Origin of the sequence: Chitinophaga jiangningensis, from assembly GCF_900142605.1 — a bacterium.
In the GTDB taxonomy this organism is placed as follows: domain Bacteria; phylum Bacteroidota; class Bacteroidia; order Chitinophagales; family Chitinophagaceae; genus Chitinophaga; species Chitinophaga jiangningensis.
In genome coordinates this window covers 460,263-517,933 of sequence record NZ_FRBL01000006.1, presented here as the reverse complement: position 1 = coordinate 517,933, position 57,671 = coordinate 460,263, and the positions used below count along the sequence as shown (strand labels likewise).

40 protein-coding genes (2 of these 40 cut by a window edge) are annotated in these 57,671 nt (G+C 47.5%); 11 read left to right on the top strand and 29 right to left on the bottom strand.

What is annotated here, in order from left to right; genetic code table 11:
- The 6 genes from BUB18_RS17730 to BUB18_RS17705 form a co-directional block, all read right to left on the bottom strand.
- On the bottom strand, positions 1-588 hold the beginning of the coding sequence (locus BUB18_RS17730; RefSeq protein ID WP_073083661.1) for a SusC/RagA family TonB-linked outer membrane protein. Its footprint begins 2,673 nt before the window's first position; the window shows 588 of its 3,261 coding nt (coding positions 1-588); it begins with the start codon at positions 586-588; its stop codon lies beyond the left edge, outside the window.
- A gap of 867 nt (positions 589-1,455) precedes the next feature.
- Positions 1,456-3,171: a SusD/RagB family nutrient-binding outer membrane lipoprotein gene (locus BUB18_RS17725; RefSeq protein ID WP_073083659.1), complete on the bottom strand. Its 1,716-nt coding sequence runs from the start codon at positions 3,169-3,171 to the stop codon at positions 1,456-1,458.
- An 18-nt stretch (positions 3,172-3,189) separates the two neighbouring features.
- A complete protein-coding gene (locus BUB18_RS17720; RefSeq protein WP_073083657.1) occupies positions 3,190-6,474 on the bottom strand; it encodes a SusC/RagA family TonB-linked outer membrane protein in 3,285 nt (1,094 codons plus the stop codon).
- A gap of 1,156 nt (positions 6,475-7,630) precedes the next feature.
- A complete protein-coding gene (locus BUB18_RS17715; protein ID WP_073083655.1) occupies positions 7,631-9,205 on the bottom strand; it encodes a SusD/RagB family nutrient-binding outer membrane lipoprotein in 1,575 nt (524 codons plus the stop codon).
- Between the two features lie 25 nt (positions 9,206-9,230).
- On the bottom strand, positions 9,231-12,329 hold the full coding sequence (locus tag BUB18_RS17710; RefSeq protein ID WP_073083654.1) for a SusC/RagA family TonB-linked outer membrane protein: 3,099 nt from the start codon (positions 12,327-12,329) through the stop codon (positions 9,231-9,233).
- A 242-nt stretch (positions 12,330-12,571) separates the two neighbouring features.
- Positions 12,572-13,591, bottom strand: a complete 1,020-nt coding sequence (locus BUB18_RS17705; protein WP_073083652.1) for a LacI family DNA-binding transcriptional regulator — start codon at positions 13,589-13,591, stop codon at positions 12,572-12,574.
- A gap of 264 nt (positions 13,592-13,855) precedes the next feature.
- On the opposite strand from BUB18_RS17705, the gene BUB18_RS17700 reads away from it, so the two are divergent.
- The 9 genes from BUB18_RS17700 to BUB18_RS17660 all read left to right on the top strand — a co-directional run bounded on the left by BUB18_RS17700 (position 13,856) and on the right by BUB18_RS17660 (position 31,722).
- Positions 13,856-14,731, top strand: coding sequence for an AraC family transcriptional regulator (locus tag BUB18_RS17700; RefSeq protein WP_073083650.1), 876 nt, complete (start codon positions 13,856-13,858; stop codon positions 14,729-14,731).
- A 148-nt stretch (positions 14,732-14,879) separates the two neighbouring features.
- The gene (locus BUB18_RS17695) at positions 14,880-15,470 is read left to right on the top strand and encodes an RNA polymerase sigma factor (protein WP_073083649.1); all 591 of its coding nucleotides are present in this window, start codon (positions 14,880-14,882) and stop codon (positions 15,468-15,470) included.
- A 72-nt stretch (positions 15,471-15,542) separates the two neighbouring features.
- Positions 15,543-16,568: a FecR family protein gene (locus BUB18_RS17690; protein ID WP_073083647.1), complete on the top strand. Its 1,026-nt coding sequence runs from the start codon at positions 15,543-15,545 to the stop codon at positions 16,566-16,568.
- Positions 16,569-16,579: 11 nt separating this feature from the next.
- Positions 16,580-20,065, top strand: coding sequence for a SusC/RagA family TonB-linked outer membrane protein (locus BUB18_RS17685; protein WP_083550199.1), 3,486 nt, complete (start codon positions 16,580-16,582; stop codon positions 20,063-20,065).
- 11 nt (positions 20,066-20,076) lie between these two features.
- Complete coding sequence (locus tag BUB18_RS17680; RefSeq protein ID WP_073083645.1) at positions 20,077-21,648, top strand: RagB/SusD family nutrient uptake outer membrane protein; 1,572 nt, start codon at positions 20,077-20,079, stop codon at positions 21,646-21,648.
- A 221-nt stretch (positions 21,649-21,869) separates the two neighbouring features.
- Positions 21,870-25,013 (top strand): SusC/RagA family TonB-linked outer membrane protein, encoded by a 3,144-nt coding sequence (locus tag BUB18_RS17675; protein ID WP_083550196.1) that lies wholly within the window; start codon positions 21,870-21,872, stop codon positions 25,011-25,013.
- A 29-nt stretch (positions 25,014-25,042) separates the two neighbouring features.
- Positions 25,043-26,647, top strand: a complete 1,605-nt coding sequence (locus BUB18_RS17670; RefSeq protein WP_073083643.1) for a SusD/RagB family nutrient-binding outer membrane lipoprotein — start codon at positions 25,043-25,045, stop codon at positions 26,645-26,647.
- A 352-nt stretch (positions 26,648-26,999) separates the two neighbouring features.
- Positions 27,000-30,128: a SusC/RagA family TonB-linked outer membrane protein gene (locus BUB18_RS17665; protein ID WP_083550193.1), complete on the top strand. Its 3,129-nt coding sequence runs from the start codon at positions 27,000-27,002 to the stop codon at positions 30,126-30,128.
- Positions 30,129-30,162: 34 nt separating this feature from the next.
- Positions 30,163-31,722, top strand: a complete 1,560-nt coding sequence (locus BUB18_RS17660; protein WP_083550190.1) for a SusD/RagB family nutrient-binding outer membrane lipoprotein — start codon at positions 30,163-30,165, stop codon at positions 31,720-31,722.
- 272 nt (positions 31,723-31,994) lie between these two features.
- On the opposite strand, the gene BUB18_RS17655 is transcribed toward BUB18_RS17660, so the two are convergent.
- Both BUB18_RS17655 and BUB18_RS17650 read right to left on the bottom strand, forming a co-directional pair.
- Positions 31,995-33,095, bottom strand: coding sequence for an alginate lyase family protein (locus BUB18_RS17655; RefSeq protein WP_073083641.1), 1,101 nt, complete (start codon positions 33,093-33,095; stop codon positions 31,995-31,997).
- Positions 33,096-33,153: 58 nt separating this feature from the next.
- Positions 33,154-33,492 (bottom strand): winged helix-turn-helix transcriptional regulator, encoded by a 339-nt coding sequence (locus BUB18_RS17650; RefSeq protein ID WP_073083639.1) that lies wholly within the window; start codon positions 33,490-33,492, stop codon positions 33,154-33,156.
- An 88-nt stretch (positions 33,493-33,580) separates the two neighbouring features.
- Between BUB18_RS17650 and BUB18_RS17645 the strand changes: the two genes are divergently transcribed.
- Entirely contained in the window at positions 33,581-34,648 is a 1,068-nt protein-coding gene (locus tag BUB18_RS17645; protein WP_073083637.1) for an NADH:flavin oxidoreductase, read from the top strand.
- 88 nt (positions 34,649-34,736) lie between these two features.
- Here BUB18_RS17645 and BUB18_RS17640 read toward each other — a convergent pair whose 3' ends face one another.
- The 3 genes from BUB18_RS17640 to BUB18_RS17630 all read right to left on the bottom strand — a co-directional run bounded on the left by BUB18_RS17640 (position 34,737) and on the right by BUB18_RS17630 (position 38,537).
- A complete protein-coding gene (locus tag BUB18_RS17640; RefSeq protein WP_073083635.1) occupies positions 34,737-35,552 on the bottom strand; it encodes an alpha/beta hydrolase in 816 nt (271 codons plus the stop codon).
- Between the two features lie 63 nt (positions 35,553-35,615).
- A complete protein-coding gene (locus BUB18_RS17635; RefSeq protein WP_073083629.1) occupies positions 35,616-37,937 on the bottom strand; it encodes a M1 family metallopeptidase in 2,322 nt (773 codons plus the stop codon).
- 15 nt (positions 37,938-37,952) lie between these two features.
- Positions 37,953-38,537: a HupE/UreJ family protein gene (locus BUB18_RS17630; protein ID WP_073083627.1), complete on the bottom strand. Its 585-nt coding sequence runs from the start codon at positions 38,535-38,537 to the stop codon at positions 37,953-37,955.
- 68 nt (positions 38,538-38,605) lie between these two features.
- Here BUB18_RS17630 and BUB18_RS17625 point away from each other — a divergent pair, with 68 nt between their 5' ends.
- Complete coding sequence (locus BUB18_RS17625; protein ID WP_083550187.1) at positions 38,606-39,091, top strand: DUF6702 family protein; 486 nt, start codon at positions 38,606-38,608, stop codon at positions 39,089-39,091.
- A 98-nt stretch (positions 39,092-39,189) separates the two neighbouring features.
- Here the strand turns inward: BUB18_RS17625 and BUB18_RS17620 are convergent, their stop codons facing one another.
- From BUB18_RS17620 to BUB18_RS17535, 18 genes are all read right to left on the bottom strand, one after another.
- Positions 39,190-39,405: a hypothetical protein gene (locus tag BUB18_RS17620; RefSeq protein ID WP_073083624.1), complete on the bottom strand. Its 216-nt coding sequence runs from the start codon at positions 39,403-39,405 to the stop codon at positions 39,190-39,192.
- 5 nt (positions 39,406-39,410) lie between these two features.
- On the bottom strand, positions 39,411-39,674 hold the full coding sequence (locus BUB18_RS17615) for a hypothetical protein (protein ID WP_073083623.1): 264 nt from the start codon (positions 39,672-39,674) through the stop codon (positions 39,411-39,413).
- A gap of 199 nt (positions 39,675-39,873) precedes the next feature.
- The gene (locus BUB18_RS17610; RefSeq protein ID WP_073083621.1) at positions 39,874-41,163 is read right to left on the bottom strand and encodes a flexirubin biosynthesis putative acyl-CoA ligase FlxY; all 1,290 of its coding nucleotides are present in this window, start codon (positions 41,161-41,163) and stop codon (positions 39,874-39,876) included.
- Between the two features lie 24 nt (positions 41,164-41,187).
- Complete coding sequence (locus BUB18_RS17605; RefSeq protein ID WP_073083619.1) at positions 41,188-41,568, bottom strand: holo-ACP synthase; 381 nt, start codon at positions 41,566-41,568, stop codon at positions 41,188-41,190.
- Positions 41,565-43,286: a C45 family autoproteolytic acyltransferase/hydrolase gene (locus tag BUB18_RS17600; protein ID WP_083550185.1), complete on the bottom strand. Its 1,722-nt coding sequence runs from the start codon at positions 43,284-43,286 to the stop codon at positions 41,565-41,567. The genes BUB18_RS17605 and BUB18_RS17600 overlap by 4 nt, the downstream gene beginning before the upstream one ends.
- Entirely contained in the window at positions 43,264-44,787 is a 1,524-nt protein-coding gene (locus tag BUB18_RS17595) for a phytoene desaturase family protein (protein ID WP_073083618.1), read from the bottom strand. Before BUB18_RS17595 ends, BUB18_RS17600 begins: the two co-directional genes overlap by 23 nt.
- Positions 44,774-48,649 carry a trifunctional MMPL family transporter/lysophospholipid acyltransferase/class I SAM-dependent methyltransferase gene (locus BUB18_RS17590; RefSeq protein ID WP_073083616.1) on the bottom strand — a complete coding sequence of 1,292 codons (3,876 nt, stop codon included), beginning with the start codon at positions 48,647-48,649 and terminating at the stop codon, positions 44,774-44,776. Before BUB18_RS17590 ends, BUB18_RS17595 begins: the two co-directional genes overlap by 14 nt.
- A 1-nt stretch (position 48,650) precedes the next feature.
- Positions 48,651-49,853 carry a DUF2062 domain-containing protein gene (locus BUB18_RS17585; RefSeq protein WP_073083614.1) on the bottom strand — a complete coding sequence of 401 codons (1,203 nt, stop codon included), beginning with the start codon at positions 49,851-49,853 and terminating at the stop codon, positions 48,651-48,653.
- A gap of 4 nt (positions 49,854-49,857) precedes the next feature.
- On the bottom strand, positions 49,858-50,217 hold the full coding sequence (locus tag BUB18_RS17580) for an ApeI family dehydratase (protein WP_073083613.1): 360 nt from the start codon (positions 50,215-50,217) through the stop codon (positions 49,858-49,860).
- Positions 50,218-50,222: 5 nt separating this feature from the next.
- Positions 50,223-50,864, bottom strand: coding sequence for a flexirubin biosynthesis protein LolB2 (locus tag BUB18_RS17575; protein ID WP_143159982.1), 642 nt, complete (start codon positions 50,862-50,864; stop codon positions 50,223-50,225).
- A complete protein-coding gene (locus BUB18_RS17570) occupies positions 50,827-51,459 on the bottom strand; it encodes a flexirubin biosynthesis/transport protein LolA2 (protein WP_073083609.1) in 633 nt (210 codons plus the stop codon). The genes BUB18_RS17575 and BUB18_RS17570 overlap by 38 nt, the downstream gene beginning before the upstream one ends.
- On the bottom strand, positions 51,452-52,159 hold the full coding sequence (locus BUB18_RS17565; RefSeq protein WP_073083855.1) for a polysaccharide deacetylase family protein: 708 nt from the start codon (positions 52,157-52,159) through the stop codon (positions 51,452-51,454). The genes BUB18_RS17570 and BUB18_RS17565 overlap by 8 nt, the downstream gene beginning before the upstream one ends.
- A gap of 65 nt (positions 52,160-52,224) precedes the next feature.
- Positions 52,225-53,289, bottom strand: coding sequence for a beta-ketoacyl synthase N-terminal-like domain-containing protein (locus BUB18_RS17560; RefSeq protein ID WP_073083607.1), 1,065 nt, complete (start codon positions 53,287-53,289; stop codon positions 52,225-52,227).
- 6 nt (positions 53,290-53,295) lie between these two features.
- Complete coding sequence (locus tag BUB18_RS17555; RefSeq protein ID WP_073083605.1) at positions 53,296-54,489, bottom strand: beta-ketoacyl-[acyl-carrier-protein] synthase family protein; 1,194 nt, start codon at positions 54,487-54,489, stop codon at positions 53,296-53,298.
- The gene (locus BUB18_RS17550; RefSeq protein WP_073083603.1) at positions 54,486-54,749 is read right to left on the bottom strand and encodes a phosphopantetheine-binding protein; all 264 of its coding nucleotides are present in this window, start codon (positions 54,747-54,749) and stop codon (positions 54,486-54,488) included. Before BUB18_RS17550 ends, BUB18_RS17555 begins: the two co-directional genes overlap by 4 nt.
- Positions 54,750-54,863: 114 nt before the next feature.
- Positions 54,864-55,472 (bottom strand): hypothetical protein, encoded by a 609-nt coding sequence (locus BUB18_RS17545; protein WP_073083601.1) that lies wholly within the window; start codon positions 55,470-55,472, stop codon positions 54,864-54,866.
- A gap of 7 nt (positions 55,473-55,479) precedes the next feature.
- Positions 55,480-56,721, bottom strand: coding sequence for an NAD(P)/FAD-dependent oxidoreductase (locus tag BUB18_RS17540; protein WP_073083600.1), 1,242 nt, complete (start codon positions 56,719-56,721; stop codon positions 55,480-55,482).
- A 60-nt stretch (positions 56,722-56,781) separates the two neighbouring features.
- Positions 56,782-57,671, bottom strand: partial view of an SAM-dependent methyltransferase gene (locus BUB18_RS17535; protein WP_245805690.1) — the 3' portion only. 172 nt of this gene lie beyond the right edge of the window; the window shows 890 of its 1,062 coding nt (coding positions 173-1,062); its start codon lies off the right edge, out of view; it ends in the stop codon at positions 56,782-56,784.

Below are 57,671 nucleotides of genomic sequence, written 5' to 3'. Positions count from 1 at the left end.
GTCGTTGGCGGTTACATCGTTTTCGAAGATCACACCGTCTACAACGAAGATTGGCTGGTCTTTACCGGTAAGGCTTTTGGCACCACGGAGTACGATACGTGGGGCGGCCTGCGGACCACCGGCAGCGCTGGAGATGTCCACACCGGCAACTTTACCCTGGAGGGCCGCAACCGGGTTTACCTGGTTAGATTTGGCGATGTCATTACCTTTCAGTTCGGTGATGGCGTAACCCAGTTTACGGGATTCGCGTTTCATACCCATGGCGGTAACAACTACCTCGTTTAAGTTTTTATTATCTTCTTTAAGCACGATGGAGAGTGTGCTTTGGTTACCCACGGATACTGCCTGAACAGCGTATCCAATATAGGATAACTCCAGGGTAGCATCAGGGTTCACCTGAATTTTAAAGGAACCGTCAGCGGCGGACATGGTGCCGTTGGAGGTGCCTTTTTCTTTCACTGTTACACCAGGCAACAGTGTTCCTTTTTCATCTTTTACGGTACCCGTAACAGCTTTTTTATTTTGCGCCAGTGCAGTAATAGCGCAGCATAAGAAAAGCAACGTGGCGAGAAGAAGTGATCTTCGCATAGCTTCCTTTTGGTTTAATTTATAACAAGTGAGTCAGTCACATAAGCATGATAAAACGGCTACTCATACAGGTAGTTGGCCATCCCTAAAGTGGATAGGTTCACAGTTAGCATTTTGGTTTCCGTTCCTCTAAAAAAATGTTTTTCGCGTGCCTAATCAGTTTCCGTGTTGTTACAGTCGCATGACATTTCCATTGTCTTATTTCTTCGCTTTACCGGGAGTTTGAGTAAATCGTTTTACTAAAACGTTTTAGCATAAACTCAATAAAAAAAACCTGTAAAGTGCCCGCTCACAAATTTTCAATTTCACTTACAAGTTTTAACGCGATATGCGAAAAAATAACGAACCAAACATAGGCATATTTACGAGATTGTCAAAAAAGAATTAACATTTTTTTTATTTTCTGTTAACGATTTGTTATCAGTGATAAAATAATATCTTATCCTAACAAAATAATATTATAGAGAATTTTGTGTAAAAAATACGTGATGGTTTGCCAAGGGCGGAGATTTTGGAGGATGCCCTGCCACCTTCGGTGGCAGGGGGGGGAACCGCGCTGCGTGCGGCGGGGGCTTAATAGCGGGTGTTGTTATAAAAAGGTTATTGCGACCATGGAAAATACCGAGATAGCCGGATGGCTGTAGCTAAACGGCAGAGAAAGGAAGCCAGGGAGGCTGCGCAATACGGCTTGATAGCCTGAGTTGTTAGGTGAATAGGTAATTACTCAGATGGAATGGACCGAGATGCGGGGGAAAACTGTGGTTAACACAAAGGAAACGGCAGCAGGCAGGCAACATTAACAGCATCAAACAAAAAAGGGCTGCGCAAGCGCAGCCCCCGGGGTCAAACCACTTATTAAGGCACAGTTTAATAGTTATAGTCGTTCCTGTAATATGTCACTCCCCTCTTATCAGCAGGTACCCAGAAGATCGGTGTAATGTAGTTGTCTTCTGCTTTTACCTTTGCATAGTTTTCTGCATTAGTTTGCAGTTCAGAGTTTGGATATCGGATTCTTTCCGCTACCGGCTTCATCACCTTGCCGCCAAATGTAAATGGCTCCAGCTTAGGATGACGTGTACGACGCAGTTCTGTAAATAGTTCGTAAGCACCAGGCAGATTCAGGTGAATATATTTCTGCTGCATCAGCACCTCCATTTTATCTTCCACAGTAGCAGCCGCCAGGAATTTTGCTTTCACAGTGGCAGCATAGAGTGCCACATCAGCAGGCGCAGGTGCTGCTGGATGGAGTACGCTGGTTTTCTCATAAGTACTGAGGTTATTCACCCAATACCAATAAGTAGTAGAATGTTTTACTGCATCTTCCATATGCTCAGCAGCTGTTTTACCAGTAGTTCCCAATCCTTTCAGCGCAATTTCCGCCAGCAGCAGATCTAGCTCAGCCAGCGTCATCCAGTTGCCCGGCTGCGTGTTACGATGATAGGTGGCGTGATTGTACATCGAATATGCGTTCTGCGCCAGGGAGCTATTGAGGTTATCGGCATAAGGATAGTAACGGTCGCCAGCCAGGTACCCTGGTTCCTGTGCATCTGTATTACCTGATACACCTCTGTAATCCTTAAACTTGGTAGGCATGGCTATTACCGGCAGGCGAGGATCATCAATACCCGGCTCATAGGCATTGGTACCGAAGTTCATACGTTTCAGGATGGTATTAGGTATAAAGGACGCAAAGGTATTTTCATACCAACCTCTCTCCCATGTTCCGCCTGACAAAGGATCGGCGACATGTGGCATTTGCCATACCAGATCAGCAGCCGGACGAGCTTTTGGCAATTCCTCCGCCAACACCTGCTTCGCCAGGGTTAGATTTACACCTGCAATTCTTACTGCATATTTTATACGCAGCATGCTGCAATACTGTACCCACAGGCTGATGTCGCCTTTTGCCGCAAAATCCTGACGAGTGAAATCACCTTTTGCAGATGACGAAAGCTGGTTGTACAGCACCGGTAATGTATCTCCAATATTTTTCAGTTCATTCAGCACAAACTCATATGTTTTTGCAGGATCATCATATTTAGGGAAAAATACACCAGATGTTCCCTGCCATGCATCCGTGAATGGAATGGCATTTACCAGGTCTATCAGTTTTAGCGCACCATAATCTCTCACGATGGTAGTTAACTTGATATACAACGCCCCTTCAATCTTCTCCTCACCAGAAACTGTTTTGTACATATTCAACATAGTACCATAGTTACGGGTATTTATGTAGAAGTTATTGAAGTAGTTCACGAGCCCTCCGTCACTGAAACCATTGCCGGTAACCAGGTCGTCATAAGTACTGTACCAGGTATAACGGGAAGTAACATAACGTTCTGCAATCTGTGCATATCCTGGAATACCTGTACCAGGGTTCATCTGGTAATACCATTCGCCGTAGTCCCCAACATACAGCTTCCAACCATAAAGGGTGGCGGTAAACATCCCCGGAAATTTCTGATCAGTTGGCGGGTTTGCTTTTTCCGGATCAGCAAATTGTTGTTCCAGTTCTTTCTGGCAAGACATGATTGACAAGGCCAGGCAAGCACTGATAATTATTTTAGAGAAATTGAATTTCATTTGTAGACAATTTTTCGGTTAGAAACTAACACTTAAACCAAGGCTATAGCTACGTACAGATGGGTAGAATGAATTCTCGATATACACATCTGAGCCCAGGGTAGACTCAGGGTCTACATTTGGCAAAGTTTTATACAGATAGAAGAGGTTACGTGCGGCAGCTGTTACCTTTACACCTTGCAGATGCAGTGGCTGCAGCCATTTGCGTGGAACGTCGTATGACAACGCCAGTTCACGCAGCTTGATGTAATCGTTTTTATATAATCTGTCTGGTCCCCAACCTGTGCTCAGGTCATTGATGTAAGTCTGGTAGTAAGCAGTAGCAGAAGTAATGATATCATTCTTTTCATATTTCACCGTGCCATTCGCATCCGTTACGGCTTTCACGCCATCGAGGATCATACCATCATGATACAGCCTGTTATCTTTAGCCTGTGCCGGAGCAGTAGCGCCATCGAATTTAACCGGTTTGTTGGTAGTTTTATCGATATAGTATGTTAATCCACCGTGCTCAGTATCTCTGTATGCCAGTGTGTTTTCAGTAACACCCAGCCCTGTGAGATAGTAGTTGGTATAGGAGAAGATACTGCCGCCGAATTTATAATCAATACCAATATGGAAGTTCAGACTTTTGTAGCGCAGGTCGGAGAAAATACCCCCGAGTACTTTGGATTGGGTGTTACCTACTGTTTTCATATCATTGCTAAGCTGATACAAACCGTTGGCGTTTACCACCTTGTTACCGTTTTCATCTTTCAGGTAGTCATACATTTTGATATCATTCACCGGGCGGCCTTCTTCAGCCACTACACGGAAGCCGGCATTACCACTGATTGGGTTTACCTTGATACCCGGGTAGAGCTTCAATACTTTGGAGCGTTGGGTAGCAGCTGTTACACCGAGTGTCCAGGTGAGATTGTTGGTCATAACAGGGAAGCCTTTCACCATCAGTTCATAACCCCAATTTTTCACATTACCGGCATTGATACGGATTTGTTCCGCACCTGTGGTGGCAGATAAGGTCACCGGCATGATCTGGTTATACACATTGTTGGTGTAGAAGGAGAAGTCGGCCTGCAAACGGCTTTTCTCAAAGAATCCTGCTTCAAAGCCCAGTTCGTACTCACGTTTACGTTCCGGACGGATCTGATTGGCAAACATGGCTTTTTGCACGCTGATAATTGATGCGTTATTATAGCCCACTATGCTTCCCATCTCATAATATTGGAAAGCAAAATAGTTATCGGCGGTACCCTTTCCAACGTCTGCCCAGCCAATGCGGAACTTACCATAATTCAACTTAGGAATGCGGAGATCTTTGGTAAAATCCCAGGTAAAGGACAGACTTGGATAATTGAAGTGATTCAATTCCGGAGCCAATGTGGAGTTCCAGTCGTTCCTGTTGGTAGCCTCCAGGAAGTAGCGGTCTTTCCAGGCGAACTGTAAGGATCCGAATACGCTGTATACTACCCGGCTTCCTCTGGTAGAAGTTCTGGCCTTATTAGCTGCGTCCAGGGAAGGGAAACTACTGCTGTTGTCAATGGAAAACCAGCCCGGGATGCGGAAGCCGCCTGTACTGCTGGCGAATACACTGTTATTATTATCCTGCTGGATGGCGCCACCAGCAAGGGCATACACATGCAGGTTATTATTTATAAAGTCATGGTTATAGGTAAAGTGCGACTGATACGTTTGAATGGTGTAGTTATTTCGTTTCAGACTATAGGTACCACCCTGAATTTTAGGATAGATTCTGGTTTCTTTTTCTTTCTTAACAAAGTCAGTATTCGTATAGTCGATACCGATAAGAGTCACCATACTGATATCATTTGTAAAGTTGAGGGTAACTTTAGCTGAGGAGATCAGGTGTGTTTTCTGGTCGGTGTTGAAGTTTTGATTCTGGTTCCACCAGAAGTCAAACATCTTTGATACCATAGTTGGCAAGCCCGCTGCATCGAGATCCGGGCGGTGGCCTGTGGAGTCGACATAGAAAGGACGGAGTTGATCGAAGTCGTATTCGCGGTTCATACCCCATGCTACCAGTCCATCAATGGAAGGCCGACGGTTATTAGATTTTACACTGAATAAGTTGGCGGTTACGTCAAACTGGGCAAACTTGCTTGCTTTCATGGAGCCGTTGAAACTGAAAGTATTTTGTTTTTGCCAGGAGTTTTCCAGGATATCATCGTAACCGTTGTTGGTATACGACAGGCGCATACTTCCTTTATCGTTGCTACCAGAGATGGCCACGTTGGTTCGGTTGGAGCTACCGTTCTGGAACAGGCTCATAAAGTTGTCCGGTACTGCGCTAAGGTTGCGGGTAGTGCCATCAAAATAAACTGCGGCAGCATTATCCAGTTTAGGACCGAAGCTGAAACGGCTTGGGTTAAAAGCCCTGGTTCTAACGCCATTGATTACTTTATAGGTAGTATCATAAATGGAGGTGCCGGAACCAAAATCATTCTGGAATTTAATGTAGTTCACAGGTTGTTCTATGCTACGTTGGTGCGATACCGTTACCCCGAAGCCTTTGGCATGGGCGCCGGATTTGGTGGTGATCATCATTACCCCGTTGGCTCCTTTTTCCCCGTAGAGGGCGGTGGCTTTAGCGCCTTTGAGGATATCGATGGATTCAATGTCATCCGGGTTAATATCGTTGATACCTGTACCATAGTCAACAGAGTGCAGAGGATCGTAATCGCGTGTAGCCATAGACGTATTTTCATCGCGGATTACGACACCGTCTACTACAAACAAGGGGCGGTTATTGGCGCCTTCGGTAAGGCTGGCAGCCCCGCGTACTTTAATATTAATCCCCCCCATCGGGCCGGAAGATCCGGCAATAACCCCAACACCGGCAGCCTTTCCGTACAGCGCCTGTACAGGGTTTAGGGTGGTACCGGCTACGGTGAGCTCATCTCCTTTTACGGTAGATACCGCGTAGCCGAGTGATTTACGACTTTGTTTGATACCCAGTGCCGTAACCACTACTTCACCGAGGCCTTTGGCATCTTCCTGTAATAAAATATCAACCGTAGGTTTAGCTGTAACATTTACTTCTGTTTTACCGTAGCCCACCATGGATACCTGGAGCACGGAGCCGCTTGGTACGGAGAGCGTAAATTTACCGGAAGCATCGGTGGTGGTACCTGTTTTGGTACCTTTTTGCAGAATTGTTACCCCTGGCAATGGGTTTCCTTTTGCATCGTGCACTACGCCGGAGATATTACGTTGATCCTGCGCAGAAACGATTTGGCTGCATACCGCCAAAAGGACCGCAAGTAAGGTTAGCGATCTTTTCATGGTTTACTGATTTAAGAGATAATTAGAAAGTGAACATATTCCGTTCAGCACCGGGCATAGCAGTGGCTGTCCGTTATTTTACTGTTGATAAAACCGGTTTAAAAAAATGTGATTGCAGTGATGTGATGGCATGAAAAGTCCTGCAGGCCATGCGGGCCTGAATAGTTGTTTATCGCCGGAAATCCTTGCTGGTACTTACTGGTAAGCAGTTACTCCGTTACATCGTGTGCAATAAGTGGTTGATAATAATTGCCTTTCTGTTTTAATTCATGCTAACTGTTAAGTGATTTTATAATTCACAGATTTTGAATATAATAGGTTGTACACTGGGTATAGCAGTGCCGCTCCGAAATTTTTCGCGGTGGAAAAACCGGCATAAAGCAATCATGCAGCGATGGAGTTATCACTTGCAAACATAAGTCTACATTGACTTTGATGCAGGTCATACCTTCAATTGTGTTTGTACTGTTGCTGAGATCAGGGAGATATTATAGCGTCACCTTTTTCCTAAAGCAAAGTTCACTTTCTCATCGTTTGCAAAAAACTGGTTGATAACTACGTACTCTATTAACTCATGTTAAGCAATTCGTTGGTATTGTATTTTCAGGATAAACGCTACACTTGGCTCTCTTACTTAACTCTTCGATTTTGGTCTGTCCTAGTTAATCGTTGCATTCGTTGTAAGGTCAAAATACAGCAGTAAAACGTTTTAGCTACTGTATCTAAAAAAAGAAAGCCGGATCTATCCTACTGCTTTCTAATATCAAACTTAGTTAAACTTTCCATGCAACACAAATATTTTGTTAAAATTTTTTTAAGATTTTTTTCGGGGTAAGATTGCGTAGAATTTACACTATGGCCCCCTGAAATAAAAAAGCGTAACAACAGTGAGGAATGCTGCTGTTACGCTTTCAATGGCTTTATCTATTAATTTTTGCTGATTGGTGTCCGTTTTGTTCCGCGTAGAGAGGTAAGGCCTCCCGTCTATCAAAACATAATCTCCTTCGCGATCTTCGCTAAGATCAATACATAATTGATTTTAGCGAAGATTGAAGTATAGATTTACCCGAATAGACGCCTGCGAGGCGTCTCTACACGAATTAATATGGCTGCTACCCTTTATACCGTAGCATTCAAACGGGCGCTGTTAAACCTCCTACGGCTTATCCCACCAAACCGGCGTGGTAAACAAATCCGCCCCCTGCGCTGCCACTGCTGCATTTATATTAGTAGCATTAGAGTTGTATTCCCCACGCGGGTAACGCAGCCGTCTCGGTATCTGCCCATTGGTTTCGTTATTCTTATAATTCACCGGCGTAAGCACAGGATAGCCTGTACGGCGCCAGTTGGCATATGCCTCGTATTCATTCAGCAATGTAGTGATGTAATACTGCTCGTTGATGGCCCGTAACTGTGCAGTGAGGCCACCTGCAAGCGCCGCGGACTGCGCAGTGGCATAAGTGGTAGCCGCTGCATCATTGTAAGCAATGGAAGAGGAATAAAGGGTGTATTGCCAGATACCTGCCTTCACCCCTTCTATAAAGTAAGTGGCAGGCGTACCGGTAGTCCAGCCGCGGGCGGCGGCTTCAGCCAGCATCAGCTGCACCTCACTGTAGGTAAGGAAAATATTAGGCGAGTTAGCCAGTACCAATACCTGCTTAGGCTGTGAGTAATGCGCGAGGTTGGCATCGTCCACGGAGGCAATGCCGTATACCGGATCCGACGTGTTGTCGTAACCGTTACGCAAGCCTTTTTGCAGTGCCGGCAAATCGGAACCACCCGGTGTAGAATCCGCCTTCGGTAATTCACTGATAATCTGCAAACGCGGATCACCCTTCGCTTTCAGCATATCAATGAAAGATTTGGAATATTTAATCGCCAGGTTATCCTTATTCGTTTGGCCGCGGGAGTTACCATAAGTGCCTATTACGTGGCTGTTGGGATTATCGTAATCTCCATCTACATGGCGAATGTAAAATACCTCCGACCTGTCCGTAAATACCCCGCCGGCAATGGCTTTTTGTACAATAGTGCGGGCCTGCGTCTGGTCCGACTTTTTACTTAACCGCATGCCTATACGAAGCATGAGGGAATAAGCCAGCTTTTTCCATTTGGTGACATCCCCCCGGTAGCCGGTAATATCCGCATCGCCGGGAGACGCCTTTGACGCATCCAGCATGCCCGCAGCTGTTTCCAGCTCGGCTGCCAGGCCGGCATAAATAGCAGATTGCTGATCGTAGGCAGGATAGAAGGTTAAATCTGTAAATCCTTTGCTGGCCTGACTGTAAGGCACATCCCCATATAAGTCGGTCAAACGCTGCAATATCACCACCCGCAGAATATGCGCAATCGCCGCATAGTTTACATTAGCAGGATCATTCTCCGTTTGCGTCATCATATCCGTGATGATCTTTAACCCGTTCGGATAAAAGGAGTTAAAGGCAGCACCGGAATAATCATCGTTATACAGGTATTTATCCCCTACGTATGTTAGGTTCAGCGAGGCAAAATGCTGTATCATCATACCACAGTAAATGATATTAGCACGCCAGGCCTCATATTCCCCGCCGGAGGTATAGATTAACCCTCTCGTTAGTTTAATGGAAGGCGGCACATTCGGCGCCGAGGTAGGATCTGTATTGATCTTTTCAAAATTCTTGGTACACGACACCATGCTCAGCATGGCTCCCAGGGCCAGCACCGACAGTGTTTTATATATGTTACGGATCATAGTTCGCTGATTTAGAAATTGGTGACTAGAATCTCACATTGAGGTTAAGACCAAAGCTGCGCGCCTGTGGATAACCCATTACTTCAGCACCCTGACCGGCACCGCTGGTGTAGCTCGACTCCGGATCTATGCCTGGCAGGTCCTTGTAGATGATCCAGAGGTTCCTGGCCACAAACGACAGCGAAGCACCGGTAAACGGTGATTTAGCCAGCACGGAAGATGGCAGCGCATACGTAAGGATGACCTGACGGAGTTTAATAAAATCTCCCTTATAAATAAATGGCTCCGCAATGGTGAATGCGATATTCTGGTAGTAATCCTGTGCAGCTACGTTTTTATTTACATATTTGGTTGGATCAGCCGGGTCCTGCGCCTTGATGTTCAGTCCTCCTTCACGGCCCTGTAAAGTGGCTTTATTCAGGCCAAAGTAATAGGAGTAGTCGTTGGTACCGGAGTAGATTTTATTACCCCATTTACCATCCACGAGGAAGCTGAGCTGGAAGGCCTTGTACGTAAAGGTATTGGTGATACCCATTGCAAATGGCGCCACGCCGGTACCAAAAGCGGTATAATCGCCCTGGAGCGGCTTGCCGGCACTGTTAAACAGGATATTTCCCTGCTCATCACGTTTGAATTTATACCCTACTATCTGGCCGAAAGGCTTGCCTACGATATGCTGGATAGAAGCGTTGAACGTACGCACGTTTGCTACGAGCACGCTGGTAGAACCGGCGTCCAGGGATACCACTTCGTTTTTATTGTAGGAGAAGTTAGGCGTGATTTCCCAGGTGAAATTTTTATTGCGTACAGGAACACCTGTGAGCAATACTTCCACACCGGTATTTTTCACCTTACCTACGTTGATAAACGCTGCATTATAGCCTGAGGCATTGGAAATAGTGGTTTGCAGGATATCATCTTTGGTGGTGCGGGTGTAGAAGGCAAAATCCAGGGTAAGGCGACTATCAAACAACCTTGCTTCCAGGCCTGCTTCATAGCTGGTATTCACCAGCGGGCGAAGGGTAGGATTTGGTACGGCATATTGCCCATCCGGTGTTTTCTTCACGTCGGCCAGTGGCAACCCATCGAATGGATTTTGCACCTGGTAGGCCAGGAACAGGCGGTATGGATCGGTATCACCACCCACCTGTGCCCAGGAGGTTCGCACCTTCAGGAAGTTGATCCACTCCGGCATTTTGAAGGCATCTGACAATACAAAGCTCAATCCAAAGGAAGGATACAGGATGCTCCATTCCGAAGGCGACAGCGTAGAGAACCAATCGTTACGGGCGGTAGCGGTGAAGTAGAGGTAACTTTTAAACGATACTTCCGCGGAGCCGTATACAGAGTTGATTTTCTTTTCGAGGATGTCGTTTAAAACGGTTTTGGTTTTGAGGTTTGATTGATCGTAGAAATAAGGAATGAAGAAACCGTTACCGTTCAGGTAGAATTTGTCGTTTTTGTTATGCATTTGGTTTCCGCCAACGAAAGCGGTGAGGCGCCAGTCTTTACCGAAGGTTTTATCCATACCCAGCATCACATCGGCGTTTACCTCGTAGAAATTCTGGCGGGCCTGGTCGTTGATCTGACCTGCGGTGTTGTAGGCGGTTCCGGTGGGGGTGATGGCGAAGTTATTACGGTACCACATATCCGCACCGATACGGCCTTTGGCATACAGCCATGGGAGGATATCGTATTTCAGTTCCGCGGAGTTGATGAAGCGGTCGCGCTTATCGTTTTGTTCGAAGTCGTAAACCGAAAACCAGGGGTTGGTAACATATTCATTTGCTTCCCAGCGGGCTTCGAACCCTTGTGCGTCGTATTTACTTTGTTTGAGTGTATTTACATCCAGGCTGGTAGGCAGCATATACATGGAGTAGTTGGCATTACCCGGGGAGTCGGATACTCTCGGGCGGTTATCAACTCTTTCGCGGCTGTATTTACTGTTTACGGTGAGATATAGTTTGCGGCCCAGCCAGGCGTTTACGTTGAGGCTGAGGTTATCGCGGCGCATACCGGAGTTAGGAAGCATTGCTTCATTTTTCAGGTCGGTGGCGCCGAAGCGGTAGTTTATTTTATCCGTTCCACCGCTGAAGGCGATGGAGTTGGTGAAGGTATAGCCGCTTTTGTAGAAATTTTTAAAGTTGTTTTTCACCGCACTGTAGGGGCGACTCACGCCATCATATTGAATCACTGAAGAGCCGTCTAGTTTGGCGCCCCAGCTGAAGAGCCCTGCGGAGCGGGCCTCAGCTACGGAGGCAGGCTTTACCCCATTGAGGCCCATACCGTAATCGTACTGCCAGTCGAGCATATTTACGATGGGTTTATCCAGCACGATGTTGCTGCTGAACTCCACTCCCACTCCTTTCCGGGCGCTGCCTGATTTGGTGGTGATGAGGATTACCCCGTTGGAGGCACGGGAGCCATAGAGTGCGGCGGCGGTACCGCCTTTGAGTACGGACATGGTGGCGATATCATCCGGGTTGATGCTGGTGAAACCATCGCCGGCATCCTGCCCGCCCCATTCGTTGGCGCTGCCGAGGTTATCGTTATTGATAGGAATGCCGTCTACAACGATGAGGGGTTGGTTGTTGCGGCTTTTATCGATGGAGGTGTTACCTCTGAGTACGATGCGGTTGGAGCCGGCGGGTCCGGAGGAGGCGGGACTTACGTTGAGTCCTGCTACTTTACCGGCGAGGGTGGCGGCTACGTTGGTGGAGCGTGCCTGGGTGAGTTCATCTCCTTTGATTTCCGATATGGAGTAGCCCAGTGCTTTCTTTTCTTTCTTAATACCCAGGGCGGTTACCACTACTTCGCTGAGGGATTTATTATCCGGCGAGAGGCGTACTTCCATGGTGCCGCCGGTTACGGGCACTTCTTTCTGCAGATAGCCGATATACCGGAAGGAGAGCGTGGACCCGGGCGGGACGTTGATTTTAAACTCTCCTTTATCGTTGGTGGTGGTTCCTTTGCCCGATCCTTTCACGAGCACCACCACACCTACCAGGTGCTGGGAGGTCGAGTCGTCGACTACCAGCCCGCTAACGTCCTGCTGGGCCCATGCGAGTGGTGCCGACAGCAGCATTAACAGAGTAAGGATAAGATGAATAGAATTCTTACGCATGTTTACTGTATGAAGTGAAGCAATAAAAAGTCAATCGACGTGGTAGGCAGGGGACAAATGGAAATTGGTTGATGTGTTTTAGATCCTGATTGTAGCCGGGATTTTTGTGGTAATTACTTTTTATGATATAACAAAGTGTGCAGAAAAAGGGTTGACTGGCGAGCAAAAAAAACCAGCACTTTTTTAGTGCTGGTTAAAATGTGGTGGATACCGCTAAAACGTTATAGTACGAACGCTTCCGGTTATTTGTGTAAGCTGGAAGGACGGATAATGAGATCGAGCGGCAGCACTACCTGTTGCATGTCGGTGGTAGGCTGATTAAGTTCCTTCATGAGGATGGAAACCAGGTTTTCGCCGATTTGCCGGAGAGGTTGAGCCACACAGGTGATGGCGGGACTATGCAGGCGGAATATATCGTGATCGTCGAAGGAGACTACGCCGATATCGCTGCCGATGGTCCATCCGAGGCTGCGTATACTTTCGATGCCATAGATACCGAGGTAGTTGGTGGCAAAGAAAACGGCGTCGAGTCCTTTGGAGGCGGTAAGGAACTTTTTGATTTCATCGTTAAAGCCTTCGCGGTCGAGGTCGAATGGCAGTTTTTTCACCAGCGCTTTATTGGCGGTGATGCCTGCGGCTTTCAGGGCGTCGTTGTAGCCCTGCAGGCGGTCTTTCATCTGCACCTGATCTGAGGTGGTGGTAACGATGGCGATTTTGGAATAGCCTTGATTTACGAGGTGTTCGGTGGCGGTGTAGGCACCCTTATAGTTATCTACTACTACGTAGTGCGATGGCATCTGTGGAAAATAGCGGTCCATGAGCACAATCGGTTTGCCGGCGCCCTGGAGTTGTTCTATTTCCTTATCCAGATTTTTGGTGGGTGTGATAATGTAACCATCTACCTGTCGGTATTTGAGTACTTCCAGGAGGCCTTTGGCTTTTTCCGTATTATCCTCTGTGGAGCCGTAGAGTACTTTGTATCCGTACTTATCGGCTTCGTCTTCCACAACTTTGGCGAGGGTGGCGAAGAAGTTGTTGGCGATATCTTCCACGATAAGGCCAATTGTTTTGGTTTTGCCTGTGCGCAATCCGCGAGCCAGCTGGTTGGGCTTATATTTAAGCTTGCCTGCTATCTTCTGGATTTTCTTGCTTACCTGATCGCTGATCCTCTTCTCTTTGGCTTTTCCATTCAGTACGAATGAGACAGTGGTAGGAGATACACCGGCCTGTTTTGCAATATCTTTAATAGAGATACCTTTCATAATAAGAGTTATGCTATATCGATTTAGCCCAGCGTAATTTACAAAATGAAGTTGAAATTTACATCGTTGTAGCAATTATTCCAAATAACGCTGACCTGTCTTGTATATAAAGCATTTCTAATTTGTATCACATAAAAGGACCATTTAAAAAAAGATGATATTTTTTTAACCAAATTTTAATAATTTGGCAACAAACATAGGACAATGGTATTCTTCGATGAAGCTAAGATGCCACAAATCATACTCGTTTAAATTAATACATGAATGAAACCCATCCTTATTAAAGTTGGGGCCTTTGCCGATAATCAGATCACCATCATAGAGCGGTGTGATCCTCATTTTAATACACCATTTCACTTTCATCCGGAGTGTGAGCTGGTATTTGTGACAGAGAGCCATGGGAAAAGGATCGTGGGCGACAGCATTGAAAGCTTCGAAGAAGGTGACATGGTGTTTCTGGGTCCGCACATCCCCCACGTATGGTATAATGATGAGGGGTATTATAAGGGAGATGAGAGTCAAAAGGCCCGCTCAGTGGTTATTTATTTTCCGAAAGACATCTTTGGGGAAAAGTTTTACGGATTGCCTGAAACGAAGGCATTGAGTGAGCTATTTCACAAGGCGCAGCGCGGCATGAAAATCATTGGGGACACCTACGACAAGCTGAAACCTGAAATTTTATCGCTGCCGCGTAAAGAGGGGCTGGACAGGATCATATCCCTGCTGCATATCCTCAAAACGCTGTCGGAAACGAAGGACTGTTATTACCTGGCCAGCACCGGTTATTCACATGCCTACAACCTGAAGGACAACCACAAGATTGACGAAGTTTTCAAGTATGTGATGAATAACTTCTCCAAGGAGATCTCCCTGCAGGATGTTGCCAGCATCACCAACTTATCGCCGCAGTCATTCTGCCGCTTCTTCAAGAACCGTACGAAGAAATCGTTTGTACAGTTCCTCAATGAGGTACGCATTGGGCACGCCTGTAAGCGCCTGACCGAGGAAGACTGGTCGATTGCTGAAATCGCCTATTCCTGCGGCTTTAAAAATTTATCCAACTTTAACCGGTTTTTTAAGGAGATAGTAGGTAAAACACCGAAAGAGTACAAGAATGAGCTACGTTTAAAAGAGGCCTGATTATTTTTTAACGCGAGATTTCCCTGTATATTACCACGTATATGATACTTTATTCCCTAAAAATAATAGGGAAATCTCCCAAAATATTCCTTACTTTCATAGTAGTTAACATTTAGTCAACCAAACGCATTTCTTCTCCTGTAATTCGATGTACAGCAGTTATCAAGATCACGAATTAGTATCGCTGCTAAAAAGCGATAACATTGCTGCCTTCAATGCCATTTATGAGCGTTACAGCAAAGCCCTGTACTTATTTATCTACAGTAAGCTGGACGCTGCAGAAATCAGTAAAGACGTGCTGCAGGACCTTTTTGTTTCCCTATGGGAGAAACGGCAGGCCCTTGTGCTCAAGGAATCCCTCAAATCTTACCTGTACCAGGCAGCCAGGCATAAGATCATTGACATCTACCGTAAGAACACGACTTACCGTAAGTACCTTCAGCAACTGATCGAGCATTTTGATGAGCAGCCACATTCCATTTCCGACCAGCTGGATACCAAAGCCCGCACACAGGAAATGTTTGAGGCCATCAACCATCTGCCCGAGAAAATGAAGGAAATATTTATGCTGAGCAGGTTTGAGAACCTGAGTGTAGAGCAGATCGCTTCGCATCTTAACCTCTCCCAACAAACCGTTAAGAACCAGATTACCAAAGCTTTAAAGATATTAAGAGCCAACTATGCCCAGCCGGATATGATCCTGATCATCGTTTCCATCCTGCTGGGATTCATGGCCTGATATTATTTTTTTAGCGCGAAATGGTACTAATTCCACGTTATTACGACATTACAATATCAAAAACGCTATCAGGTGGACACAGAACAGATTAAAATATTACTGGAACGATACAACCAGGGAACCTGCTCACCGGAGGAAGCGGATATAATTGAACAATGGTTCGACAATATCAACCGTCATCAGTCGGTGATAATGAATGATGATGCGCTGAATCTACAATTAGACGAAGTTAAACACCTCATAAACGAGCAAATAACACCGCAGGTGGAAGCCAACGTACCGCAGGCAAAGGTGCGCAACTTCCGCCCGTGGTATCTCGCCGTTGCTGCCGCAGCCCTGCTGGCCGCAGTGGTTTTACTATTTACGAACAAACCTGGCACAACAGCACCGGCATCTCCCGAAATACTGGCCGCCTCCACTAAAACGGTAACCCGTACCGTTAACAACGGTTTTGTGGAAGTGACCACCCCTAACGGTTTAAAGGAAACCATCACTTTGGAAGATGGCAGTACCATCGTCATGAACGGTGGCACCAAAGTGCGCTACCCGGAACATTTCACCAACGCCGCCCGCCAGGTATTCCTGGACGAAGGAGAAGCCATGTTTGACGCTACGCACGACGCCATCAGAAGCTTTATTGTGTACAGCGGCGACCTCTCTACCGTAGCCCTTGGCACCTCTTTCAACATCCGCGCGTACGCCAGCGAAGCAGATATTACCGTAGCGCTGATCACCGGAAAAGTGAAAGTGGAAAAAGCGGGCGCCACTAACAATGGTACTATCCTGATGCCCAGCGAGCAATTGCGGTATAACCGGGTGTCGCTCCACATGATCAAATCCTCCTTCTCCAATCCGGATAACATCATCGGCTGGAGAAAAGGCTACCTGATCTTTGATGGCGCCAGCTTTAACGACATCGCCGGCGCACTGCAAAACCGTTTTGGCGTTACCGTTATTAACAACAGCAACAAAATTGAATGGAATTATAAAGGATCCTTTACTAAAAATGAAAGCCTTTCTGAAGTATTGGACGTGATTTGCACAATTAAATCTCTTACGTACACCATTAAAAGCGATACCGTTTATCTCGAAAATTAAAACAAGCCAATATGAGGGTAAAACCATGCCCACTAAAATGGTTTTTCTCTTTTGGCCTGATACTGACGCTGCTGCTTGCAGGTAGCCTGACCTCCGTTGCCAACGCCGTCAGGCATGTTCAGGAACCTACTATACCCATTATTGTCAGTATCCAGGCGAAGGACAAAAACCTGGAGGATGTTATTTCGGAACTATCAACCAAAACAGGATTAAACTTTCATTATGATAAATCAGACTTAAACCTCCGGAAAAAAGTAACACTCAACTGTGTGAAAATTCCCATAGAAGAGGTGCTAATACAGCTATCAACACAAACGGGACTCAGGTTTACCCGTAAACAAAACAAAATAATCGTTGGTGCAGACAGTGATTCCCAATCCTCACCGTCTGTAGCGTTGGAAAGAAACGTTTCATTAGACAGAGATATAACCGGATTTATACGCGATAATAAAGGCACGCCGCTTCCAGGAGTAACAATTCAGATTAAGAACACAAACAAAGGCACGCAGGCAGACGCCGAGGCCGCTTTCACCATCAAAGCAGCGCCGGGCGATATTCTCGTTTTCAGCTCTGTCGGATTTTTCACCAAAGAAGTAATGCTCGGCACCTCCAGCGATATCAATGTAACCATGCAGGAAAATGTGCGCGCACTGGGAGAACTGGTAGTAACGGCCATGGGTATACAAAAGAAGTCAAAAGAACTGCCCTACTCCACCCAACAACTCAATGGCGACGACGTTTCGCTCGTAAAAGACGCAAACGTGATGAATACCCTCGCCGGAAAAACTGCAGGTGTAACAATTACACGTAATGCCTCCGGAATTGGCGGATCAGTAAGGGTAGTACTCAGAGGTAACAAATCCACCCGCGAAAACCAACCCCTCTATATCGTTGATGGCGTACCCTACGCCAACTTCATGCCCTCCCAACCTACCGACGTTTGGGGACAATCCAACAACATTATCGGAGCCGGTGGCCGCGATGGTGGCGACGGTATCTCCAACCTCAACCCGGATGATATCGAAAGTATCAGCATCCTTAAAGGCGCATCCGCCGCAGCACTGTACGGTAGTCAGGCCGCCAATGGCGTGATCCTCATCACCACCAAAAAGGGAAAAGCCGGTAAAAGTAAATTCGATTTTAGTTCCGACTTTACCATCGAAACCCCGTCCCTCCTGCCCTCCCTGCAATATCGCTACGCACAAACAGATCCACCGGGAATAGGCTCCACCAACAACAACCAACCCGGCTCCCTCGGCAGCTGGGGCGAAAAAATACAGGCCCCCGACCATGTAAAAGATTTTTACCAGACCGGACATACCTGGACCAACGGCATCTCCTACAGCGGAGGCACCGAAACAGCACAGAGCTACTTATCATACGCCAATACAACAAACAAAGGAATTTTGCCTACCAATACCTTCAGGAGGCACGCATTTAATTTCCGTGAAACGCTCAAACTGTTTAATAACCGATTCGTAGTGGATGCCAACGCATCCTTCCTGGTACAAAATACCAATAACCGCCACTCCTCCGGATTGTATTACAGCCCCATTTCGGGATTGTACACCTTCCCACGGGGGCTCGACTTCGACTATTACAAAACAAATTTCGAGTACCCCGACATGGAGCGTAACCTCTATTTGCAGAACTGGTGGAATATCCGTTACGACAAAAGATGGATAGGGCAGGATGACCAGCAAAATCCGATGTGGGCCCTGAAGCGCAATATCCGTAAGGATTACCGTTATCGTGGTATGGCTACCATCTCCCTGAATTATAAATTTAATGACTGGATATCATTACAGAGTCGCGGTAGCTACGATAAATCCATGGATGAATACGAGCTGCAGGCCTACGCCGGCACGCAGGTAGTACTGGCCGCTTCCAATGGCAGGTATACGCTGGAAAAGGAATTTAACACACAGCTCTACGGCGACCTGATGCTCAACATTTGCGGAAAGGCAAACGACTGGCTGCACCTGGCAGGCAACCTCGGTGGCAGCATCACTGATATACGTGCACATGAACGCACCTACAACGGCGCTAATCCCAACTCCGACCCGGGATTAATGTATCCGAATAAATTTGCCGTGAGTAATATCATGAGCGTTGCCATGGATGCCCAGCATTCGGTAGACCAGAAACAGATGCATGCCCTGTTTGGTAACATGCAGCTGGGCGTGAGGAATGTGTTGTTTATTGACCTTACGGGTCGCAACGACTGGTCCAGCACTTTTGCCTACACGCCTACACTTAAGAAAGGCTACTTCTACTATTCCGCAGGCGCCTCCCTGATTTTGAGTGATATGCTGAAGATGCCGCAACAGCTGGATTTCCTCCGTGCACGCATCTCCTTTGCCAAAGTAGGTAACGATATCGCGAGCTACGCCAGCAACCCCGCCCCCTTTACCATGCAAACCATTGCCGGTGTTACACGGGTGGTGCTGAATCAGCGTACACCCTACCCCGGTGTGTTCCTCGCTCCGGAAGATAACCAGAGTTTTGAAACCGGGCTGGAAGCTAGACTGTTTAAAAACCGCCTTACCCTCGATGTGACCTGGTATAAGAATAATAACTATAAGCAATACATGGAAGTGCCTGCCCCTCCGGGCTCCAGGTATCTTACCTATTACCTGAACATGGGCAATATCCAGAACAAAGGCTGGGAAGCCACAGTAACTGTATCGCCTGTACGAAATGAAAAATTAAACTGGACAAGTACACTCAACTTTGCTACCAATAACAACAAGGTGATCAAACTCAGCAATGATGAGATCCCTGGTGCGGATAACAGCAACAGCTTTGTGCTGACAGATTTCGGCGTAAACATGTTTGGCTCCTTTATTCAGGAAGGTGGCTCCTGGGGCGATATTTACAGCAACAAGGAGTTGGTGAAAAATGAAAAAGGGCAATACCTGCTCGATGACCAGGGTCGCCTAAAAACCAGAGGTATACAAAAAAGAGTTGGCAACCCCAACCCCGATTTTACGCTGGGCGTTAACAACAGCATCTATTACGGCGATTGGGCACTGAGTTTTTTGGTGGACGGGAGGTTTGGCGGAAAAGTGATGAGCGTTACCCAGGCCGTGCTTGACTGGTATGGGGTGAGTGAAGTATCCGCCAAAGCCCGCGACAATGGCGGCGTGAAGATCAACGCCGTGTACGAAAACGGCACACCGTTTAACGGCACTCTGGACGCACAATCGTATTACACCACTATTGGGGGCCGCGCCGGCATTGGTGAACTGTATATGTATGATGCTACAAATATCCGTTTACGTGAGTTGAGTTTAAGTTATCGTATTCCGCTTAAATGGAAATGGTTACACAATGCACGGGTAGGATTGATAGGCCGTAACCTCTTCTTCTTTAAACTGGATGCGCCATTTGATCCGGAAGTATCCATGGGAACAGGCAACGGCTTACAGGGCGTGGATGTATTTGGTTTGCCACCGGTGCGCAGCATGGGTATAAATTTAAAAGTAGGATTTTAAAAAATGCAGCTATGAAAAGGTGGAAATTTTTAATAGTGATTAGTGTTGCATGGATGCTCCTCAGCTGTACCAAGCGCTTCGGGGAGATCAACAAAAATCCATATGATTTTACAGAGGAAGAGCTGAAGGCCGACTTCCAGCTGATGGGCGAGCCCATGTCGCAAGCCCAGCTGAACCTGCTTATTTATAATGATCCGCCCACTGCACAGCTGCAGCAGAACCTGAATGCGGATGTGTTTTCGGGGTATATGATGTCGCCCAACCCATACGAGGGCAATATCAATAACCTCAACTACGGCCTGCTCTACTACTGGAATGTAAAGCCATGGATTGTGACCTACAGCAACGTGATGAAGTCCTGCGACTTTACCCAGCAGAAAGCGAAAGGCAGGTATCAGGAGTTTTATGCATGGGCACAGATCGTGAAGGTAGAGGCCATGCACCGGCTGAGTGACATCTACGGTCCGGTTATTTATACACATTATGGAGAGATTAATGCCGACAAAAGCATTGATTATGATTCCCAGCGGGATGCATACTATGCTTTTTTCAAGGATCTGAACGAGGCGATTGGTGTGCTCACCGATTCGGTTAATAACCATGCTGCGTGGAGGTTTTCGAACTTTGACCTTGTGTATAAGGGCGATTACAGCAAATGGATAAAGTTTGCCAATACACTCCGGTTACGGCTGGCAATACGCATCAACGGCATAGATCCTAAGAAGGCAAAACAGGAAGGGGAAGCTGCGCTATCTCATCCATTAGGACTACTAACCACACCAGATGAAAATTTCAATGTAAATATTACCCCTGTGACCCATCCGCTCAACATCATGTGTAATAACTGGGCGGATATCCGAATGGGCGCTCCCATGGAATCGATACTCACCGGTTACAAGGACCCTCGCCTGCCGCATTACTTTGTGCATGCAGAAGGAGGCCCGGATGTGTATCATGGTATTCGTAATGGTATCGCCATCAGCGCCAAGGAAGAGTACACCAGCTTTTCATCGCTGGTGAAGCTGGATAGCAAAATCCAGTTTATGACAGCTGCGGAAGCCTGGTTCCTGAAAGCGGAAGCGGCTTTAAATAACTGGAATAATGCCGGAGATGCCGGTGTCAATTATGAAAAAGGTATCAGGACTTCTTTTCAGCAGTATGGCATTACTAACGTAAGTGACTATATTAACAATGACAGCAGCAAGCCCAAACCCTATGTGGACCCACATAATCCGGTGAACAACGTTCCGCCGGGAGATAAACATTTATCTACCGCCACCATTAAATGGGACAACGGTGCTCCTTACGAGGTAAAGCTGGAAAAGATTATTACCCAAAAGTGGATTGCCATGTTTCCCGAGGGGCAGGAGGCGTGGAGTGAGTTCCGGAGAACCGGGTATCCTAAATTATTTCCGGTAGTTATTAACAACAGCGGCGGTACCATCTCCACAGAAAAATTTATACGCCGGCTACCCATACCCCAGATAGAATATGTAACAAACCCACAGGCGGTGGCACGGGCCAAACAAACGCTGAAAGGAGAGGACAACGGCGGTACGCCACTGTGGTGGGATCTCAGATAAACTTTCTTTTGCACGAGTTTTTCTCTCGCCTTCGGCGAGAGAAAAACTCGTGCGTTAATAAAAGCGGCCTGCGGCCGCTTTTATTAACGCACGAAAACTTTTTTTCAAACTACATGGTACTAAGTTAATTCCCGCCCGACATCTTCATCATACATAGCGCTAAAAAATTCCCGGGGAACACTTTGATCAATACCCATTTCATTAATCTTAAAAAGGCATGTATGAAAAACAACCTACGCCTTATGAGAATGTGCGTGGCTACCAGTGTGGTCCTCACTTCCATAACAGCAGTTCATATGCAGGCGAAGGCCGCTAACCTTTCGGCTACGGCAGTTTCATTAAAGAGCACTTTCCAGAATAGCAATGTTACTGGTACTGTTCGTGACAGCAAAGGAAATGCGCTGCCAGGAGTAACCGTACAGGTAAAAGGTACCAACAGAGGCACGCAAACGGGCCCCGATGGTACTTACCGACTGGAAGCTAAAAATGGAGATGTGTTGGTATTTAGTTCTGTAGGTTTTGCTCCAAAAGAAGTAACAGTAGGTAATAGCGCTACAGTAAATGTAACCCTTGATGACAATGTAAAAGGGCTGAATGAGCTGGTGGTTACTGCCCTGGGCATTCAGCGTAAAGCAAAAGAATTAACGTATTCCACACAGTCGGTGAAAAACGAAGACCTCACCACTGTGAAAGAAACAAACGTGGTCAATAGTTTATCCGGAAAAATTTCCGGCTTGCAGGTAAACCGAAGTGCCTCTGGTGTAGCCGGTTCCGCAAGGGTAGTATTACGCGGACAGAAATCCATACGCGAAAATCAGCCATTGTATGTTGTAGACGGAGTTCCTATTGCGAACTTCACCAGTGCACAACCTACCGACCTGTGGGGACAATCATCCGGAGCTTCTTCCGGCGGTAGGGATGGTGGGGACATCCTCAGTACTATCAATCCTGACGACATTGAAAGTGTGAACGTCCTGAAAGGTGCCTCTGCCTCTGCACTGTATGGCAGCCAGGCTGCCAACGGGGTGATTATGATCACCACTAAAAAAGGAAAAGCAGGTCAGACAAAAGTGAACTTCTCTTCCAACTTTATGCTCGACAAAGCCGCTTACGGACCGGATTTGCAATTCTCCTATCTCCAAACGAATAAAGACAACCTGTACAGCTGGGGCAGCAAAGGTTCCAGCCCGGATCACGTAAAATCATTCTTCCAGAACGGGCAAACGTGGATCAACTCCATCAACCTGTCGGGCGGTACGGAAAAGGCGCAGACTTACTTCTCTTATTCCAACACCACGAACAAGGGAATTGTGCCTACTACCAAATTTGATCAGCATACTGTTAACTTCAGGGAAAACGCGAACTTCTTCAACGACCGGTTAAACATTGACGCGAATGTGCTGGCCACCACACAGAATGCGCATAACCGCCCAAGTTCAGGACTTTACTATAACTCCCTCACCGGTTTGTACCTGTTTCCGAGAGGCCTCAACTTCCAGAACTATGTGGATAACTATGAGTACCTGAGTGCAAAACGCAACATGTACCTGCAAAACTGGTGGAACCTGAATTATGAAGAAGATAAAAGCGGCCAGGACTCCCAGCAAAATCCTTACTGGATCCTTAACCGCAACGTTACTGAAAATAAGAAGGACAACCTCATTGCTGCCATTACGCTCCGTTATAAATTAACGCCATGGCTGAACATTCAGGCCAGAGGTAATGCCAACAAATCATGGGATAAATATGAGCTGAAAGCCAATGCCGGTACACAAACCACGATTGCAGATGCAAATGGTCGCTATACCTATGATTACATCACCAGTACCCAATACTATGGTGACCTGTTAGTGGTGGGTACACCCAAGCTGTCTGATAATTTCGGGCTGAACTTTACAGCAGGTACCAGCATCACCGACCTGAAGCAGGATCGTACTTTCCTGGATTCAAAAGATGGTGACCTGGCATTTGCGAATGTATTTCATATTGGTAACCTGAACCTGAACTCTGCTACCAAGGTGACGCCTACAGGGCTGAGAAGACAGCTGCAGTCCGTGTTTGCTACTGCCGGTATTAATTTTAAAGAGAAGGTATTTCTGGATCTGACAGGTCGTAACGACTGGTCATCCACCCTTGCGTATTCACCAAACATGAAGAAAGGATACCTCTATTATTCAGCAGGTTTGAATACTATCCTGAGTGATTTAGTGAAAATGCCGGAGTGGGTTAATTATGGAAAAATCCGTGCATCTTACGCAAAAGTGGGTAACGACATTGCACCTTTTGCAACTTTACCGACCAATACGGTTACTTCCGGTATATTAACTTCCAATACCTCCGGTGCATTTTTGGGACAGCCGCTGAAACCAGAGATGACTAGTTCCGTGGAGCTGGGTACCGAATGGCGTTTTCTGGATAACAGGCTGAACTTCGACTTCACCTGGTATAACTCTCACACCAAAGATCAATACTTCGATTTCCGCATATCGAGTGGCTTCCTCTACCCTAACGCCTTCATCAATGCTGGTGACGTGCGCAACACGGGTATTGAGGCCACTTTAGGTTACCAGGTAATCAAACAGAAAGAGTTGAGCTGGACTACCACCTTCAACTTCACGCGTAACAAAAATACCCTGATCGAGCTGGCCCCACAGCTGCGCGGCGATTACACCATTACTCCCAAGGGAGATAACGTGAATAACTATGCGCTGGTGCTGCATGAGGGCAGCTCTTTCGGGGATATTTACGGCAGGGCATTTAAACGTGCCGCAGATGGCAGCATCCTGGTAGATGACAATGGTAAGCCGCAGGCAGCAGATGGCCCGCTCACTTACCTGGGCAACCCTACGCCTAAATTTTTACTGGGCTGGAACAACAGCATCACCTGGAAAAATTTCAATATCAATTTCCTGATTGACGGCCGCTTTGGTGGTAAAGTAATGAGCGTTACCCAGGCTATGCTGGATGAATACGGTGTATCTCAAAATACGGCGGATGCACGGGATGCGGGCGGCGTAAATATCAATGCCACCAAAGCCAGTGGCGGCAAGTTTGCCGGCCCTATTGATCCGGCAGTATTTTATGGTGCAGTTGGTGGCCGTGCCGGTATCACTGAATACTATATGTACGATGCTACCAACGTACGTTTGAGAGAATTCTCCGTGGTATATACCATTCCTACCAACAGCAAGGTACTGAAGGACCTGAAGGTAGGCCTGGTAGGACGTAACCTGTTTTTCTTCAGCAAGAAAGCACCTTATGATCCTGAGCTGAGCATGAGTACCGACAATGGTTTACAGGGTGTGGATGTATTTGGCCTGCCTGCTACCCGCAGTTTTGGTCTTAACCTGAAAGTTACCCTCTAACCCGATTCAGAACCACAAAAACAAAAGTTATGAATTCTCAATCATTGAAGATAGCAGGGTTGGCAGTTGCAGCGATACTTAGTTTTGGCAGCTGTACCAAGAATTTTGAAGAGATCAACAAGAATCCTTACGGGTCAACCGATACCGATCTGCAGGGCGACTACGCCATCGTAGCGGCGCAGCTGCAGCAGGCGCAGCGCAGTATTTATCTGTATCAGCCGGTGCCTTCCTTTCAGTTGCAACAAAACCTGTTAGGGGATGTGTTCAGTGGATACATGATGAGTGCCACGCCCTTTGCCGGCAACAGTAACAACCTGAATTACAATTTACTGGATGGCTGGACCAGTTCCGCCTTCACCATTGCTTACGCTAATGTGATGAATCCGCTGTATAAGTCGATTCAGTTTTCGAAAGATAAGAAGCTGCCCGATGCTGTAGGGATGTCGGAAATTCTGCGGGTAGCCGCGATGCACAGGATCAGTGATATATACGGTCCCGTTATATACACCAAGTACAATACTCCGAATGCAGAAGGAGGTGTTGACTTTGATTCGCAGCAGGAAGCGTACAATGCATTTTTTGCTGATCTGAAGGATGCCGTGGCACAGTTGACCCCTTTTGCCGGCAAAACTGCCAGCACCCTGTTTGCGAAAGCTGACCTGGTATACGGGGGAAACTATACGAAATGGCTGCGTTTTGCCAACACCCTGCGCTTGCGGCTTGCGTTACGTATTGTGCGCATAGATCCGGCCAAAGCGAAGCAGGAAGGCGAGGCGGCGCTGGCCGATCCGGCGGGTTTGCTGCTGGATGCGAGCGACAACTTTCTGGTGGATATCGGCAGCACTACCCATCCGTTGAATACCATTAACGGCTCCTGGGATGATATCCGCATGGGTGCACCGATGGAATCTATCATGGGTGGCTATGCCGATCCGAGGTTACCAAAGTATTTCCGTACCGCTACCGATGCCGCTGTGGCAGGAAAATATAAAGGTATCCGCAATGGGATTAATATAGATGCGAAGGAGCGATACGTAGGGTATTCCAAACTGGCTGAATTTGCCAGCAAGATACAGCTGATGACGGCTGCCGAGGCGTGGTTTCTGAAGTCGGAGGCGGCGCTGCGTGGCTGGGCTAATGCCGGTAGTGCACAGGCCAACTATGAGCAGGGCATCCGGGTATCGTTTGACCAGTACAAGCTGGCCGATGCTGATACCTATATTAATAACAGTACTGCCAAACCATTAGCTTATGCAGATCCTAAGGCTAGTACGGCTGGTAGTAACGATGTTACCACAGGCTCCCCTTATCTGAGTACCATTACGATCAAATGGGATGCGGCTGCATCTTTCGAAAGAAACCTGGAGCGTGTGATTACCCAGAAATGGATCGCCAATTATCCGGAGGGGCAGGAAGCGTGGAGCGAGTTCAGAAGAACCGGGTATCCTAAGCTGTTCCCCGTGGTGATAAATAATAGTGGTGGAAAGATCAGTACCACTGATTTTGTGAGAAGAGCAATCTTTCCGAGTAATGAGTATCAGACCAATAATGCGGCGGTGCAGCGGGCCATTGGTATGCTGAGTGAGCCGAAAGACGTGGGTGGTACGCATTTGTGGTGGGATCCAAAACAATAATAACAATCTCTTTTTTGAATCGCGTGCATAAAAAATCAATGCCGGTCTTATCAAGGACCGGCTTTTTTTATTGGCCGTCCAAAATGTGTAAAACATACACTTCAAAAAATTTGCAAAAAAAATTTGCAATTTTTTAATGTTGGGATGGTACCAAATGAATTTAGCCCCGACTACTATACAGCGATCAAAATAAAAATAACTGTAACTATAACGACTATACGTAATAATTAGACCTGATGTATCCCTTTGACCTGTAAGATTTCACTGACTACTCAATTATGAAGGACGGTTCACTTGAGCATCGGGGGTTTAAATAAACATTTATCCAAACCAAAATCAAAATTAGGTAAGTATGAAAACAAACCTACGCCTTGTAAAAGTATGTGCAGTAGCCGGGCTCACGCTGAGTGCCGCGATTACTGACAATGCTTTTGCCGCTTCCGCTGCAAGGGTGGCTAATGCTACTGCTTTGTACAGCAACTTCCAGCAGAAGGAGATTCACGGTATTGTAAAAGACAGTAAAGGCACGCCATTACCCGGCGTTACTGTGTTGATTAAAGGTACTACCAAAGGTACCCAGGCGAATGCGGATGGTCGTTTCACTATTTCGGCCAAAGCAGGGGATATCCTGGTATTTCGCTTTGTAGGTTACGGTTCACAGGAAGTAGCGGTAGGCAGCAGTGCTGATATCAGCGTAACCATGGAAGAAGGCGCTACCGGGCTGAATGAGCTGGTGGTAACCGCATTGGGTATCAAAAGAGAAGAAAAAAGCATTGGGTATGCCATGACCAAAGTAAAAGGCAGTGAGTTTACGCAGGCGCGTGAGATCAACGTAGCCAATGCATTGGTAGGTAAAGTAGCCGGTGTAAACAGTACGGCTCCTTCCACCGGTGCCGGCGGTTCCAGCCGTGTAAGCATTCGTGGTACCGTATCTGTTGCGGGTACTGTACAACCATTATATGTGGTAAATGGCGTGCCATATAATAACACTAACATGGGTAACCCGGGTAAATACGGCGGCTCCGACATGGGAGACGGTATGGCCAGCATCAACCCGGATGATATCGAAGATATTACGGTACTGAAAGGCGGTCCTGCAGCAGCGCTGTATGGCTCCCGCGGTTTAGGCGGCGTTATCCTCATCACCACCAAATCAGGTAAAGCCCGTAAAGGCCTGGGTGTAGAGGTAAACAGCAACTTTACGATCGACAAGGTGCACGACTTCCGTGACTTCCAGGATCAGTATGGTCAGGGTACACAAGGTGCCAAACCTACAGATGCCGGTGGTGCCAAAGCAACCGGCTTATCCTCCTGGGGTGCTAAACTCGATGGCTCATCAACGCCATTATTCAACGGCACTAATGCTCCTTACTCCAATGTTGCCGGAGATCACTTCAAGGATTTTTACAGAACAGGTAATACTATTTCCAACACCGTAGCTATCTCAGGTGGTAATGAAATGGCATCCTTCCGTTTATCCCTTGGCGACCTGAGGAATCAGGGAGTGTATCCAAATTCTTATTACAAACGTAATAACGTTGCATTGGATCTGAATTATAAGCTGAGCGACAAATTTTCCGGTGGTGTGAATATTATTTATTCTAAAGAACGCGCGAACCGCTCTAACGTGAGTGATGCGCCTGCCAACGGTAACTTTGCCATCAGGTTCCTGCCTAATAACGTACCAGCTAAATCACTGGCACCAGGATGGGATCCGCTGACTGACTTTGAAACTGAATTCAACTCTAACCAGTACAATACCAATCCGTATTTTGCTGCTGCCAAAGCCACTAACCTGACTAACAAAAACAGGACTACTGCTACAGGTACACTGAAATACCAGGCAACAGACTGGTTGTTCTTCCAGGGCCGCCTGAGCAATGATAACTATACCTTCAACGGGGTGAGCATCTGGCCTTACGGCATTGCCTTTAAGCACGACGGTAAACTGCTCGGTGATCAAACCAACACCTTCAACGAGCTGAATGCCGAACTGATGGCCGGTATCAATAAAAAACTGGGCAGCCAGTTCAATATCAGTGCTAACGTAGGTGGTAACTTCATGAAGCAGGATGTTAAAAACATCGGCATGAATGCGGACGGACTGGCGTATAAAAACGTATACAGCCCTGCTACCGGTAGCTCTGTAGTACCATCTCTCACTACACCCAATAAAGAGATCCACTCCGTGTATGCTTCCGCTGAACTGTCGTACAGAAACATGTTGTTCCTGAACATAACAGATCGTAATGACTGGTCCAGCACCTTACCTAAAGGTAAAAACTCTTACAACTATCCTTCTGCCAGCCTCTCTTACCTGCTGTCCGAAACCATCAAAACTGACTGGTTGAGCCTTGCCAAAATCCGCGCAGGTTATTCTAAAGTAGGTGGTGATGCAGAACCACAAAAAACACAGCTCTACTATTCTACCCTGGCCGGTGCTTCTATCAATGGTGCTCCAATCGGCAGCATGCCAACAGAAATTCCGAATAAAGCACTGGAGCCACTGATGGCAACAGAGTATGAAGTAGGAACCCAACTGGCATTCCTGCGCAACAGGTTGAGCGTTGACTTTGCATGGTATAAAAGAGCTACTAACAATGATATCGTAGCGAGCAGCATTTCTTATACCTCTGGTTATGACAAGAAATATGTAAACTTGGGTAAAATAGAAAACACCGGTATTGAATTGTTAGTATCTGGTACACCAGTGAAAACCAATCACTTTAGCTGGACTACCACTATTAACTTCACCAACAACAAAAATACAGTTGTACAGCTGACAGACGGCCAGCCTGACTTACAGATGGACGAATCCAGAACAGAGAGAGCTTATGTAAAACAAGCAGTTGGTTTACCAGCATTCCAAATTACTGGTTTTGATTACCTGAGAGACGACAAAGGTAACCTGATCCTGGACAATGGCCTGCCACAGGCGGGTAACCTCAAATACCTCGGTACTGCTGTAGCGCCTATCACTGGCGGCTGGAGCAACGAATTCAACTACAAACGTTTCGGCCTTTCATTCCTCATTGACTTCAAAGATGGTGCAGTAATGTACTCCGGTACCAATGCTACCGCTTACAGCATGGGCCTTCATAAGGAAACCCTCGCAGGTCGCGAAGGTGGTGGTGTTACTGTAACAGGTGTGGATGCTACCGGTAAAGCTGTTTCCGGCAAAGTGGATGCGCAGACTTACTACAACCGTCTGTCTACCATCTCTGCTTTACAGGTGTATGACGCAGACTTCATCAAATTCCGTTCACTTAGCCTTACTTATAACTTCCCTGCCAGCGCCTTCAAAAATAAAATTGGTGGCCTGAGTCTTTCCCTGGTAGGAAGAAACCTGTTCTACATCAAAAAGAATGTGCCTAATATCGATCCTGAATCATTCTACACTTCCGGCGTTGGTCAGGGTCTGGAATATGCAGGTGTTCCAACAGCAGCCTCTTATGGTCTGAACCTCAACGTGAAATTTTAATTAAGGATTTGTACGAAGTTCAAAAAACAGCAACATGAAATCACTGAAAAAATATACCATACTACTGGCAGTACCGGCACTGACGTTTTTGTCGTCCTGTACTAAAAACTTCGAATCACTGAACACTGATCCAAACAGTGCTTCCGCTGAAACTACCATTCCAATTTATTCCCTTACCAGGGCACAACTGGAATTTACCGGTAACAACGACTTCAGTTTCGAAACCTGGCGCGTAAACATCATCTACTTAAGTTTGATGACGCAACAACTGGCTTCTACCACCGGCTGGTATAACGGGGATAAATATTCCCGGAGCGACGGGTTTGCAGCCTCTTACTTCCAGGTTGCCTATCCTTCACAAGTTAAATATATTGAAGACGTAATTGCGCAAACGAAAGGTAAACCAGGTGCGATTAACCTGTACAACATCAGCAGGATTACCCGTGTACTGATCTACCACCGCCTGACCGACCTGTATGGAATGGTGCCTTACAGCCAGGCAGGTAAAGGCTACCTCGACAACACGACCACTCCTAAATACGATACCCAGAAAGAGATATATGCAGACATGCTGAAGGAGCTCGATGAAGCAGCTAAGGCACTGGATGCTACTAAAGATGTGGTAGGTAAAGGAGATATCATCTATGCCGGTAATCTGGCTAAATGGAAAAAGCTTGCTTACTCCCTGATGGTGCGTTTAGGTATGCGTATGACCAAAGTAGAAGAAGCTACCGCTAAAACATGGGTAGAAAAAGCTTATGCAGGCGGTACTTTCACCTCTATTGACGATAACGCTAATGTAAGCCATAATGGCGCCGGTGGCCGTGCTACGGTAAACAGGAACAGCAATATCCTTGGTGGTGAGTGGGATGCGGTTGCGAAAGGCAACGTTTACCTGAGCAAAACCTTTGTAGACTTCCTGAAAAACAACAACGACCCTCGCCTGGGTGTATATGCACAAATCAACCTGACTGGTGACAGAACTCCTGCTAACCAGATCGGCTTACCTAATGGCTATGATGAAAATGGTGCCAGTACGCCAAACGATGTACATAAAGCACCTGGCTTCAAGGATACGGTGGCTAACTATTCTACCGTGCGTAAAGACATCTTTGCGAAACTGGATGGTTATACTTCTCTGGTAACCTATGCACAAACAGAGTTGCTGCTGGCTGAAGCCGCGCAACGTGGCTGGAACGTGGGAGCGAATGCTGCCACCCACTATGAAAATGGTGTAAAGGCCGCTATGACGCAACTGAAACAGTATGACGCTGCTGCTACCATCAGTGAAGGAGCTGCTACTACTTACCTGGCTGCTCATCCGTTTGATGCGGCTAAAGCACTGGAGCAGATCAATACCCAATATTGGGCTGCCAGCTTCCTGGATTGGTACGAAGTGTTTAGTAACTGGAGAAGAACTGACTTCCCTAAATTAACACCGGTAATCTATCCGGGTGATAATAACGGCGGACAGATTCCAAGAAGAATGCTGTACCCGGCAGTAGAAGCCAGCGCCAACGCTAAAAACTATAATGATGCCATCAATACACAAGGTGCAAATAACTTTAACACCCGTGTATGGTGGGATAAATAAAATATTTTGGCACTAGCTTAACGTTTAATACATAGGTCACATACAAGATGCTAAAGGCCGTTTGTACTCTTACTCACGGCCCTTTTTTTAAAGCTCTTGCAACAATAATACTTTCATAACAACTAGGACATATTTAGCATTATTGAACGGGTCGTCTATTCTTTAGACGACCTCTTTTGTTTTTAAGGATGCCACCTTCGGTGTCATCCTCTGGGTGTCCGCGCTGCGCGCGGCAGGCTAGTGCAAAAATGGGAAGGCATTCCCTGTAAACCTTACTTAAACGATACCTCGAAATGGGTATAAGTAGTAAATCCCAGGAAGGTATAATCCCCAGGCCAGCCCAGCGGCGCCTGCAACTGGCGCAGGTAATCCAGATTGGCTGTTTTATAATAATTAGCTGCGACCTCTACTCCCGGGAAGATCTTACTGTTAGCAGAACAGAAGGAGCATTCCGCCTGATTATCCCAGGCTTTACGCATGTAATCATATCCTCTTGCCATTAATCTCTCCCCAAATTCCCAAAGGGATTTATCCCCCTGCAATTGAGCCAGCTGGGCGGCATAGGAAAAAGCGGTGAGGGAATACTGAAAGTGCACACAATCTTTGCGATCACAATATTCAGGGATGTCCCCATTTTGTTTGATGACTATAGGCATAAACTTCGCGGTAATATCATAGCCTTCCTGATATAAGGCCGTACTATCCAGGAAGATGCCTATGGCCATTTTGGCATAGCCCTGCGAGGCGTTCCAGTTGTTATTATAGATCGGCATCACATTGATGTACTCTCCTACAACGGTGCGAAGGTAATTGCCGAATTGGGCAATATCTGCTGCTTTCCAGCCTGCACTTTTCCCATCCACCTTATAGTATCGCAGGATTTCGGCAGCCGCTACAAAGCCCGGGGTGGTCCAGCAGGCTTCGAGTCCCGGCTGGCGTTTATTGGTAGCAGCATTCAACAGGTCATAATTTTTAAAGGCATAGGACCAACCGTTAATGAGGCCGATAGCTTTTTCCGCATATTCCGGTTTCCCCGTTTTAGCCCAGGCTAACGCGAAGGCATATACGAGTTCCGCATCCCGCCGGATCTGCGATTTAGAAGGAGAGGTAGCTCCGTTGGAACCTACAACTATCGTGGAGAAGTAAGCAGTGGGATAGTCGCTGCGTTCAATAAATTCTTCCACCCGCTTATAAGCGGCTACGCGGACGGCGTCGCCTTTGTCCACCTCTTTGCTAATCCTATCCAGGGAGGCCTTGGTATTGAGAATGGCCGGGTGCAAAAATTTCTTTGGCTTAGGGCCACTAGCTGCGACTGACAGTGAAATGCCACATAGGAACGCTACGGTGATGCTGTGCTGTAATAACTTCTTCATAATTCAAATTGCAATCGATTACAAGTAAAATTAAATAAGAAGTTGCTTTATTCCTAACTCATGCAACCTTCTCCACGGCCGCAGGAAAGAATTTCTTATCCCATTTTACCAACTCCACGAGGATGGGAACCAGCTCACGGCCTTTTTCGGTAAGAGAATATTCTACGCGGGAAGGTGAGATGGCATGGCGTACCAATACTTCATCTGCTTCCAGTTCACGGAGACAGTTGGTGAGCACTTTGGCGGAGATATCACCTACAATCGCATGTAGTTGACCGAAGCGCATTGTGCGCTCCCGCAGCACATATACAATGATGAGCTTCCAACGGGAGCCGGCTATGGCAGTAACGTGCTCTACGGGACAATAGGTATACTTGGTGGGGATGGTTTGTTTCATTTTCTACTTACCTTATGGTTACTAGTTTAAAGCAAATGCCGTATAAATTTAAAGTAATCGTCGTTGCTTTGTGTAATAAAATTATCAAATGAATCACAGCGCATTTTTTGAACCGTATCAATTTAAGAGCCTGAACCTGAAAAACAGGTTTGTAATGGCACCGATGACAAGACTGGCTTCACCCGATGGAGTGCCTGGACAGCAAGTGGCCGAATATTATGGCAGACGTGCGGCCGCCGATGTAGGACTGATCATAACTGAAGGCACTGTGATAGACCGCCCTGCTTCCAAGAACGAAAAGGATATACCTAATTTTTATGGAGATGCAGCACTGGCCGGCTGGAAGAAAGTAGTAGACCTTGTGCATGCAAATAAAGGCAGTATTGCACCACAGATCTGGCATACCGGTGATGCTCCCGGGATGAGTGGCTGGATGCCTCCCGCTGCCAAAGAACATCCGGGTACCATGACCGTGGCAGATATTGAAGCTACTATTGCCGCCTTTGCAAAAGCTGCCAAAGCCGCAAAAGACCTGGGCTTTAACGCAGCTGAATTGCATGGGGCGCATGGTTATCTCATCGATTACTTTATGTGGGACCAGAGCAATCCCCGAACTGATGCGTATGGCGGTAAGACCGTCCGCGAACGCACCCGCTTTGCGGTAGACGTGATCAAAGCCGTAAGAGCAGCAGTAGGAGAAGATTTTACGCTGATCCTCCGCCTTTCGCAATTCAAGTCTTCAGATTACAATGCGAAGATCGCCAACACACCAGCGGAAATGGAAGAATGGATTCTGCCGCTGGCAGATGCTGGCGTGGATATCTTTCATGCATCACAGCGCCGTTTCTGGGAGCCTGAGTTTGAAGGTTCTGATCTCAACTTTGCTGGCTGGATCAAGAAAGTGAGTGGTCATCCTACAATTACCGTGGGTTCTGTTGGGCTGGCCAATGACGTGATGAAAAGCTTTGGAGGCGAAACATCAAATACCTCCACCAACTTCCAGGAACTGGAACGCCGGTTGACACGGGGGGATTTTGACCTCGTGGCCGTTGGCCGTTCTATTCTCCAGGATCCACACTGGGTACAGAAATTCAGAGATGGGAAATTTGATGAGATGAAGCCATTTGAAGCAGCGAGTATGGCGAAGTATTATTAAGAGATTGTACGGTGGGCACCGCACCTGATTCACTCACTCTTTTACATGCCAGGGGGATGTAAAAGAGTGAGTGCGGCGCAAAACGGAATTAATGTTGAAAGAAACGATGAAAGAACAATAACTGATACTGTATCGCATTGTTCCAATAATCCCAGTTGTGCGCACCGGGTCTTTCGATATAATCATGTGCTATTTTTCGTTGCAGCAACGCCTGATGCAGATTCCTGTTTACATCAATAAAGAAATCGCTCACGCCACAATCCACGATCAGCGGCATTCTACTGGTACTATCCAGCTTTTCTATCTGTTTAATCACCGTGTATTCGGTCCAGTTAGCCCCATCCGGGCCCGGATCACCGAGATGTTTTACAATATCCCAGTTTTGGGGGAATGGCCTGAAATCCACGCCACCACTCATACTGCCGGCTGCGCCAAAAATATCCTGGTGACGTATACCCAGATACAAACCCCCATGGCCCCCCATACTTAAACCGGTAATGGCACGGCCTTGTGGAGTAGGTACTGTTTGATAATGCTGATCAATATAAGCTGGTATTTCGGTGCCTACGTAAGTTTCGAAGCGCCAGTTACTGTCGATCGGGCTATCCAGGTACCAGCTGCCAATGGCACCATCCGGGCATACAATCATGAAATTGTACTTGTCTGCCAGCTCCCGCAGGGCCGGTACTTTAGTAACCCAATTGGCATAGTTGCCGCCGTATCCGTGCAGGAGATATACCACGGGATAGCGTTCGCTGCCATTTTTATAACTAGCCGGTTTAATTACCACCGCCTTGAAACTGCGGTGCATCACGGCACTGGGAATGGATATCGTATCCACCTGTGCTGCCTGGCAGGCCTGCAGTACCACGAATGTGAAAATAAAAAACAAGAGTGTCCTCATAACGGAAATCATATTTATGCAGCGATAAATATCTAAAAAAAAAGCAGCATTGCTGCTGCTTTTTTAATTTCTTGCCTTGCGCATTGGGTTATCGCCGGTGCTGGCTCCCCGAGGTGTATTGCTGCCCTTGAACAGCTCAAACTGCGAAGGAGTAGCCTCGCGCGGCCAGCTGTTATTGGATTCATCAATATCCGCTGTTTCGCGGTAAGGATCCAGTTTTACAGCAGTAACCTGCTTATCTTTTGCAAATACTTTTGTTACCTGGTTTTCATTTTTTCGCCAGATGTAAACCGGAATGCGGTCCACTTCTTTCGTACCATCAGCAAAGGTCCACTCGAGCAGTATTGGCATTACCAAACCGCCTTTGTTCGTGAACGTAAGCTCATAGAAGTTTTTCTTGCTGTCGTAAAGTTTCTTTTCGGCAGGAGTGAGACTGTTATAATAATTATTGAATGCAGCCTGATCTTCCTTAGACACGGCAAAACGGTCGTATTTACTGTAGAAGTCCTGTAGCTCTGTATCCTGATCTACCACATATTTCACGCCTTCTTCCTTGTTTTTACGACGGGCAACATGATCCATGTTTTTGTCGTAAGCTGCCTTAGCCTCTTTATTATTTACCGCCGGATTTTTTGAGTCCAGGCGATACCATTTAACAGTATCCAGTGCGATATCACAAGGCTCCGTTCCGAAGAACCATCCGCGCCAGAACCAGTCCAGGTCTACCGCAGAAGCATCTTCCATGGTGCGGAAGAGGTCAGCGGGAGTAGGATGTTTAAATGCCCAGCGACGAGCATATTCACGGAAAGCGAAATCAAAGAGTTCTCTTCCCATCACGGTTTCACGAAGAATATTCAAACCGGTAGCGGGCTTTGCGTAAGCATTAGGACCAAAGTTGATGATGTTTTCAGAATTGGTCATAATCGGTTCCAGCTGATCTTTCGGCATTTTCATGTAATCCACAATCTTATGCGCGGGGCCGCGGCCGGATGGGAAGTTGCTGTCCCACTCCTGCTCCGCCATGAACTGGCAGAAAGTATTCAAACCTTCATCCATCCATGTCCACTGGCGCTCATCGGAGTTTACAATCATTGGGAAGAAGTTGTGACCAACTTCGTGAATGATTACGCCAATCATACCGTTTTTAGTGGCTTCAGAGTAGGTACCGTCTTTATCGGCGCGACCGTAGTTGAAGCAGATCATCGGGTATTCCATACCGTTGGCAGCCTCCACGGAGATAGCTACCGGATAAGGGTAAGGGATAGTATGCTTAGAGTAAGATTGCAGGGTGTGTGCTACTACTTTGGTAGAGTAGCGGTTGTAGAGCGGGTAAGCTTCCTGACCGTAGTACGACATTGCCATTACCTTATTGCCTTCTACATTGGTAGCCATAGCGTCCCAAACGAGGCGGCGGGAAGATACCCATGCGAAATCGCGCACATTACTGGCTTCATACTCCCAGGTTTTTGTGGCGGAGGCATGGCTTTTCATAGCTTTTTTTGCTTCGTCGAGCGTTACCACTTCCACTGGTGTTTTGCTGGACTGTGCCTGCTGCCAGCGTTGATACTGGGCAGGAGTCAGCATGTCTTTATAGTTCTGGCATTCGCCGGTACCACCTACTATGTGATCGGAAGGAACGGTCATGCGCACTTTGAAGTTGCCGAATGTGAGGGCAAATTCGCCGCTGCCGAAGAATTGTTTATTCTGCCATCCCTGAAAGTCGGAATATACAGCAAGGCGTGGATACCACTGGGTGATGGTGTAGAGGTAGTTTTTATCTTCCGGGAAGTATTCATAACCACCGCGGCCGCCAACGGTCATGCGGTCAGGGATGTTATAGGACCATTCCACTTTGAAGCGGTATTTTTCTCCCGGCATGAGTGGCTGTGCCAGGTCGATGCGCATCATAGTGCTGTTGATGGTATAAGGCAGTGCTTTACCGTCCGCATCGGTTACTTTGGCAATTTTCACGCCCAGGTCTTTATCTTCCCTGAGAATGTTGTTGATAGCGCTCATGGTCATTTTATCAGACATGCGGCTACCGTTGATCTGCTGCAGTTCACTTTTGGCGTCGTGCTGGTTTTCGTCCAGCTGGAGCCAGAGGTAGGTGAGCGGATCGGGAGAATTGTTGTAATAGGTGATTGTTTCTGCGCCGGTGAGTCGCTGCTTATCATCGTCGAGTGTGGCGGCGATGTCGTAGTCGGCTCTTTGTTGCCAGTATTTAGGTCCTGGTGCACCGGAGGCGGAGCGGTACATATTTGGCGTCTGGAGCATGGTGCCCAGTTGCTCGAAGCGGTTGCCATGGTTAGAGCCGGGATTATTTTGTGCATACAGGGCAAAGGTGCTGCTGCACAAGATTCCAAGCAGGAATATACTTCTTCTCATAAACGGTATAAAATACTAATTCAAAAACATTGCTCTTGCACCTTCGATCACCATTACGAGGGCGATCCCAAAAGCGCCTGAGGACACGCAGAGGTTCCAGTCGCGGCGCTTTACCCCGGAGAGGTTGACGAATACTCCGGAGATGAGTAAAATAATCATTACAATTACGATCTGACCACATTCCAGGCCCAGGTTGAATCCGAGCAGCGGGCCAACCACGTTGCTTTGTGCGCCCAGCATGCTTTTCAGATAATTAGAGAATCCGAGGCCATGGATCAAGCCGAAAAACAAGGCATAGAAATAATTCAGCTGCAATTTTTTCGGTTCACTGTCTTTTCGAATGATATTGGTTGCTGCGGTGATGCAGATGGTAACAGGTATCAGCCATTCTATCAGGTCGCCCGGCACGCGGATTACATTTAATACGCTCAGTGCCAGCGTAATGGAATGCCCGATGGTAAATGCTGTCACCAGGATCAGGACTTTTTTCCAGTCGCGCAGCAGGTACATGGCACACAAGGCTATGATAAACAAGATGTGGTCATAGGCGTCCCAATTGATAATGTGCTGCCAGCCCAACTGAAAATACAAACCATCCATTGCACTACTTTTATCTAAATTTGTAATTATATAACCAAAAAGTTAATTTTTCCTAAAAATTTTTGCTAGTGGGATTATTACTATGTAAATGGTGGGTTGGTATTATGTTGATGCTGCATCCGTTTTACGCGAGTGTAACGGAAATAACGCATAATGCTGCTCATAAGGAGCTGGAGGTGAGTGCCCGGATCTTTACGGACGATCTGGAAAACACATTAAAAAAACAATTCAAGACCTCATTTGATATTATCAGGCCGGCTAACCGCAAGCAGGTGGAAGGCTTCATTGCGGCCTACCTGCAGCAGCATTTATCGGTAAAGGTGGATGGTAAGCCGGTGGCATTGAAGTTCATCGGGTATAAGATTGAGGAGGACGCTGTTTGGAGCTTTCTGGTAGCGGAAAATGTAGCGACGCCCAGGAAGGTGGAAGTACGCAATGATGTGCTGTATGAGCAGCATGCAACGCAAACGAATATGGTGCATGTGATTGTAGGAGGGAAAAGACAGAGTTATAAGCTGGATAATCCGCAGGCAACAGCAGTGTTTGGGTTTTAGTGGAGGTACTGCGATATGCGATTCTTTGCATTAACAGCGGACGTGCTAACGAATACCCGACGCCAGCCTGCTCAACAATTGAATGCGACTCGCAGCTATCAGCAGCGTTTTTTCCCTGCAGGATCACGTGGAGGCTGCCAGCTGTCTTTACGGCACCAGCGACTAAGGTTCTTTTTCACGGGTGTATAGGTGTAAACGCGGCCGGTGGCACGGTAGATTTTAAAAATCAATGCAGTGTTTCTGCTTTCTCTTTTACTGTATGGCCTGCTTATCACATACCATTCTGGCTCGATAGAATTTCTAAAATCTTCCATAAGAATCAGTTGAAATATTTATTAATCAAAGATTCAGCTTCCCTTTCAAAGATACCCAATTTTAGTTTTCCAACGTATTGCGCTTTCAGCTTTTCGATGTAATGTTCTGCTAAAATACTCTTAGAAAAAAAAGCTATGACTCCCCCGAACCCAGCCTCCTTCGATAGTTTACAAACAAATGCAAATAAGTTACCTGTTTGGCAACAACAAATACTATTTGTCAGCTTATCAATTTCGATATCAATAAAGTTCATGAGGTTAACTTTCATACCGGCAAATTAGCCGGCATTACGCCTCAAAAACGCCCGAATGAGCTGATTTCATCCCCGAATGAGAATGAATAGAAAGAAGGAGGAATGAACGGAATGAACAGATCAGTATGATCGAAAAATGATTACTACCCTGCGTAAAAAACAAAGAGATGCCGCACCGGCATCTCCCTAAAAAATTTTTAAATAAAACAAACTCCTACCGCTTATCCACAAACTTCACCGGCTTCCTGCTGCCCTCCGGAAACTGCATCTTCATCATCTCCGCCTGACTGCAATACCGCACCTGCGGAATCACCCGGAGCTTCGCCTGTAAATAGGATTTAATCTTCCTGTCCATCTCCTCAGACTCCTCCAGCGGCCACAAATGCAGCAAAATCTCATCCGTACCTAATTCGTTGGAATGTACCTCCACCACATACTCCCGCACCTCATTCATCTCATTCAGCAAATCAAATAAAGCCGGCGGATATAAAGTAGTACCCTTGAACTTCAGCATCTGCTTTTTACGGCCTATCACCGGCGATAAACGAAGCGTATGCCGCCCGCAGCTACAAGGCTCGTTGTAATAGCGACATATATCCCCGGTCTTATAACGCAGCAGCGGCATGCCTTCCACACCCAGCGTAGTTATCGTCACCTCTCCATCCTCACCAGGGCCTACCTGCTCATTATTATCATCCAGCAACTCCACATACAACAGCTCCGGATGATGATGCCCGCCATGCCCCACCTTACACTCGGTAAAAGCTGTCTGCATTTCCGTAGAAGCATAGGTGGAATACAACTTAATATTCCATTCCTCCGTAATCTTCTTACCCAGTACATTCAACGAAAAATCCGTATTACGGATGTTCTCCCCAATACACACCGCCTTTTTTACAGAAGTACTATTCACATCAATATTGTGCTCCTTCGCATACGCAATCAGCTTCACCAGGAACGATGGCACCCCCACAATAGTAGTGGGCCGTATCCGCTCAATATTTTCCCATTGCATACTGGGCACGCCAGGGCCTACACGCAGCACGCCCGCACCCAGCCTGCGGATACCATTGTAATACGCCATCCCCGCCATAAACTGACGATCCAGGGTAAGCATCAGCTGATACACATCACTGTCTGTACCATCGGCACAACTAAAAGAAATATATTCATTGTAAGTAAGACGCTGTAAATCTTTTTCCGTTAAAGCCAATATCACCGGCCTTCCCAGCGTACCACTGGTGGTGGTATATTCTGCAATCTTACTTTTATCCACACATAAAAAATCCCAGTTCTGCTCCTGCAATGCCTCCTTGGTAACAGGCGGAATCTTCTTCACCTCTTCCAGGGAACGGATATCATCTGCCTGTATACCATGCCGCTTGAACCAGTCTTTATAAAACGGTGAAAATTGTTGCAGGTAACCGATCATATGCAGCACTTCCTTCTCCTGGAATGCCCTGATGGCTGCTAAAGACTGTAATTCAATATCGGGTATATACATAGCTCTGTAGTTCGGTTTTTAAGGTTATCCTTCGATCACCACCATCGCAATGGCAGCGCTTTTTTCATGCGACAAGGATACCCAGATATGTTTGATCGACAGCTGCTCATAGCGCGCAGCGGCAGCTCCGATTAAAAATAATTCCGGCTTCCCGTTGGCATCATTGCGGATTTCAATTTCATTGAAATTAACACCGCCATTGTTGCCCCAGCCAGTGCCAAATGCCTTCAGCAGCGCCTCTTTCGCCGCAAACCGTGCAGCATACGATTCTGCAGGCAACGCCTGCTTTTCGCAATAGGCTATTTCCACCGGTGTAAACACAAGATCCCTGAAAGCATTGCCCTTAGCCAGCTTAGCAGCGATACGCGCCACCTCCACGATATCTGTGCCTATACCTATAATCATTTTTGCAATGCTTTATTCGTTTTCTCCAACTGGGTGCGAATATGATTTTCTTCCCCTTTGGTAGCAATTTCCTTCGTTAACGCAGTTTCATAATACTGCTTCGCAGCTGCATACTGCTTCAGCCGGAAACTATAATCACCGGCCATTACATACGTGTGATAATACTCCGGATTGCTGGCCACAAAAGCTTGCAGGTCCACACTTTCTTTATTCATCAACTGCTCCTTCATGGAATGGAACCGCTGCCATTGTGCATATTCGTTCGTTGTCAGAAAAGTATCTGCCGGCACATTCAGCGCAGTATCATATACTTCATGATTGCTTTTCAGCCCCTGCATACTAAAAATCTTGTTCAGATCGTACGCCACAAACTCACCCATCTGAAAAGGTGCGGTGGATACCCACACCAGCTTTTTCTTAGGCTCAAACACAATACCATGATGTGCTATAAACTGGTTAATTGCCTTCTCATTTCCCAACCCGATATTGGCATCGTGCAGCCCTTTGCGATCCCGCAGGATAGCAATAGTTTTTTGCACGTCGTTTTTACCATTTCGCGCCATCAGCTCCGTAAGACGCAGATAGCGATAGGCAGAAGCACTCTGCGCCAGCTGCACTTTATTGGAACCCAGTGTTTCCAGCGTATCTCCCTGGAAGTGATTGGTACAGGTAATAAAATGCCTTCCCGGATCATATTTATCCATACCAGTAGGCGTTTTTTCAATCACTACGGCTTTATTATCAATAGCAGAGCCTATCAGGAACGATTCTGATACAAACATTTTGCGTTTGGCCGCTATGGCCCAGGCCTCGTCAATCGTCTTAGCGTACTGTAATATCTCCCTGGCCACCAGCGATACCGGCGTAGCAGCCCCAAAAGGCACATCGGTTCTGGCAGCATTTATGGTAACGGTGAGCCCCTGGTCATTCATACCGGAAACCACACCCGTAAAGCCCCCCCAGGTCACGAACATAAAGTTGTAACCCTTCTCAGGGTGATAAAACACCACCATCTTATCTTCGGCGAACTTATCCCCCATGTAGAAGTCGAAATTACGGCCGATGATCAGGTTACTGTCGGCCGAACGATCATCCCAGGTAGCAAAGGAAGTGCAACCTACCAGGTACATACCCTGTAAAGCGTGGCCTATATCATGGGCAGCGTGATAGTTCATCAGCCGCTCATAGTTACTGCCAATATAATCGTAGTTAGGAGAAGCAGAAAACGACTCCCCATAAATCTCTTCTTTAAATTCCTCGGGGACATTGGCTGCCAGGTCCCTGTTAAAGAACCCGATAAAATAACGCAGGAAATGCCTGTAAAATGTGCTGGGCACCATCTTCGCGATCTGCTCCACAAACACATCTTCCTGGCGCTGTATCAACTCCCTGCTCAGCTTTCCGTTTACCACGCCGCGTTCAAAAGGCGCCCCTTCCACATACATTTCATACAAACCTGTGTTACTGTGGCGGAACCAGTTGTTGCCGATGGTGTAAGTCCCTTTGTCCAACTCCCTGCGTTGCAGGTGCAGGGCCGACTGATCATTCACCTGCGGAGGTGCCATCTTACTCACACTTACGATATAAATGGCAAGTCCTATCAGCACTACCAGGAAAAACCCGATAATAAATAAAACCAGCCTGCCCAGCTTTTTCCAGATACTGCGTTTTTTCTTCTTATGCGGCTCGCTCGCTTTATATGTCGAATACTGATACATTGTTAATTGCTGTTACTAAAGATTCCATACCCACTAATTCTGATGCGGTGATCACACTGCTCATGGTTACCCCCAGAATTCCGTGCAAGTTCAGGTTTTGACCTGTAAGATACAAATTAGATAATTTGGTTCGGGCCGATACCATGGTCCGTAAAGGATCGCCGGAATCCTTCATCACCCCGTACATACTGCCATCGGAAGTGCCCATATAATCGCGGTACGACAATGGCGTAGCCACGTAATACGACTGTACCGCCTGCCTGAAATCCGGGAAACGCTTTTCCACACAGGCTATCAGCTGTTCTGCCTTCGCTTTCTTAAACTGCTCATATTCCTCTCCGCGGGCCCCGGGCTGCAATACGGTATTAAAGGTATCCTTCCAGGGCGCCATTTCTTCATAGCGCATATAAGTCATCACGGACAGACTATCAGCATATTCCGGATGCTGGGACGATGCCCCTACATACATCGCGTACGTCTGCGGCCAGGCATCGGTTTGATAATTGATCCCCGCCCAGGCATCCTCGGTAGTATGATAATAATAGTTGTAATTGAGATAAGGAAAGCTGCCAGGCTTTAGTACCACGTTTAACACAAAGGCACCAACAGAGTTTTCGAGCGACTGCATACGCGTTCTGTAAGCACCCCGGAGCATGTCGGAATGCGTGATGGCAGTGGTTTGTGCAGGATGCAGGTTAGAAATAAAATGATCGGCCTTCACTTTTTCGCCATTCTGCAACACCAGGTGATCCACCCGGTCACCTTCGCCTACAATCGCCGTCACAGCTGTGTTCCGGATGATCTCCCCTCCGCTTTCCGTTATCCGCCGGCCCAGCCATTTGGCTATCTGCCCGCCTCCATCCACGCATTTCCAGGAAGAGTTCATATAACTGTTAAGTACCAACGCGTGCACATAGAGCGGCGTTTTTTCCGCCACACCTGCATACAGGAGGTTGTTACCCGCCAGCACCTGCTGCAGCCGCTGATTGCTGGTAATACTGCGCAGAAAGTCCGCCGTATTATAGTGCAGTACGCTCCTCTTTTCTTCATAATCTCCCAAACGAAGATTATACAGGGGGAACTTACTGCAAATATCCCCGATCTGCTGAATATAAGCTTCCAGCGCGGGCCTTTCGTCCGGAAAGCTTTGCAGCAGTGTATTGATAAACCGTTGCTCTCCCTGTGCTATTTTGTAAACAGCAGGATCGTCCGCAAAGGCAATATGATCAAAGCCTTCCAGGTCCATCCGGCGGAGCTTCAGTTTATCCTGAATACCGAGGTATTTAAAAACTTTATAGAGGTTTTCTCCCGGCGCCAGGCCACCAATGTAGTGTACGCCGGAATCAAAAATTACTTTCTCACGGGAATAGGTTTGCAGGCAACCGCCTATCTGACGGTTTTTTTCATACACACGCACCTTGTAACCATTCATGCCCAGAATAGCTGCGGTGGCCAGGCCACCAAGACCACTACCTATTACAATGACCTCATTGTTGCGCATATTGTTTTTGGGGGGATTTTCGGATAACAAAAATGACGTTAGACGTATAGCGGGTATTATCAATCTCCTCAGCTACAGCTCCATATTTTTTCACGATGTTACGAATACCCGATGCAGAAAGGAAGGTAAGCCCATCTCTGCCTGTTTTATTGAAACCGATGACTTTAGTGGAAAGCCATTCGGTGAACTTAGTACCTTCGTGGCGCTGCTTGCGGTCCATGTCGCCATCGCGGAGTACGATTACGCCATCGTCGGTTAAATGCGTAATACATTGACTCAGCAAGCGCTCCTGCTCTTCAGCAGTCAGATAATGCATTACGTCACTGAGGATAAACGCATCATACTGGTCCGGTTTCATGTCCGCAATATCGCCATGGATAAAGCGGAGCTGTTCCGTTTTGCTATAGTTATTACTGGCGGTTATAATTTTTTCTTCATCATGGTCTATCCCCAATATTTGTCTTTGGGGAGATAGCCAGGCCAGCATATACGACATAAACCCGTACCCGCAGCCAATGTCCATGATCTTACCCTGCTTAGGCACCAGGGCATCAAACTGGGCATAGTTGCCCTCCATTCGCGTTTTAATACGCATGTACCATTCCAGCACAGGGCCTTTGTAAATGTAGTTATAGATCAGTTGCTCGCGGAAATATTTCGGTGTTTCCTTTTCCCTGCGCAACTTTTCATATTCGCCTTTAAAATACCGGGAGATGGATTTCGTACGTGCGCTGTAGTTATCCCCCCAGCTTGTATCTTCCGCGGCAATACGCGGCAGGTACCTAATGGTGATATACCCGTCTTTCAGCAAAAAGTCTCCTTTTTGCATTGTTTGTGCAGTGCCATGCATTACTATCGGTAAGATATCCAACCCCAGTTCCTGGGCAATGTAAAAGGCCCCTTTGTGGAACCGCTTTATCGATGGGTCCGGGGAACGGGTGCCCTCAGGATATACGAGAATCGAATAACCCTGTTCCACGCGCTCACGCAGCTTGTCCACCGCGCCTTCCGCCCCATCTGCCACCGGGTAATAATCGGCATACCGCACCACGGCACCAAATACCGGCGACCGCCATACCCACTGATTAGTGAGCAGGATCACCTTCGGGTGCAGCATGGTGGATAACAATATATCCAGGAAAGACTGATGATTACTTATGATCACTGCCGGCTTGTCCAGCTTTTCGTGCAGCGGATTTTCTATTTTCTTCGTCACGTTGCCCATGATATACATCACGGACCAGGTGTACTTCGATAAAATGCGGTGATACAGGTACTTCCCCTTTTCCTTGTTGAAAGGATTGATTCTGATTAATACAAATCCAAGGAAAGTAAGGATAAAGCTACCTAACGTGAAGTAAGTAAACGAAAACACTGATAAACTAAGCCCCTTCAGCGTCCACGGGGCATAGCCCTTACGTACGCGATTGGTGATCAGGAAATTAAACAGCACCGGAATCATTACCTGCGAAATCAGTACCACCGTACTAATACCAATGATAGACACCAGTGCAATGGACTTCAGCGAAGGATGCTTTGCAAATATCATGACTCCCAGGCCCAGGATAGTCGTGATGGCGCTGAGAAAAATAGAGGACTTAAAGGAGGATATGTTTTTACGGCCGGTTTTATATTCCTGTAATAAACCATCCATCATGAAGATGCTGTAATCATCTCCCAAACCAAAAATAAATGTACTCAGGATAATGTTTACAATATTGAATTTAATACCGAACAGCCCCATAATCCCTAATATCCACACCCAGCTGATGGCCATGGGGATAAAGGTGATCAGCGCCAGTTCAATACGGCCATAAGAAATCAGCAGGGCTGCAAATACGAGCAGGGAAGTCATCCAGGCAATGCTGTTAAACTCATCCTTCATCACTTCCACCAGCCGGTTGGCCGCATATTGTTTATCCAGCACGGTTGTGTGCGGATGATTATCCAGGGCCGCATACACGGCGCTTTTCTGCGCGGGGTCCACCTTCAGCAACGTTACGAGGGAAGTACTCCCCTTGCGCTGCATGATGTAATCGCCCAGGGAGCCGCTGGTAAGCACATCCAGCTGACCGGGTGATAACACCTGGTAGTTGATGTTCAGCAGTTCCTCAAACTTATCGAAAGCGGCTGCACTGAAGCCAATGGGTTGGCCATGGGTACGCAGGTAACTGAGTACCTGTTGCTTCTTTTCCGGCGTCCAGTAAGCGTTCCAGCGGTCGATGCGCTGCTGTTGTTCTTTGGCGGAAATCAACAGCGACTGCACACCGGCTACTTTCAGCACTACGCCCTGCTTTTGCAGGTTGCGGATCAGCGGCATCAGCTGCTCACTGTTTTCCAGCGCAGATTCCATGCTGCTGCCATCTGTTACCACATATACCGATTGTGCTACGTAGGCATTCACGGAGTTGAGGTGCGCTTCGGCCGACTTTAGTTCGGGTGACATATAATTCATCCGCATCATGTCGCTTTCGAAAGCCACCTTTTTTGCGGTGAAAAAGAAGAAGATCGTTAATACAAAAATGCCCGCTACCAGCCATTTATTTTTCTCCGGCCTGAGCCCGGAGAGCTTGTCCAGCCAGGTTTCGTGGTGTGGAGCAGCTTCGGTAGTTTTATTCCCCAACACTATCCAGTGTGGCAGAAAAATCAGGGAAAACAGGGCCGCACCAATCAGGCTGCAGGCAGCAAACAGCCCCACATCATGCAGCATGGGCGACTGCACAAATTGCAGGCAAAGGAAACCACCTACGGTAGTAAAGCTACCCAGCGTCATCGGGGTTGCCAGGTCGCGGATCACCTCCCGCGGGTCAGGCGTATGGCGGAAATGATTGAATACGTGCAGGGAGTAATTAACGGCAATGCCCAATACCACGGCGCCTGCGCCGAGTGCAATAACAGATATATGCCCTTTATTTACGTATATACATGACAGTGAGAACAGCGCCCCAAAAATAACCGGAAGCATCACCAATACCGGTGCTCTTTTTTTACGAAAGAAAAATGCAATCAATACTACCAGCAGCAACACTGTTATACCTTGTGTGAGCATGGTATCCATGCGCAATTGTGTAGCATTGCCGGCGCTTACAGCGGTTCCGCCAAAGTAAGTTGCCTGGATTTGCGGGTATTGTTGCAGCAGGCTGTCCTGCAAATGATCCAGCCCTGCCAGGAATTTGGTATTCACCTTAGTGGCCGTAGGCGGGTTCACCGGAGTGATGAAGATCATCAGGTGCCGGTGGTCTTTGGTCATGATAAAATTATCATACAGTTCAAACTGATCATCCGCCTGTAACTGCTGTAATTTCTTGACGCCAATCCAGCTGATACCCACCGGATCGGCCTGTATCATCCGTTTCAGGACCAGGCCTGTGGGAGATATCAGGGTATTGTAATCATACACCAGCGATTGCTGTAGCGTATCTGGCTGCAGGAGCTGGTCAATCCGCGCATAATCCTTTTCTTCCAGGAATACCGGCAGGTTCTGCTGTATCAGCTGCATCAGGTTCATCACCGTAGCGTCTTCAACCTGCCCTTGTATGTTTTGTATATAGGGAGATAATTGTGCCTCCGCAGCAGCGGTAAACGCGGAAGCGTAGGCGGTCAGGCTGTCCGGAACAGCTGCCCCAACGGTATCTTTTTGCGATACGGTAATGATCAGTTTATCGGCAAACTTAGAATCCTGGAAAACCTGTTGCAGCTTATCCAGCTTTTTGTCCTGCGGAAGAATTTTAGTGATATCCTCTTCCAGCTTTACCTTCGAAGCAAGGAAGCCCACCAGCAGAAAGCACAGGACAGTAGTTATCCACAGCCATGCCTTGTGGCGCTCAAAGAAATTATATATTGCTACGAAGAAGTTGCCCATTTTAAATGATTTGTTTTTTCCTGCGGAAAACGGATAGGAGCGCAAAGCTCACAATGCCCGCCAGCAGGCCGGCGCCTACAGCCAGCGTTATTGCGCCTACCACATATTGCAGGAGGTTGGCTTTGATGGAGGCCCAGATCGTATCCATCGTTTGGCCAAGGAATATCAGGTCCCGGGACGACTGCCCCATAAATATTTTACCGGTAATAAAGCTGGCATACAGCACCAGAATAGTCAATGGCGGTGTACTGATATGTGCGGCCAGCACTACCAATGCCTTATTTAATCTGAATTTTATTGACAACAGTATGGCGGTAATCAGCTGAAAGCCCCACAGCGGTATAATGCCCATGAACACGCCGAAGCCGATAGCAGTGGCTTTTTTACCGTTACTCTCTGTTGGGTTCAGCACCTCCTCTCTCCATAACTTTTTCCAGTTTTCCCATTTGGAAAGGAAGCGGATGAGATCCCGTGGTTTGATGTAAACGAGCGTAATAAACACCAACACGGTATTGAGCACACTGATACGGGAGAAATCACGGAAGGGCCTGAAATGAGAAATCCTCTCTTCAGCAGGAGGATAGTATACTTTCACAGGTGCCCAGTCTATTTTGATTCCTTTCCACGCACTGCGCACCAGCACTTCAATTTCGAATTCATACTTGGTACACCAGTACCGGGTATTACCCATTTTATGCAGGGGGTACAGGCGGTAGCCTGATTGGGTATCCGGCCCTTTTAAACCGGTTTCCACATAAAACCAGAAGTTCGAAAATTTATTGGCGAAGGTATTTTTCCCAGGCATGTTTTCCTGTTGCAGGTTGCGGGCACCTATTACCAGTGCGTCCGGGTCTTCTGCAATTTTGGCCAGCATCACGGGCAGGTCAGTAGCAAAGTGCTGCCCGTCGGCATCCATGGTAATTACATAGTCGTACCCTTGTTGCCTGGCATATTCAAACCCTTTGCGGAGGGCAATTCCTTTACCACGGTTAGGGTTATACGAAACCAGCTGGATTTGCGGATGATTGCTGAGGATATCCGGCGTATGGTCCGTAGCACCGTCGTTTACCACTATTACGTGATGGGTATAGCTGAGTGCATCCTGCAATACGGCGGCGAGTGTGCCGGCGTTATTGTAAGTGGGAATCAGCACCGCCACGCGGTGTTGTTCAAACAGCTCGTTATGTGTAGGTGTAACCGACATGCAATTATTTAAACAATCCCTGGAACTTCATGAAAATCTTATCTTCCCGCTTCAGCACCGCAGTTACCTTCAGACCGGCTTCGTCGTCCTTACAGGTAACCTGTACGTCTACAAGTGGCGTCTGACGTGGGTCTATCATGTTCATAAACTTCATCTGACTAGCTTTTTGCAGCATCACTTTACGACTGGCTACGGTGCGTACAAACTCGGTAATGGTTTGCATCATGCATACGCCTGGCACTACCGGCTGCTCCGGAAAGTGACCGCCGAAAATCGGATGTTCCGCATTCAGCGCGATGGTGGCATTGATTTGTCCGCCTTCCTGTGTTTGTTCCGTGATGGTGTAGAAGTTACCAGCTAACATAATTTTTATTTTTTTTCTACCCTTTGCAGGGAGATGTTAAACTTAAAGTTGAGATGTTTGATGAGGATACTATCCGGTATTCCGTTGCTATAGTGGCTCATCGTTACCCTTACGACCGGCTTGCGGCGGGATGATTTTTCGATTCGCCGCAGTTGCGTACAGGCGCTATCCGTTACATAGTAATTATTCCCTTTTTCCGTGGGCACTACTACAAAGCGTTCTCCGTTTTCCCTTGCCACGTGGGCCTTGGTGAGGTCCAGCTGCATCAGTACCAGTGCAAAATCCTGGCTGAGTGTTTTAACCACGGGCTTTTTATCCATCTTCGGGATGATAAAGTGTTTGGTAAAATTGCCGTCTTTATCATACTCAAAATCAAAAAACTTAAAGCCCATTTCATTGGCAAACACCAGCCGCACCGAGCTGTCCGGCATTTGTTTCAGCAACACCAAACCACTCAGGTGGTGCTTAGTTACATCTGCCTGGGCGCTATAAAGCGAATTGGTAAATGCCGGTGCAAACTGCTTCACACATTCCGCTGACGCAGCAGGATCAGTTTGCAGGCCTTTGTAAACGGACCTGCAACCGCTGACCAGCATGGCCAGCACCGCACTACTTAGCAGAAAATAACGCATCCGGAATGTTTGCATTCAATTGTTTATGTAAAAAGCTGATGGTGGTATCATCGCCGGATTGCTCCGCCATCGTGATTTTAGACACACCATAGTCGGCCTTATCCACCAGCAGGGTAATTTTACTGAAATATTCTTTCAACGCCTTGTTTGCCGGCACCATTTCCAGTTTGTAATACTGCGCATTTTCAAATGCTTTGGTGGTAAAGTCGGCGTTATCCAGCACGGTGCCGCGTACACAGTCCACCGTTATCTTGTTGATCTGTTCAAATAGCTTATTCGATTTCCCGGAAACTTTATTTTCTTTCTGTGAATCCCTGATTTTAATATCTTTTCCGTTGATCACCAGCAGGTAGTAAGATGGCTGTGTATATTCCATTCTTACCTTATTATCTTTCTTAAACCAGAATTTCCCTTTGGAGGTGATTTTATCCGAGAGCATGCTCAGGTTCTTTTCCTGCACAAAATCGCACTGGATGCTTTGGGTAGCCTGCGCTGCCTTCGCAAACTGCTGTTTGAGCGGCGCCAGGTCAGCCACGGCCTTAAAGCCCTGCTGTGCCTGCAATTGCAGTGTAGTCAGTGCACACAGCAGTATCAGCAACCATTTACGCATAAGCGGGTATTTTTAATAGTTTATCAATTCTTTCCAGGCGGTAGCCCTTTTCACGAATACCTTTTATCAGCCTGGGCAATATAGCAGCGGTAATGCTGCAAGTATCATGCAGTAAAATTACTGCGCCCGGGTGTAGTGCATCCAGGATCTTTTGCAGCAGCACTGCTTCATCTTTCGCTACGGTGTCCAGCGAGCGTATGCTCCAGCCTACTGATACCAGCCCTTCCTTTTCCACGGCAGTGGCCAGGTTAGGATTAGTGACGCCGTATGGCGGGCGGAAGAGCCGGGGTGTTATGCCCAGCACACTTTCTACCTGTTCCTGCATACGGTCCAGATCCAGCTGCATACGTTTGCTGCTGTACAGGTCAAACCAGAAATCGTGACACCAGCTGTGGTTACCGATTACATGCCCTTCAGCGTGTATGCGTTCCAGTAGCTCATCATTTTCCGGGATGTTTTTACCGATGCAAAAAAACGCGGCGGGCACCTGCTCCTGTCTGAGGATGTCGAGCACCAGCGGCGTATATTCCGGCAGCGGCCCATCATCAAAGGAGAGCGCTACTACCTTTTCGTTGGTACGTGCCTGTGATACAGAAGGAATAAAGTAGTTGGCCTGTATTTTAATGGCTCCCCATACACACAGCGGAATATACACCAGTGGCAGCACCAGCAGCCACCATGCTGAGATATTTACTTCCATGCCAAAGCGGAGTGTGATCCAGCATAGCAATAATATTCCGAGGATGATATATGTGAACCGGTGCGTTAGCATGCTTTCAGCAATATCAATGAGTGGTGGGTGCCCTGGTGATGGTTATATACCAGCACGTTTTTTATTTTTGCAGGCGCAGTACCATAAAACATAGCCGCATCCGGTACATCCTGTTCTGCAATAATTTTGTTGGCCATCCAGGTACCGAAGGCCATGGCCGTAGGATATTCCCCGCAGAGGTGCTTGAAGCAAGCCTCCGGATGGTCCGGAAACAATGCTGCCGCTACTTCTTCATATATTTCATCCTGTGCGATATCCCCGTTTCTGCCGGTTACGATCAGGTCGATATCTTCCAGGGTAACGGCATGTTCTTCCAGGAATTTCACCACTTCGCCGATTACTTCTCCTTCCCACAGCGGTTTATACATAGTGCTGATGCCTGCCAGCTCTGCAACGGTATGCGTGCCTTTTTCGGGGCTCAGCACAAAAAATGCAGCGCCTTCCCCGGCAATGGTGCCACGGTCGGGACTTTTCAGCAGCTCCATGGTTTTCACCGGTGCTTTTTTGTACAAGCCAAAACGGGAAAGTATCTGGTGGCTGTAGTTGGTAATCTCGTCCAAACCACCGGCCAGCACGTATTTCGCCTCACCTTCCCGGAGGATCATGGTAGCGTCCAGCAGGGTGTTTTCGAACGAAAACCCACGGTGCACGAAGGTATTGTTATAGGCGTTGCAGCCCAGCAACAGCGCAATCTGCCCACCCACGGTATTGTGCGTAGACTGTATAAACGCGGTAGGTGTAAGCATTTGCTCCTCCTGCGATACCATTTTATTCAGGAATACGCCGGTATCATCGAGGCAGCCGTAGGCGGTGCCGGTGATGATAGCGTCCGGCATTTTAATGCCTGCTTCTTCCATGCTGAGGTTGGCAGCTCCCACTCCCATTTTCACTACACGACTCATGCGACGGATCTGCTTCAGATCGATCCATTGTTTGTAATCCGGATCAACGGTTTGCAGCCGCACCTGGTCGTACTCTTTCAAGGTGGAAAACAAAGGTCCTATCTGCGCAGTTTCCTGCGGAGAGATACAACCCGTGCCATTTATATAGATGTTCATGTGTCGTTATTCTTTTGAAAACACCAGGCTGGAGCAGTTGCCGCCAAAGCCAAATGAATTGGACATTACGTGTTTCAAATCGTTGCCGGCGCTGAAAGCGGTGGCGGGTGTAAAAGGCAATTCCTTCATCTGGTGCTGAAAGCGTGCATTGGGATATATAATCCCTTCTTTCAGCGCCAGCGCTGCATATACCGCTTCAATTCCTCCGCTGGCGCCCAAAGTATGCCCAGTGAAGGATTTGGTGCTGCTCATCGCAGGGAAATGCGGTGCAAACAAGCGATTGATGGCAATGCCTTCTGATACATCATTATTCTGTGTACCGGTGCCGTGCAGGTTGATGTAACCAATATCTTCCGGGGTGAGGCCGGCCATTTCCAGTGCTCCTTTCATGGCCAGGTAATTCCCGGTGCCATCAGGTGAAGAGGCCGTCTGGTGGTAGGCATCATTTGCATTGGCAAAGCCGCTAAGCCTTGCCCATGGCTGGATGTGCGCCAGCAGGCTGTCGGATACGAGTACCACATACCCGGCACCTTCGCCCAGGTTGAGGCCTGTGCGGGTATCATCAAACGGGCGGCAAGGCTGCTGATCCAGGATCATCAGCGTGTTGAAACCGTTGAGGGTAAAGCGTGTCAGCGAATCAGTTCCACCAGCAATCACAATATCCACGATATTATTACGGATCAGTCGCGCCCCGTACATCAGCGCGTTTGCCGCTGATGAACAAGCCGTGCTGATGGTGGAAATATGGTGCCTGATACCCATGGCATCGGCCACGAGTTCAGTAACGGCGCCACATTCGTGGTGGAGCACCTGTTGCAGGCGACCACCCTGCGGGTTGGCAAGAAAGCTGTTGAAGAAATCTTCCGTTTTATCCATCCCACCCACGGTGTTGGCGGATACAAATCCTACGCGGTAGCGGGAGATGTCGCCGAGGCCGGTCGACTTCCATGCTTCCCTGGCGGCGATGAGGCTGAGCAGTGCGGTACGGCTGGTATTTTCAGGCATCAGTGCCATATCTGCCAGCGTATCGTTGTCCGCCTTTACTTCCGCAACGGGGAAGGTTTCGTGATGCACAGACTGCAGGTATTGCATGGTGGTCATGCCGGTACGCATGTCTTTAAACGCCTGCAGGTTTTCCTGCAGGTTCATGCCTATACCGCTGATGACGCCGCCGCCTGCTATCCATACCTTTACACTCATGCCTGTTGCTTTTGTTGAGCGGTAATAAATTCCGCCATCGTACGGATGGAGTGGAATATTTCTGGCCCCTGTTCAGGGTTGGCAATGCGGATGTTATAGTGCTGCTGGAGCAGAACAATCAGTTCCAGTGCATCGATGGAATCGAGGCCCAGTCCGGTTTTGAATAAAGGATCATCATTGCCGATGTCTTCCGGCTTTACTTCCTGCAAATTTAATTGTTCAATGATCTGCGCTTTCAGATCCGCCATCAACTGTTCCACGGTTATGATTTTTTGTTTTAATTATGTTTTGTTGTCAGACCGGCACCTTCGGTGCCGGTCTGTTCCGGGAGAGGGCCTTCGGCCCTCCCGACTCCGAATCCGAAGGATTCGGAACTATTTCTTTTTATAGAGAGACGTAAGTGCTTCTTTTGTGAGCGGCTGCGTCCCGGTATTTTGCACCAGCGCCATTACCACCTCATAGTCTTGCTCCATTACCTCCACCCAGGCAACCAGGCATGCCTGCAACGGCGTTTCCGCCAGCAGCTGTGCCGGATAGGCCGCTAATAGTGCCGGATCAAATTGTTCCGACACAAAAAATGTATTCTCTCCCTTAAATCCATGCCGGATACAGATCTCCCCCATTACTATATTGGGCAGCGTGTACACGAACAAGGCGGGGCTTGCGATATCTTTCACTGTGGCATAATAACGTACGTCAGTATCCAGACTGGCGCTGCGGTTGGTAAGCACCATTCCTACTGCGGCTGGTGGTAATTGCAGCACCGGGTTGTTTTTCAGCAGCACTTCTGCTGCCAGCCAGCCGAGCTTACTCAGCGGGTCCATCTTATGGAACTTCGGGTATTGCCCTGATACGTGGTCGTAGGCTGCCCGCAGGAAATCCTGGAGCTCGGGGCCTTTGCCCTCCCATACCAGCTTATCATTAAGGAGGATTTTATGCTCTCTGATAATACAAGTACCTGTTATATATGCACTATTACTCAATCTATGACTAGCTTTTTATAATCTCCGTTAATTCAATGGTGCGTGCCAGGCGTTTCAGCGCAGTGTCGTGGTTGGTTACATATGGGTTGGTCATATCCCAAACATAACCTGCCAGCACAGAGCAGATCTGGCCTTTGATGGCAGGGTCCGGATCTTTGGAGAAGAAGATCTTATCCAAAGTACCTTCATACCAGGCCATTACATAGGAACGGAAGGTATTTACACCCTGCATGGTAGGTTCCATGTATTCTTTTTCCCAGTCTACCGCTTCGCCTTTCAGCTTACGGATCACCAGTTTGGCAGCAGTTTGGCTGGACACGCAGGCCAAAGTTACGCCAGATGAGAAAATAGGGTCCAAAAATTCTGTCACGTTGCCCGTGAGCACGTAGCCGTCGCCATAGAATTTATCCGTAGTGGCGGACCATGACTGCAAAATTCGTGGTTCAAACACCAGCTCTACATCGCGGAAACGCTCCCTGGTGTAGGGTTCCGCTTCCAGCATGGCGCGGTATTTTTCCTCGTCGGTACCCGGGAAACCGTCAAAGAATTCCGGATCGCTCACAAAACCTACGCTGGTAACGCCGGTAGAGAAAGGAATGATCCAGATCCAGGTACCTTTTTTATGTACCACCGCAGTTATGCGGTTAGGTTCATCAGCCATGGAGCGGCGTACATCCTTGGTATGTGCAAACAGCGCTTTACGCGGCTGCAGGTTTGAATTTTTTTCCAGGTTGAAGAGCCTGGGGATTACGCGTCCGTAGCCACTTCCGTCTACAATAAAGCGGGCCTCGATTTCATATTTGTTTCCATCGACATCTTCCACGGTAGTCACGGAATCCGAGCCGTTGAATCGGATATCTGTAACTGTTGTTTCGTAAGATACCGGTACGCCCATTTTCTCCACCGTATCGGCCAGGGTTTTGTCAAAGTCGGCCCTGGTTACCTGCCAGGTATAATGCCAACCCGGCGTATACTGGTCCTTAAACTGGAAGTCACATACCAGGTCACCTTTTACGAATTTGGCGCCGAACTTCTGCTGGAAACCTTTTTCTGCGATAGCGTCAATAAATTTAGCTTCCTGAAGGGCGTCCATACAGCGCGGCAGCAGGCTTTCCCCGATTACGAAACGGGGGAACTTCAACTTTTCCACCACCTTCACCGAGTAGCCAGCCTGGTGAATAATGGAAGCTGCTACTGATCCCGCAGGACCAGCGCCAATAACCAGTACATCGACTTTTTCAGTTTTCATACGATGCAAAATTTGGGATGTAAGATGATTATATTAATTGCAAGGCACTATGTATCGCTATTATGCTTTTTTACACTTGAGCAAAGTGTAGTTCAATCCCATCTGATTGTTTTCCTCTACGATTTTCAGTCCGGCATTTTCAATACACTGGAAGAAATCATCGGTATGGTACATCTGGCTGTTGCCGTTGGCCATCGCGGTGAAGTAGAGGGACGTCTGCTGGAGGCAGAAGGCGGCAGACTTAAACTGCTGGCGGTTCCAGAATGGTTCCAGGATATACACCGTACCATCGTCGTTAAGTGCTTCGCGGCAGCGTGACAGGATAGATTCTATTTCAGCTTCTGAGAAGCAGTCCAGGAACTGGCTCATCCAGATAGCATCAAAGCCTTTAGGGAAAGGGATGCTGGTATCGAGGATGTTAGCAATATGGAAGTGCACGCGGTTTTCCACACCGGCATCCTTCATGGTTTTTTGTGCCAGTCCGGCCTGCCCTGGCAGGTCGAAGATGGTTACTTCCACCTCAGGATCTTTGGCGGTGCAGGCCAGTGCCCATTTACCGGTGTTACCACCGATGTCCAGCAGTTTTTTAGGTTTGTTTTCGAACACAATATCCAGGGCTGCCGGTGTAGCCAGGTCGGAGTAGTAGTGATCGAAGTCGAACCAGCTTTTACCTACGCTTGGCGGCAGCAGGGAAAGGCCGGGATATATGGTATCCCATGGGCCGAGCTCTTTAAGCCCGGCGGGTTTACCTTCTTTCAGACTTTCTTCCAGGTGGTACATACCCTTGTAGCAGATATCCTGGGTGAAGTCCATGTTAATGCGGGTAAGTTCGTCGTGTAAAATGAAGTATCCGGTTTTGGTGAGGGTATATTTTTTATCATTTACGATGACGAGTTCCATTCCCAAACCGGCTTCCAGCAATACTCTTACGGCATAGCGGTTCATATTGG

Coding starts and splice junctions, on each gene's coding strand:
- BUB18_RS17615 (WP_073083623.1), bottom strand. CDS start 39,674: ATGAAAGTTAACCTCATGAACTTTATTGATATCGAAATTGATAAGCTG.
- BUB18_RS17600 (WP_083550185.1), bottom strand. CDS start 43,286: ATGTATCAGTATTCGACATATAAAGCGAGCGAGCCGCATAAGAAGAAA.
- BUB18_RS17685 (WP_083550199.1), top strand. CDS start 16,580: ATGAGGGTAAAACCATGCCCACTAAAATGGTTTTTCTCTTTTGGCCTG.
- BUB18_RS17565 (WP_073083855.1), bottom strand. CDS start 52,159: ATGGAAGTAAATATCTCAGCATGGTGGCTGCTGGTGCTGCCACTGGTG.
- BUB18_RS17635 (WP_073083629.1), bottom strand. CDS start 37,937: ATGAGAAGAAGTATATTCCTGCTTGGAATCTTGTGCAGCAGCACCTTT.
- BUB18_RS17645 (WP_073083637.1), top strand. CDS start 33,581: ATGAATCACAGCGCATTTTTTGAACCGTATCAATTTAAGAGCCTGAAC.
- BUB18_RS17555 (WP_073083605.1), bottom strand. CDS start 54,489: ATGAGTGTAAAGGTATGGATAGCAGGCGGCGGCGTCATCAGCGGTATA.
- BUB18_RS17540 (WP_073083600.1), bottom strand. CDS start 56,721: ATGAAAACTGAAAAAGTCGATGTACTGGTTATTGGCGCTGGTCCTGCG.
- BUB18_RS17610 (WP_073083621.1), bottom strand. CDS start 41,163: ATGTATATACCCGATATTGAATTACAGTCTTTAGCAGCCATCAGGGCA.
- BUB18_RS17580 (WP_073083613.1), bottom strand. CDS start 50,217: ATGTTAGCTGGTAACTTCTACACCATCACGGAACAAACACAGGAAGGC.
- BUB18_RS17605 (WP_073083619.1), bottom strand. CDS start 41,568: ATGATTATAGGTATAGGCACAGATATCGTGGAGGTGGCGCGTATCGCT.
- BUB18_RS17595 (WP_073083618.1), bottom strand. CDS start 44,787: ATGCGCAACAATGAGGTCATTGTAATAGGTAGTGGTCTTGGTGGCCTG.
- BUB18_RS17665 (WP_083550193.1), top strand. CDS start 27,000: ATGAAAACAAACCTACGCCTTGTAAAAGTATGTGCAGTAGCCGGGCTC.
- BUB18_RS17620 (WP_073083624.1), bottom strand. CDS start 39,405: ATGGAAGATTTTAGAAATTCTATCGAGCCAGAATGGTATGTGATAAGC.
- BUB18_RS17630 (WP_073083627.1), bottom strand. CDS start 38,537: ATGGATGGTTTGTATTTTCAGTTGGGCTGGCAGCACATTATCAATTGG.
- BUB18_RS17710 (WP_073083654.1), bottom strand. CDS start 12,329: ATGCGTAAGAATTCTATTCATCTTATCCTTACTCTGTTAATGCTGCTG.
- BUB18_RS17650 (WP_073083639.1), bottom strand. CDS start 33,492: ATGAAACAAACCATCCCCACCAAGTATACCTATTGTCCCGTAGAGCAC.
- BUB18_RS17670 (WP_073083643.1), top strand. CDS start 25,043: ATGAATTCTCAATCATTGAAGATAGCAGGGTTGGCAGTTGCAGCGATA.
- BUB18_RS17590 (WP_073083616.1), bottom strand. CDS start 48,649: ATGGGCAACTTCTTCGTAGCAATATATAATTTCTTTGAGCGCCACAAG.
- BUB18_RS17720 (WP_073083657.1), bottom strand. CDS start 6,474: ATGAAAAGATCGCTAACCTTACTTGCGGTCCTTTTGGCGGTATGCAGC.
- BUB18_RS17675 (WP_083550196.1), top strand. CDS start 21,870: ATGAAAAACAACCTACGCCTTATGAGAATGTGCGTGGCTACCAGTGTG.
- BUB18_RS17695 (WP_073083649.1), top strand. CDS start 14,880: ATGTACAGCAGTTATCAAGATCACGAATTAGTATCGCTGCTAAAAAGC.
- BUB18_RS17575 (WP_143159982.1), bottom strand. CDS start 50,864: ATGCAAACATTCCGGATGCGTTATTTTCTGCTAAGTAGTGCGGTGCTG.
- BUB18_RS17680 (WP_073083645.1), top strand. CDS start 20,077: ATGAAAAGGTGGAAATTTTTAATAGTGATTAGTGTTGCATGGATGCTC.
- BUB18_RS17700 (WP_073083650.1), top strand. CDS start 13,856: ATGAAACCCATCCTTATTAAAGTTGGGGCCTTTGCCGATAATCAGATC.
- BUB18_RS17705 (WP_073083652.1), bottom strand. CDS start 13,591: ATGAAAGGTATCTCTATTAAAGATATTGCAAAACAGGCCGGTGTATCT.
- BUB18_RS17570 (WP_073083609.1), bottom strand. CDS start 51,459: ATGCGTAAATGGTTGCTGATACTGCTGTGTGCACTGACTACACTGCAA.
- BUB18_RS17655 (WP_073083641.1), bottom strand. CDS start 33,095: ATGAAGAAGTTATTACAGCACAGCATCACCGTAGCGTTCCTATGTGGC.
- BUB18_RS17585 (WP_073083614.1), bottom strand. CDS start 49,853: ATGTCGGTTACACCTACACATAACGAGCTGTTTGAACAACACCGCGTG.
- BUB18_RS17560 (WP_073083607.1), bottom strand. CDS start 53,289: ATGAACATCTATATAAATGGCACGGGTTGTATCTCTCCGCAGGAAACT.
- BUB18_RS17660 (WP_083550190.1), top strand. CDS start 30,163: ATGAAATCACTGAAAAAATATACCATACTACTGGCAGTACCGGCACTG.
- BUB18_RS17640 (WP_073083635.1), bottom strand. CDS start 35,552: ATGAGGACACTCTTGTTTTTTATTTTCACATTCGTGGTACTGCAGGCC.
- BUB18_RS17725 (WP_073083659.1), bottom strand. CDS start 3,171: ATGAAATTCAATTTCTCTAAAATAATTATCAGTGCTTGCCTGGCCTTG.
- BUB18_RS17715 (WP_073083655.1), bottom strand. CDS start 9,205: ATGATCCGTAACATATATAAAACACTGTCGGTGCTGGCCCTGGGAGCC.